Origin of the sequence: Halomonas sp. I5-271120 (assembly GCF_030553075.1) — a bacterium.
In the GTDB taxonomy this organism is placed as follows: Bacteria; Pseudomonadota; Gammaproteobacteria; order Pseudomonadales; family Halomonadaceae; genus Onishia; species Onishia taeanensis_A.
Map to the genome: position 1 here is coordinate 687,791 of NZ_CP130701.1, position 55,529 is coordinate 743,319.

Genomic DNA, 55,529 nt, shown 5'->3' on the forward strand with positions numbered 1-55,529 from the left:
TCCTGCTCGGTGTCTCGGCGGCGGGGCTGCTCATTTGGCTGCGGCCGCGCCGCGGCATGCTGGGCCTGGCTGCCTGGCTGGCGGTGTTCTGGGCGCTGTGGTCCACCTTTGGCTACCAACAGCTCGACCAGACCCGTTCGCCCAGGGACATGATGCAGCGGGTGGTCCAGATTACCGGCCCTTCGGCCTGGCTGGCCCAACCCGACTTCGATGAAGAATTCCTGCTCCAGGCGCAACAGCCCAGCGTGCATTTTGGTTTTCACACCGATCAGGATGCCCAGTTCCTGAAGGCCTTTGACTGGCTCGCCCAGGCTCCTGACGAGCGCTGGATGCTAGTGCCTCAGCGCAAGGAAGATCAGATCGCCTGTGCCGACCTGAACCAGGCCAGGGACCTTGGCCTGCAGAACAATGAACACTGGTGGCTGATCCCGGGGCCGGCCTTCGCGTCCTGCGAGGGAGATACCGCCGCAGCGCCGCTGTTCGTGGCTCCGACCACGGTTGAGGGCCCCGTATCAGCCGGGCCCCAGCCAGGTACTCGCCCCGGTCAGGATGGCGTGTCAGAAGCGCCAGAGGAGGAAGGCAAATGAAGGTGCTGGTCACGGGTAACGCAGGCTTTATCGGCTTCCATGTGGCGCGAGCCCTGCTGCAGCGCGGCGACAGCGTCGTGGGCTTCGACAGCGTGAACGACTACTACGATCCGGCGCTCAAGGAGGCCCGACTCGCGACCCTCGATGCCGTGGCCGCACAAAGCGCCGGCAGCTATCACTTCGTGCGCGACAACCTGGCGAATGTCGAAGCGGTTGATGCCTGCTTCGCTGAGCACGCCTTCGACCGGGTCATCCACCTAGCCGCGCAGGCCGGGGTGCGCTACTCCATGGAAGCGCCGCTGGCCTACGTCGAGAGCAACGTGACCGCCTTCTGCGTGCTGCTCGAAGCCTGTCGTCGCCAGCAGGTCGCCCATCTTACCTACGCCAGCACCAGCAGCGTCTATGGGGCCAACACCCAGATGCCCTACCGCGAGGATCAGGGCGTTAATCATCCGCTGCAGCTCTACGCCGCCACCAAGCGTGCCAACGAGCTGATGGCCCACAGCTACAGCCACCTCTACCGAATTCCGACCACGGGGCTGCGCTTCTTCACCGTCTACGGGCCCTGGGGCCGGCCGGACATGGCGCTGTTCAAGTTCACCCGCAGCATCCAGGCCGAGCAGCCGATCCAGGTCTACAACCACGGCCACCACAGCCGCGACTTCACCTATATCGATGACATCGTCGAAGGGGTAATTCGAGCCAGCGACCAGGTCGCCAGCGCCGACCCTGACTGGAACAGCGATGCCCCGGCACCGGCCAGCAGCGATGCGCCCTACAGGATCTTCAATATCGGCAACCAGGCGCCGACCAGCCTTGGCGACTACATCACCGCCATCGAGGAAGCGTTGGGCAAAGCGGCGATCCGCGAGTTGCTGCCGCTTCAACCCGGCGATGCCGCGGATACCTTCGCCGACAGCTCGGCGCTGGCACAAGCGGTGGGCTATACGCCCTCAACCCCGGTCAAGGAAGGCGTCCAGTCCTTTGTCGACTGGTACCTGGACTTCTACGCCGAGTCACCGACAGAGCGCTCTTCAAGCCCGTCCGATAGCCAGGCCCACAGCGCCTCGGCCGCCTCCCGCGGCTGACGGTTGGCCGGGCGAACCAGCCAGAAGCGCTCAGCGCTGGGGACCGACAGCACAAACGGCTGAACCAGGTCTTCGCGGCTCTCGACCAGCCGACGATGGGTAAGGGCGATCCCTCCCCCGGCGGCAGCCAGTGTCAGCGTCATGACCTGGGTATCGCAGATCAGCGTCGGGCAATCGCTCTCGATCCCGGCGATGCCCGCCCGCTCCAGCCAGGCCGGCCAGCCCACCGCAAACCCCGCCGCGTGCAGCAGCGTTTCACCGGCGATATCCCCGGGTGCCTCAAGCCGTGCGGCCACTTCTGGCGCACAGGCCGGCACCATCGCCTCATCGCCAAGCGACAGAGCCTCCATTCCCGTCCAGTCCCCCGAGCCGTAGCGAATCTCGAGATCGGCGCCTTCCGGCCCGAAATCCTCCGGCCAGATCGCGCTGACCAGGCGCACCGCCACCGCCGAATGTGCACGATGAAAAGCCAGCAGCCGGGGCGCTACCCAGTTCTGCTGCATCACCGGCGTGGTACGCAGGGTCACTGGCGCATGGGGGCTTGGCCCGAACACCTCGGCGGTGCCCTCGGCCAACCGCGAGAAGGCCTCAAGCACGCTTGGCAGCCAAGCCTGGCCCGCCGGGGTCAGGCTCAGGCTGCGCGGGTGGCGCACGAACAGCTTCTGACCCAGGCGATCCTCGAGCAGTCGGATGCGTTGGCTGATCGCCGCCTGGGTCACGCCCAACTCCTGGCCGGCGGCGGTGAAGCTCATGGTGCGGGCGGCAGCCTCGAATGCCTGCAGCCAGATCAGCGGGGGCAGCCCCTTCATGTCAAAACCTGCATGTCAGAACCTTCCTACCAAGCGCCTGATGACAACGCCTTAATGAAAAACCCTGTGATAAGTACAGCTAGGGCAATGGGGCCAGATTAATCGTTTGTCGCGGGGCGGCGCAATCGCCAGCATAGGCGGCATATTCTCGTCACAGGCCACTGGCCAGCAGGAGTGCCCCATGACCGACACCACGCTTTCCGCCCCCGCAACGCAACGCACCGTCATCGCGATGGGCGAGCTGTCGGCGTATGCCAATGCGCCGGCACTCACCGATGCCCTGGCCAGCGGCGCCCGTGTCACCCTCAGCTGGGGCGATGGCGCCCAGGCTCACTTCCCGCTCACCTGGCTGCGCGACAACTGCCCCTGCGAGGCCTGTCGCCACACGGTCACCCGCGAGCGCCTCTACGTCCCCCTGACGCCGGTCACCGCCGCCCCCGAGGCCACACTTCACGACGGCAACCTGACCCTGACCTGGCAGGATGGCCATGTGAGCGACTTCGATGCCGGTTGGCTGCATCAGCGCCGCCCCGGCCAGGAGCCGGCGTCAGTCATCCCGGCGCGTCGCCCCTGGGCAGCCGATTATGCCCCCGAGTGCGTCGCCCATGCCGACTTCGTGGGCAACGCCGCCGGCGAGCGTGCCTGGCTCGAGGCCCTGCTGCGCGACGGCCTGGTGCTGCTCGACGCAGGCCCGCTGGCCGATGAGGAAGTCAGCCGCCTGGCCGAACGCATCGGCCCGATGCGTCCGACCAACTTCGGGGCCCGCTTCGACGTACGCTCCAAGCCCAACCCCAACAATGCCGCCTACACCGCCATCGGCCTGGCGCTGCACACCGACTTGCCCAACTGGCGACAGCCGCCGGACATTCAACTGCTCTACTGCCTGGAGAATGAAGCCGAGGGTGGCGAATCGATCTTTGCCGACGGCTTCGCGGCGGCCGAAACGCTGCGCCAGCAGAATCCCGAGGCCTTCCGCATCCTCAGCGAAACGCCGATCGACTTCCGCTTCCAGGACGAGGAGCAGGACATCAGCACCCGCGCGCCGGTGCTGTCGCTTGATCACGACGGCCAGCTGATCGAGGTGCGCTTCAACAACTGGATTCGCGACAGCCTGCGCCTGCCGACCCACGTCATCGATGCCTGGTACGACGCCTATCGCCAGTTCTGGCAGTTGCTGCATTCCTCGGAGCACCAGCTCGACTTCGCCCTGGCCCCTGGGCAGATGGTCGCCTTCGACAACCGCCGGGTGCTGCATGGCCGCCGCGCCTTCGACCCGAGCACCGGTCGGCGCCACCTGCAGGGCACCTACTTGGATCTGGACATGCTGGAATCGCGTCTGCGGGTGCTGTCTCGCCCCGACTGACCTCCTTTTCCCCTGACGCCGTGGCGACGCCACAGCCCGACTGCACAAGCAGCGCCACGGCTCACCCAATAGGCGGAGCGACGGCCGCCCAAACAATAGACCACGCAAGGAGATGCTCATGAACACCGTACTGCGCACCACGCTTACCGCACTGTCGGTTCCTGCCGCACTGACGCTTTCCCTGCCGACCCAGGCCGACGATGCGACCCTGGACTTCGGCGTTCCCGCCTGGCCGGGTATCACCGTCAAGACAGAAATCGCCAGCCAGTTGCTCGGCCCGCTGGGCTATGACACCAGAGTGCAATCACTTGGCATGCAGGTCATCTACCAGGGCATGCAGAGCGGCGACGTTGATCTCTTCCTCGGCGCCTGGCTGCCAGCCCAGGAGGATCTCTACACACCGCGCGTGGAAGATGGCAGCCTCAAGCGAGTGGCCAACAACGTCGATGGCGCTCAGATGACGCTGGCGGTCCCGGAGTATCTGTACGAGCAGGGCATCACCAGCTTCGCTGACCTGGACGCGCAGCGCGAGGCCTTCAATGGCGAGATTTATGGCTTCGGCGCCGGCTCCGCCGCCAGCGAGATTCTTCATCAGGCCATCGACGAGGACGCCTGGGGGCTCGGCGACTGGGAACTGGTGGATACCAGCGTCGTCGGCATGCTCAGTGCGGCACGCAGCGCCATCAGCCGCGAGGAGCCCATCGTTTGGGTCGGCTGGACGCCCCATTGGATGAACCTCGAACTGCCGATGCGCTACCTCGAGGACCCCAAAGACCTGTTCGGCAAGAACAATGGTGAGAGCGAGGTGCTAACCCTGATGCGGACGGGCTACGCCGAGTCCCACCCCAACCTTGAGCACTTCTTCACTCAGTTCACCTTCAGCGCTGACCAGCAGAGCTGGATGATCAACGAGTACGGCCAGGAGGAACGAGACGTAGAAGACGTTGCCCAACAGTGGATAGCGGATCATCCCGAGCGTATCCAGGCCATGCTTGAGGGCGTGACCGACCGTGACGGCAAGCCAGCCTGGCCCCAAGTGCAGGATGCTCTGGCGCTGTAACGGCCCTCGGCCTGGCCCGCGCTCAACTCCTTAAGCGCGGCGCAGGATAGACCGTCGCGCCCGGCGTGCCGCTTTGGCCGCCGGGCGCGTTGTCGTATGCTGTGTCGTCATTTGGACCACCACCTGCAAGGATCTTGTGCGCATGCCCCGCCCTCTACTGATGATTCTGCTCCTGCTCGTCACCCTGCTGGCGATGGGAGGCCTGTGGCAGTGGCTGGCCATGCACGATGTATTGACGGTGGCACGTCTACAGGCTATCGCGGCGGGTTCGGTGGCCTGGACACAGGCCCCCTGGGCGATTCTGGTGGTGGTTGCAGTCTATGCAGCGGCGTCACTGGTGATGTTCCCGCTGAGCCTGCTGGTAGCGGTGACAGGTCTGCTATTCGGGCCATGGTGGGGCTTCGGCTACGCCCTGGCGGGCACGCTGGCGGCGTCGATCCTGACGTACGGAGTAGGAAGGCGGCTTGGCCGCGAGGCGCTGATGCGCTATGGCGGCCGGCATCTCAAGGGGCTGTCGCGCTATCTGGCAGGTCGCGGCATTCGCACCATGACGGTGGTCAACCTGCTGCCGCTGGCGCCCTTTACGCTGACCAATATGCTGGCCGGCGCCTTTCACCTGCGTTTCCGCGATTACCTGATCGGCTCGGTCATCGGTATCGTGCCGGGGCTTGTCGGGGTCACGCTGCTGGGTAGCCAGCTGGGGCAACTGGTCACCGCCAACAACAAAGGCGAAATCGCCATCTCGCTGGGCGGCATTGCCCTCGGGGTGCTGGTGCTGGTCGGTCTCAAGCGCTATGCCACGCGCCGCCAGCAACGAGAACCGGCCCGCCCTGCTCACGCACAGCGCCCCCCAGAAGAAGCAGACATCCCGGACGCGCCAACCAGGCCACAAGAACAGGGCGACTCGGCTAACTCATAAAGCGCCTTCTCATGCCTTAGCGCCAACGGGCACCGGCCTCTGCTGAGGTCGGTGCCCGCTTATGTGTTCCGCTCTACTGGCCGGTGATTCCGGCTACCGGCTTTTGACCTTCAAGCGTCAGGACTGCTACTTGGGAGTGACTTCCTTCGACTCCGCCTCGTCGTCCTCGTGGCCGCGCCCGATCAGCGGCTGCCAGTCAGCATGCTCCCACTCATCCTGCAAGATAGAGCGCAGTATCCGGCCACGGTGACGCAGCATGTGCCACTCCGCGCCCAGGCGGCTGCGCACTCGATCCCAGGTGCCGTCATCGGCGTGGCTGAAGGGGCCACCCACGGCGATGGCTTGACGATAAACGTCCAGACAGCGCTGAGCGCAAGCGGTTTCATCGAAGGCCTGGGCGGTGGCCAGAGCCCCCTCGGCCATCGCCGACCGGCACTCAGTATCGGCAAGCGCCACCATGGCGTCGGCCACTGCCTCGCGGTCATCGTTGGGCAGCAGCCTGCCATTGCGACCATCCTTGAGCACCTCGCGCACGCCGGGGGCAGCCACGGCCACTACCGGCAAACCGGTGGCCATGGCCTCGACGACCACCATGCCCTGAGTCTCGCTATGCGAGGCGAAGCCGAAGACATCCATGGCATGGTAGGCATCGATCAGCGCCTGACCCTGCAGGCGTCCGGTGAAGTGCAGACGTGAGGCCACACCAAAGCGCTCGGCGACCTGCTTCATTGCTTCCCGGGCATCGCCATCACCGACCACCAGGCAATGTGCCTCGGGCAGTTGCTCTAGCATCCGTGCCAGCGCCTCGGTGAGGAAGGGCAGGTTCTTCTCCTTGGCGAGCCGCCCCACATGCCCCACCACATAGGCGTCCAAAGGAATGCCGTGCTCACGGCGAAGCGCGGCACCGTCACCCTGTGCGAAACGCCGGGTATCGACGCCGCTGGGTACCACCCAGACATGCGGATTGGCATCCCGTTCGAAGAGCAGCTCGCGGATGCTTTCACTGGGCGCGATCACCGCTTCGCAAAGCCGCGTGTACTGGGTGGAAAGGGCCACGGCGAAGCGCTGCATGCGCGGCGAATCGCCGGGCACGTAGTGGGTGTAGTGCTCGTACAGGGTGTGGTGGGTAAACACCAGCGGCAGCCCGTAGGTCTCGGCGGCCCGCGCGGCGGTATCGCCGAGCAGAAAGGGGTGATGCGAATGCACGATATCCGGGTCGAAGGCCTCGATGGCCTCATAGAGCTGACCGGGAATCGGTACCGGCAGCGAGAAGTCGCTGCCATTGAAATGCTGGACGGCGGCGACGCGTACCACGTCGTCCTCGTCCTCTGGCTGCCCGGTCAATTTGGGGGCCACTACCAGTACCCGGTGCCCCTCGGCCTGCAGCCGTGTTTTCAGACGCTGAACGGACTCACTGACCCCGCCCACGATTGGACAGTAAGTGTTGGTGAACATCAGCACATTCACGCCATAGACTCCCTCGTCAGCGTTTCCTGGATGCGCCGGCCGCCTATCCTTGCATGGCCTCGCCTTCCTCAAGATAGGCGATGCTGTAAGAAAACCCAGACGGCACACGACGGCGCAGATCATACACCCCATACGAACCTGATCGCACTCGCCATTGCCTAAGCAAGCGTCAGGAACAGGCGGGAATCATGACATCGATCATGGCAACGCCGCGCCCTCAAGGGCAAGGGAACCTATCGGTGGCATCTGAGGGTGCTCGGGCAGTGGCGGCACCCGCCCGGCCATCGCTTGCTCGAGATAGTCGATGAAGGTGCGAATCCGCTGGGGCACATGGCGGCGCTGGTCGAAGACGGCATAAAAATCGGCGCTGACGCCCTGCCAGCCGGGCATCAACTCAACCAGCCGCCCCGCCGCAAGGTGTTCATGCACGTTCCACCAGGAACGCAGCATCACGCCATGACCATCGATCGCCAGCTGCGTGATCACTTCACCGTCGTTACTTGCCATCTCGCCGCTGACCTTCACGCTGCGCGCCTGCCCCGCCTCGCCGCGGGGCTCGAAGCGCCACAGGGCGAAGTCGCTGTCATTCTCGCGGATCACCAGACAGCGGTGGTGCCCCAGATCCGCCGGCGTCTCGAGCCGCGGCATGGCCTCGCAATAGGAAGGTGCCGCGCACAGCAGTCGACGATTAGCGAGAATTCGCCGCGCCACCAGTCGCGAATCCGGCGGCTCTCCCACCCGGATGCCGATGTCGAAGCCCTGGTCGCTGAGGTTCATGGGAAAGTTGGTCAGCTCCAGCCAACCGGAAAGTGCCGGGTGACGCTGGCAGAACGACGAGAGCAGGGGGGCGACATGACAGCGACCGAAGCCGAAAGTGGCGTTGATACGCAGGCGACCCGAGAGATCGGCACGCCGGTCGCCGATGGTCTCTTCCAGCTCACCGAGCTCGTCGAGAATCAGGGCACCGCGCCGGCAATAGAGCTCGCCCTCGGCGGTCAGCGTCAGGCGACGCGTGGTGCGGGTGGCAAGCTCCACCCCCAGGCGCGATTCGATCTGCTTGAGGCGCTTGCTTACCGCCGACAGCGACAGGCCCAGCTCGCGTGCGGTGGCGGTCAAGCTGCCGCACTGCGCCAACCGCAGGAAGAACGCCAGGTCATCGAGCTGGGCCACAATGAGATTCTCTACTTAAACGCAACAATAACTTGCATTATAGCCTGATTATGCAACGAACTGGAGCGGGTAGACTGAAGGCATCGCCACTCAACCCATTCAAGGAAGGCACCCATGAGCCATCGCATCGCCATACTCGCCGGTGACGGCATCGGCACCGAAGTCATGCCCGAGGGCGTGCGCGCTCTCGAAGCTGCCGCCAAGCGCTTCGGCATCGAGCTTCAGCTCGAGCAGTTCGACTTCGCCAGCTGCGACTACTATCTCGAACACGGCCAGATGCTGCCGGACGACTGGCACGCGACCCTCGCCCAGTTCGACGCCATCTTCTATGGCGCCATCGGCTGGCCGGACAAGGTGCCCGACCACATTTCCCTGTGGGGCTCACTGCTCAAGTTTCGCCGCGAGTTCGATCAGTACGTCAACCTGCGCCCCTGCCGCCTGCTGCCCGGCATCAAGAGCCCGCTGGCAGGCCGTGAACCGGGTGACATCGACTTCTACGTAGTGCGCGAGAACACCGAAGGCGAGTACTCAAGCGTCGGCGGCACCATGTTCGAGGGCACCGACCGCGAGGTGGTGATCCAGGAAACGGTGATGACCCGCCACGGCGTCGACCGGGTACTCAAGTACGCCTTCGACCTGGCCGCCACCCGCCCCAGAAAAAAGCTGACCTCCGCCACTAAGTCCAACGGCATCGCCATCACCATGCCCTGGTGGGACAAGCGCGTGGCAGCCATGGGCCAGCACTACCCCGACGTCAACGTCGATCAGTTCCACATCGACATCCTGACCGCCAATTTCGTGCTGCACCCGGACTGGTTCGACGTGGTGGTGGCCAGCAACCTGTTCGGCGACATCCTCTCCGATCTGGGCCCGGCCTGCACCGGCACCATCGGCGTGGCCCCCTCGGCCAACATCAACCCGGAAGGCACCTTCCCGAGCCTCTTCGAGCCGGTTCACGGCAGCGCCCCGGATATCGCCGGCAAGCATATCGCCAACCCCATCGGCCAGATCTGGTCCGGCGCCATGATGCTCGAACACCTGGGCCACAAGGAGGCCGCCGATGCCATCGTTGCCGCCTTCGAGGCCGTCCTCGCCGAGGGAGATACCACAGTACTGACACCTGACCTTAACGGCTCAGGTTCAACCCAGGCGCTGGGCCAGGCGATTGCCGCGAGGATCGCCGCCGGTTGATACGAGCAAGGCATCCGGCGGCCCTGGCGCCATACCATGAATCGCTTATGATGAAGATTCATTACCTACCGTCCAGGAGCCGCCATGCCGCCTCGTGATCTGACTCATCGCCCGGCGCACCGTCCCTCGCGTCACCCGTTCACCATTGCCCTGCCCCTCGTTGCCTCGGGGCTGCTCGCCGGATGCACCGGCATCCCCGAGGGCACCCAGGCAGTCGAAGACTTCAACCTGGATCGCTATCTCGGTCAGTGGTACGAGATCGCGCGCCTCGATCACAGCTTCGAAGAAGGGCTCGACTGCGTTACCGCCGACTACTCCATGCGCGATGACGGCGGGGTGAAGGTGATCAACGCAGGGGTGAACCTCGAGACCGGCGAGCCCAGCGTGGCCGAAGGCAAGGCCTACTTCATCGATGAACCGAGCGTTGCCCGTCTGAAAGTCAGCTTCTTCGGCCCCTTCTATGGGGGGTACAACGTGCTGGAACTCGACCCCGACTACCAGCACGCCCTGGTGGTCGGCCCTAATCGCGACTACCTGTGGATCCTGGCCCGCACCCCAACGATGGCCCCCGACACCTACCAGGCGCTGGTGGACCGCGTAGCCGAGCTCGACTTTGCCGTCGACGACCTGATCGAGGTCGAGCAGGACCGGGCCTGTGCTCCCTATCGCCAAGGTACCTGACGCGTCTCGGCTTCCTGAGGCCTTGGGCCTGGGAGCCCACTCGGGAAAGGCCTGAAGGTCGACGCCGCGACCGCCGAGCAGACCACCGCAAGAGGGCGGAAAAGAGGACAACGGCGGCTTATCTCCTCCTCGGCGACTACCGACTAGGCAAAATGTATAACATACGAAGACCTGTATCCAACATAAGCTAGTGATGGCGCCGGCATGCTCGGCCCATTCATAGCAAAGGATTCGCTTATGACACTTGGACGACGTCAGTTTCTCGCCACCTCGGCCGCCCTCGGCGCGGCCATGACCGCCCCGACCCTATTGGCAGGAGGCCTTACCGGTGCCCCGCCATCACGCTATCCGGTCGAAGCCTGGCAATCTCTCGACGACCGCTTCGACCGCTACATGCTGTTCAATTCGCCACTCGAACGCCACTGGAGCGGTGGGCTGTGGCTGGAGGGGCCGGCCTGGAACGCCGTGGGGCGCTATGCGGTGTTCAGCGATATCCCCAGGGCTCGCCAAATGCGCTGGGACGAGGCCACCGGCCAGGTCAGCGTATTGCGCCACGAGGTCGGTCATTCCAACGGCAATGCCTTCGATGCCCAGGGGCGGCTGGTGGCCTGCGAGCATTCACCCGCGCGGGTGGTTCGCTACGAATGGGACGGCAGCGTCAGCGTGCTGGCCGACCAGTTTAACGGCAAGCGTCTCAACGCTCCGAATGATCTCGTGGCACTGAAAAGTGGCGGTATCATCTTCACAGATCCGGGATATGGTGCTCACGTCGACTACGAGGGACATCGCCGCGAACTGGAGCTCGATACCGCCGTCTACTACTGGGAAGACGGCATGGACCAGCCTCAGGTGCTGACCACGGAGCTTTACAAGCCCAATGGCATTGCATTGGGGCCGGATGGTAAAACGCTATATGTGACCGATACGGCGCCTTCTCACTATCCCGACCAGCCCGCCACCATCAACCGCTTCACCCTCGCCGACGACGGCAAGCGTCTCGAAAACGCACATCGCCTGGTGGCCAGTAAAAGCGAAGGCTATGACGGCATGACGGTCGACATGGATGGCAACCTGTGGGTCGGCACATCTGGCGGGGAAGGAGTCGATGGCGTCAGCATCTTCGCTCCGGATGGGGCGCTGATCGGTCGCATTCTGCTTCCGGAAGTCTGCGCCAACGTCTGCTTTGTTGGCGATGACCGCAACCGGCTGCTGATGACCGCCAGTCAATCGATCTATACGATCTATACCGGCACCCGCGGCATCTGAACGTGACGCCGGTCATGCCACCGAAAGCGCCATGACCCCAAAGCCGGGCACTCCGCATCGGATGCCCGGCTTTTTTGCCTGCCCATCTCGCCCCACCACCACCTGCCCTGGCTTTCACGATCGCACCGATCATTTTCATCAGCTCGACGTCTGGCCTTGTCGCCACCGCAATGGATTCGGAAGGTAGTCATCAACTGTCGTCCGGCGACCCTCTTATGACGGCCATCATGACAACAATCCGACAAGCAGGCGTCTTCATGACTTTCCACTCGCACGCTCCCGCTTCTTATTGTCAGCCGCTGCTGACCGCGATCACCGTCCTTACCGACAGCCATGCTGACCATGCTGGATCCCCACATGCTGGATAACTGGCTCGACCAACTGCTTGATGACGTCACGCCATCAAGCGACCACGGCCGCCTGCCCTTCGGCCATTATCGGCTGCACGGGCCCGGCATCCTCGAGCTTATTCCCAATCAGACGCAGCCCGGCGCCCGGGCCTGCGTGCTGTCGGCAGCGGTGCATGGCAACGAGACGGCGCCGGTGGAGCTCGTCGGCGAGCTGCTCTCTCGGCTCGAGGCCGGCCTGGTTCGCCTCGGCGCACCGGTGCTGGTGCTGATCGGCAACCCGCCGGCACTGCGGGCTGGCGAGCGTTTCATCACCACCAACCTCAACCGGCTGTTCCAGCGCGACCTGACCGCGAGCGGCGAGGAGCCGGATCGGGCCCGCACATTGATGAGCGCTGTGGATGATTTTTTCACCCGCCATGCGACGCTGCCACCGCTGCACTTTGATCTGCATACGGCGATCCGCGACAGCCGCTATCCGCGCTTTGCGGTCGAGCCCTACACCGAACAGGTGACAACGGAGCCCGCGCAGTGGCAGTGGCTGTCCCGGGCCGGCATCCAGGCGGTGCTCCATCAGCACTGTCATAGCTGGACCTTCTCTCATTACTCGCGCCACTATCATGGCGCTCAGGCGTTTACTCTGGAGCTTGGTCGCGTCGCCCCGTTCGGCGAGAATGACCTGAGCGCCCTGCGCCCCATGCGCGCCCTGCTGGAGGCCCTGTCCGAAGGTCATGAGCCGCCGGGGGCGCCGGCCAAGGCCATGAGCTTCTTTCGCGTCGAGCATGAACTCATGCGTGAGTCCGAGGACTTCGCCCTGTGTTTCGATGAGGCCACGCCGAACTTCAACGAATTCTCCCCCGGCGAATGCCTCGCCCGTGACGCCAAGGCCGGTGACTACGTGGTCGGACAGCACCCGCAGCGGGTGGTCTTCCCCAATGCCAAGGTAGAGATCGGCGCGCGGGCCGCCTTGCTGGTCGTCGAGGTGGTGCCGCCGACATGAGCCCGGCGGAAGGATCAACACCACCAGGAATCCGACGCCTGTCGACGACGACCGATAGACTACAAAATAAACATCTGATTCAGAATCATTAGAATTACATTCATTAAAACAACAAGTTAAAGGAATCTTCCATGTCTCCCCACCTTTCCCATCTAGACAAAAGTCGTAGCGCACCACCTAAGATCGATTCTGAAACGCCGTTCTTGGGCTGATAGAATCGCCCCTTTTTCGCGCCAGCCACGCTGACTCCCCGCCCTGCCGTCATCCCCGGCACGAGGCCCCCTGCACTGGAGCTCGAATCCATGGCCGCTACGCCTATTCCCCTGGAAGTACGTAACATCAAGAAACGCTTCGGTGACACCGAAGTGCTGAAAGGCCTGTCGCTCAAGGCCAAGAAGGGCGATGTCATCACCCTGATAGGTGCCTCCGGTTCCGGCAAGAGCACCTTCCTGCGCTGCATGAACCTGCTCGAACAGCCCGACGAAGGCGACCTGGTCGTCCACGGTGAGGACATCCGCTTCAAGATGACCAAGCACGGGCGAGAGCCGGCTGACTGGAAACAGGTGGTGGGCATGCGCGCCAAGCTGTCGATGGTCTTCCAGAGCTTCAACCTGTGGGCCCATATGACGCTGCTCGAAAACATCATCGAGGCACCGGTGCATGTGCTCGGCAAGTCCCGTCAGGACGCCATCGCCCACGCCCAGCAGCTGCTCGAGCGCGTAGGGCTCGCCGAGCGCGCCGACTACTACCCGGCGCAGATGTCCGGCGGCCAGCAGCAGCGCGGCGCCATCGCCCGGGCGCTGGCCATGGACCCGGAAGTGATGCTGTTCGACGAGCCGACCTCGGCGCTGGACCCGGAGCTGGTCGGCGACGTGCTCAAGGTCATGCGCGATCTCGCCAAGGAAGGCCGCACCATGATCGTGGTCACCCACGAGATGGCCTTCGCCCGCGATGTCTCCACCGAAGTGATCTACCTGCACCAGGGTCAGGTCGAAGAAGCCGGGCCGCCCGATGAGGTACTCGGCAATCCCAAGTCCGAGCGCCTCAAGCAGTTCCTGGCGCCCAAGCACTGATGCGCCGCCTCGGGACAAGGAGAGACACATGATCGACCTGCATGGCTACGGCCCGCGCCTGTTCGAAGGCGCCATGATCACCATTCAGCTGGGGGTGCTGTCGCTGATCCTCTCGGTGATACTCGGCCTGCTCACCGCCAGCGCGAAGATGTCGCGCAGCTGGCTTTTGCACCGCATCGGCACCCTTTACACCACCATCATCCGTGGCGTGCCGGACCTGGTGCTGATGATGCTGCTGTTCTTCGGCGGCCAGATCGGCATCAACCAGGTCACCGACTGGCTCTACTACCAGTTCAATATTGACATCTTCATCAACGTCAACGAGTTCGTGGCGGGCGTACTGACCATCGGCCTGATCTTCGGCGCCTATATGGGAGAGACCTTCCGCGGTGCTTTCATGGCGGTAGATAACGGCCAGATCGAGGCCGGTCGCGCCTATGGCATGACCAACTGGCTGATGTTCCGGCGCATCCGCTTCCCGCTGATGATGCGCCACGCTCTGCCGGGCCTGTCGAACAACTGGATGGTGCTGCTCAAGACCACCGCTCTGGTATCGGTAATCGGCCTGTCGGATATGGTGCGCGTGGCCGCCGAGGCCTCCAAGGCGACCCGCGAGCCCTTTACCTTCATGCTGATCGTCGCCGGCATCTATCTGCTGATCGCCAGTGTCTCCGAATGGGGTTTCGCACGGCTGCAGAAACGCTATGACGTCGGCTTCGGGGAGACCAACTAATGGAATCGCTCACGACCTGGATCGAGGGGCTGCTGGCCGACAATACCATCTTCACCCTGCAGACCCTCTCCTACTACGGCGAAGGCCTGACGACCACCGTCCAGTTGGTGTTTCTCTCGCTGATCATCGGTCTGGTGCTGGCGGTACCGCTGGCGATCGGTCGCGGCTCCAAGCATCAGTGGATCAAGATGCCGATCTTCTTCTACTGCTATGTGTTCCGCGGCACGCCGCTGCTGGTGCAGCTGTATCTGATCTATTACGGCGTGGTGTTCATCGATGGCATTCAGGACACCTGGCTGTGGGTGCTGCTCGAGAAACCCTTCGTGCCGGCGCTGATTGCCTTCACGCTGAACACTGCCGCCTATACCACCGAGATCTTCCGGGGCGCCATCAAGTCCACCGCCCGCGGCGAGATAGAAGCGGCCCGCGCCTATGGCATGTCCTGGTGGCTGATGATGCGACGCATCGTGCTGCCCAGCGCCTTCCGTCGTGCCCTGCCGGCCTACGGCAACGAGGTGATCTTCATGCTGCATGCCAGCGCCATCGCCAGCGTGGTCACGATCATGGACCTGACCGGGGCGGCGCGCTTCGTCTATGCGCGCTTCTACGCGCCCTTCGATGCCTTCCTGTTCGTGGCAGCGATCTATCTGTGCCTGACGTTCACCATCCTGTTCCTGTTCCGCTATCTCGAGAAGCGCCTGCTGGCACACCTCAAACCGTCGAGTCAATAACGGCTTAGCGTCAAACAAGCGTTGGAAAGCAGGGCAGCATAAGGCCTGCTTTCCCCTTCCGGCCGCTCCCGGGGTGCGCTATCTTGGGTGGCGGACCATCACCCACAAGGTGATTCAATACAATAACGGAGACATCCTCCATGAAGATCCAGACAGTCCTCGGCATCAGCCTGATCGGCGCCACCCTCTTCGCCGGCAGCGCCAACGCCGACGTCCGCGACATCCGCATCGGCGTTGACGTCCCCTACGAGCCGATGGAATTCCGCACGCCCGATGGCGAGCTAACCGGCTTCGACATCGAGCTTGGCAATGCGCTTTGCGCCGAAGTCGGCATTCAGTGCGAGTGGGTCGTGCAGGGTTGGGATGGCATCATCCCCGGTCTGATGGCCCGCAAGTACGACGCCATCATGTCGTCCATGACCATCAATGACGATCGCCGCAAGCAAGTGCTGTTCTCCGATCCGTACTTCACACCGCCGTCCGCCTGGTTCGCCCCGGTCGCAAGCGACATCGAAGTGCCCTACCCGCAGACCCTGGAAGGCAAGACCATCGGCGTCCAGCGCGGCACCCTGCAAGACAACTACGTCACCGACAACTTCGGCGACGTGGCCGACGTGAACCGCTATGCCACCGCCGACGACATGGTGCTGGACATGGATGCCGGCCGCCTGGACATCGTCTTCCTCGACTTCCCGGTCGGCAAGGCCACGCTGATCGACAGCAATGCCGGCAACTACAAGGTGATCGGCGAGATGATCACCGAGCCCAAGGAATACTTCGGTGACGGCTTCGGCATGGCCTTCCGCCAGCGCGACGAAGACCTGGCCAACGCCTTCAACGAGGCCCTGTCCACCTTGAAGGACAACGGCACTTACGAAGACATCTACAACGACTACTTCGGCGGGAAGTAAGCCTCGACGCGAGAGCCTCACCTATTGCCTGGCATGACAACGGCCCCGATACGCTCGGGGCCGTTTGCCTTTGTATCGACATCTGCCAGCGGCCGGTCTCTCGGCTGGCCATTCAGACCCGCGGGTGCACCCCGGGCGGATGCACCCCCGGCACATGACCGCCCTCCTCCCTCGAAACCAGACCGGCCTCGTCCCCCGCGGGCCGAGCCAACTCCTTGAGAATCCCGCATTCACTGGCAGGGCGCTGCCCCTGACAGCGTGCCCGCAGTGCCACGAGCGATTGTTCGAGGGCCTGCAGCTTGGCAATGCGGTCCGCCACATGGGTCAGGTGGGCATCGATCAGGGCATCGGCCTCGTGGCAAGGCTGGTCCGGGTGGTCATGGCACTCCAACAGGGCACGAATCTCGTCCAGGGTCATGTCCAGCACCCGGCAATGACGGATGAAGGCCAGCCGCTCGGCATGGGCTTCGCCGTAGAGCCGGTAGTTGCCCACCGTGCGTGCGGGTTCGGGCAACAGTCCTTCGCGTTCGTAATAGCGGATGGTGACGACGCGACAGCCGCTGCGCTTCGCCAGTTCACCGATCTTCATGGTCGCGTTCTCCTGGGGCTGGAATGAAGGGTTTGAATGAAGGGCCGGGATGAGGGACTTTCCTACACGGCTTGACCCTATACTGCCTATAGGGTCTGTCATGGGGCAAGATACGACCCAAGGAGTTCACGATGTCCGGTGATCACGTACATGAGCACGCCCACCAACACGCTCACGATCGTTCTCAAAACAGTTCTCACCACCCTGCTCATGATCACAAGCACGACCATAGCCATGCCCCCAGCCATGACGATAGACACGACCATGCCGCTGGCGGCTGCTGCGGGGCGTCGTCAGTGGATCAAGGCAGCAAACAGCCCAAGGGTGCGCCGCCAGGCAGCAAGACCCTGCGCCTGCGCATCGAAGAAATGGACTGCCCCACCGAGGAGGCCCTGCTGCGCAAGGGACTGGCCGAAGCCCCCGGAGTAGCCGCTCTGGACTTCGACCTGATGGGGCGGGTACTGAGCATCCACCATGTCGATGGCGACCCTGATGCCCTGGCAGCGCGGGTTCGTGAGTTAGGAATGACACCCCAGCCCCTGGATGCCGACGGTGCCACAGAGGGCTCGGAAAGCGCCCCAGAATCTTTCGCCGCCCGCTGGGGCAAGCTGCTAATCGCCGCGGCTCTGGCGCTGGGGGCTGAGCTTACGGGCTGGATCAGTCCAACCGCCGCGACCTGGTTCTCGCCGCTGTTGGCGCTTGCTGCCATTGGCCTGGTCGGCCTACCCACCTGGCGCAAGGGCTGGGTTGCGCTTCGCCATCGTAGTCTCAACATCAACGCCCTGATGAGCGTGGCGGTGACCGGTGCGATACTGATCGGCCACTGGTCCGAAGCGGCCATGGTGATGGTGCTGTTTACCCTGGCCGAACGCATCGAGGCCCGCTCCCTGGACCGCGCTCGCCGAGCCATCCGCGACCTGCTGGATACCGCCCCCGACAAGGCACGGCGTCAGGCACCAAACGGCGAATGGGAGACGGTGGCCGCCGAGGCCGTCGCCGTGGGTCAAGTGATTCGCGTCCTGCCCGGCGAGCGCCTGCCCCTGGACGGCGAGATCGTCCGCGGCCAGCCGACGCTGGATGAGTCACCGATCACCGGCGAAAGCCTGCCCCGGGACAAGGGGCCCGGCGAGACGGTCTTCGCCGGTGCCATCAACCGCCATGGTGACTTTGACTATCGCACCACTCGGCCGTCCAATGACACCACCCTGGCCCGCATCATCCATGCAGTGGAAGAAGCGCAGGCCAGCCGTGCGCCCACCCAGCGCTTCATTGACCGTTTCGCCGCCTACTACACCCCGGCCGTACTGGCCATCGCCGTGCTCACCGCACTGGCCTGGCCACTGCTGGGGCTCTTCACCTCAATGCAGGTCGCCTGGCTCGACGGCGTCTACCGGGCACTGGTGCTGCTGGTGATTGCCTGCCCCTGTGCGCTGGTGATTTCCACACCGGTGACCATCGTCAGCGGGCTTTCTGCCGCGGCCCGATCGGGCATCCTGATCAAAGGCGGCCGCTTTCTCGAGCAGGGCCGAAAACTTAGCTGGCTGGCGCTGGACAAGACCGGCACCTTGACCCAAGGACAGCCTCGCCTGACGCATTGGGCCGCTCTGGATGACGGCTTGGGTGAAGAGTCGAATGACGAACAGGACGGCGCCAACCGGTCACGGCTGGCCCGCCAGGCAGCCAGCCTCGCCGCACGCTCGACGCACCCCGTATCCCGGGCCATTCATGGCGAGCTTGCAGCAGGCGTCGGAGAACAGGATATCGATGCCTTTCGCGAACGCCCGGGAATGGGAGTGGAAGGTGAGCTAGAAGGCACCTCGCTATGGCTTGGCAACCGCCGGCTGCTGACCGAACACGGCCTGGCAAGCGACGCCCTCGAAGTGCGCCTCGAGACTCTGGAGCGTCAGGGTGCCAGCGTGGTGATGCTCGGCGACACGACTCGCGTGCTGGCGCTGTTCGCCGTTCAGGACCCTCTGAAACCCACCAGCCTCGCAGCCATCAGCAGGCTGCATGAGCTCGGGGTGCGCACCCTGATGCTGTCCGGTGACAATCGCCATACCGTTGCCGCCATCGCCGCCGAAGCCGGTATCGACGAAGCCCGAGGCGAACTGCTCCCCGAAGACAAGCTGGCCGCCATCGAGGCCCACTCGAAAAATGGCGTGACTGGCATGGTAGGTGACGGCATCAACGATGCACCGGCGCTCGCCCGAGCGGACATCGGTTTCGCCATGGGCGCCGCCGGCAGCGACGTGGCGATCGAGACCGCCGATGTGGCGCTGATGGACGATGACCTGGGCAAGCTGCCCACCTTCCTGAAGCTGTCACGGGCCACCCGAAGCGTACTGATCCAGAACATCGCCATCGCCCTCGGTCTCAAGGGCATCTTCATGGCGCTGGCCTTCACCGGTCAGGCGACCCTGTGGATGGCAGTGTTCGCCGACATGGGGGCCAGCCTGCTGGTGGTAGCCAACGGGCTGCGCCTGCTGCGCGCCGGCAAACCCTGAAGAACCGACGATTTGCAGGCAGCAAGAAGGTGACGGTGCCCGGCCATCAGCAGAAGCAACGCGATGGCCGGGCACTTTGATATTAAGAACTGTCGTATCAAGGACGGTCATATCAAGGACGATCCTTTCGAGTAGCCCTGGCGACTGATCTGAGTGGCGGGCGCTGTGTGGTGGTGTGATATCGTGATGGAAAGAAAGCTGCTGGTGCAGCACCGCCACGCACAAGGAAGAGCTACCATGCCTCATCTGATGTTCGTCTACGGCACCCTGAAGCGAGGGTTCGCGAATCATGCCGACCATCTCGCCGACGCCGAGTTCGTCGATATTGGCACGACCTGCGATGCCTATCCGCTGGTGCTGCATGGTGAGGACTTTCGGCCGGTGCTGGTCGAAGCCAGGGGCCAGGGCTACCTCGTGGCGGGGGAGCTCTACCGGGTCGACAGCCATACCCTCGATGCTCTCGATCGACTCGAACGCATCAATGACCACGACGGCTATCGACGTCGCCGCCTGGCCATCACCGACGATCAGGGCCAGCGGCACAGCGCCTGGGTCTACATGAAACCCGGTGCCTGGGTCGACGATGTTCGCAGCGAGTTGATGGAGGTCTTCGACGATGAGCGGCACCGTGCCTGAGCGGTTCGGTCGGGAAGCGGCCGGCCAGCGCAGCACCAGGCGACCACCTTCCAAGCGGGCGACGATGTCTCACTGGACCGGCTGGGGCCAGTGGCTGGCGCTGATCACCATGACAGTGGATCACATCACCCGTTACCTGCTGCCCGACAGCTGGGATGCCGGTTGGGCCAGCTCGTCAATCGGCCGCATTGCCTTCCCGCTGTTCTCTGCCATGGTCGCCTGGCACGGCCTCTTCAATACCAGAAGCCCGCTGCGCTACGCGAAGCGCATCCTGATCATCGGCCTGATCGCTCAGCTGCCCTACATGACCATGCCGCGTGACGGCTTTCAGCTTAACATCTGCTTCACGCTGGCGGCGGGGCTTGCTGCCGGCATCTTGCTACGTGATCTGGTGTTTCGGGACCGGTCTTTTTACCGCGGGGCGTTTCAGCACCATCCCCACCACGACAGGCCACTCGATCAGCCCCGGAAAGCCTTGGCGCCCCCTGGTCTTGCGATCGCCAGCCTGATAATGCTCGGCCTGGCCTGGTGGGTGCTGGGGAACTGGGTAGAATATGGCCACCTTGGCCTGGCGATGATTCCGCTTTACATGCTGGCCTTCGCGGGGCTAGGCGATCCCGGCACAGGCCGTTTGACAGGCCTGGCAGCGGCGGCATCCGCACTGCCGGTGTTGCTCAACGCCGGCCTGATGAACAGCTCCGAGATGGCCAAGGGGTTCACCGTGGCGACCAGTCTAACCCTGGTGATGCTGGCCGCCGGTGCCTGGCGCTGGGTGCCACGAGTTATCTACGCGATGCCACGGCGGCTATGGCTTGCCTGGTATCCGGGGCACTTCGCGGTGATCGCGCTGCTGCTGCACTGGCCCAGCTAGAGAGCAAGGCGCATCCAGGCGAGCGGGAAGAGGGGCTCGCTAGAAAAGCGCCGGGGCGAAAATCGGGTCAGGCCGACTGCAAGGTCGGCCATGGATTCAGGCGGGGTACTTCATCAGGCGCTGTCTGTATCAGGCCATGTCTAGAATCAGGCGCTACCAAAGTAACGTTCACGATCCTCGGGCGTGATATCGCTGATATGCAGCGGGTAGTGCGCACCGACCCGATCGTTGAAGAAGTGGTGAAGGGTGCGCTCGATCGTCGGGAAGGCCAGTTCCTCCCAGGGCACCTCGTGCTCTTCGAACAGCGCCACTTCCAGGCTCTCGGGGCCGGCACCGAAGCCGCCGGTGAGATCGGCGCGGAAGATCATGAATACCTGGTCGATGTGCGGGAGGTTGATCATGGTATAGAGATCGTGAATTTCGACCTCGGCGCAGGCCTCCTCGCGGGTCTCACGGGCCGCGGCCTCGACGGTAGTCTCGGCGTTTTCCATGAACCCAGCCGGCAGTGTCCAGTAGCCCTTGCGCGGTGCAATGGCACGCCGACACAGCAGCACCTTGCTGCCGCTCACCGGCAGGGTGCCGGCGACGATGCGCGGGTTCTGGTAGTGGATGGTACCGCAGGCATCGCACAGGAAGCGTGGGCGGTCATCGCCTTCGGGGATGGCAAAACGGACATTTTGCCCGCACTGGCTGCAGAAATTCATGACGGTCCTCACGCGGCCTGTGGGATGCCCACTTGACGCTCTTACGGGGGCTGGTTACAAGGATATAAACCCTGTGGAAGACCCATGTTAGAGAATCTTCGCGATCGCCTGCAAGCACATGTCCCGCAACGGCTTACCCTCAAGATGCCCCGCGCCGCGGTGCTGCTGCCGATCGTGGATCGTCCCGAACCTACGCTGCTGTTCACCCGCCGCGCCGATCATCTCAAGCAGCACGGCGGCCAGGTCGCCTTCCCCGGCGGCAAGTGGGAACACGGCGACGACGACCTGCTGGATACCGCCCTGCGCGAGGCCGAAGAAGAAATCGCCCTGCCCCCTGATCGGGTACAGCTGCTGGGACGGCTCAGCGATGTCATCTCGCTGCACGGCATTCGCGTCACCCCCTATGTGGGGCTGATTCCCGCCGACCTGCCGCTAGTCCCGGAGCTTGGCGAGCTGAATGCCATCTTCGAGGTGCCGCTGACGCACTTTCTCGATGACAAGCGCACCCATACCGACGTGATCCGGGTCGACGGCCGCGATTACTATGTTCCTAGCTACCGGGTTCCTAACAGCGGGCCTAGCGACAGGGTGCCCCACCACGGGATGCCCAACACCCAGGGCACTCAGGGTCAGGAGGGCAATCCGCAAGACGATGATCACGTGATCTGGGGGCTCTCGGCGATGATGCTGGTGGAGCTGCTGGCGGAAGGCTTCGCGATGCCGATCAGCCTGTTCGAGCGCCCGGCGGGAGAGCTATGCTACCGGCCCGAACGTCGTATGAGGGCGCCATGATTTCCGACACTCCCTTGCTCGACCCGGCCGGTCTGACACATCTGGTCGATGGCCTGGTCGAGCACGGCTGGTGCGTGGCCGAGGGCTTCATCGATCCTGCCCTGTGCCTTGCCCTACAACGCGAGCTCACTGACCTGGCGGCACGCGACGCGCTGCGCGCCGCCGGCATCGGCCGCGGCGAGGCTCACGAATTGCGCCGCGACATCCGCGGTGATGCCATCCACTGGCTCAACCGGGAAAGTCTGCCGCAACGCCAGTACCTGTCCGCCATGGACACCCTGCAACGCGCCCTGAATATCGAGCTCTACCTGGGGCTATTCGAGTTTGAGGCGCATTTCGCCCACTATCCGCCGGGCAGTTTCTACCAGAAACACGTCGACAGCTTCCGCGGCCGCGCCAACCGAGTGGTCTCGACGGTGCTCTACCTGAACAGCGACTGGCCCGACGACGGCGGTGGCGAAATGGCGGTATTTGATCCTGCCAAGCCGGAGCGCGAGCTTACGCGCATCCGCCCCGAGGCCGGCACCTTCGTCTGCTTTCTCTCGGAAACGGTCCCACACGAAGTACTGCCGACCCGACGGCCGCGGGCCAGCATCGCCGGCTGGTTCCGACGCAACGCCTCTCTCAACGGCCTGGTCGACCCGGCCCGATGACCACGTTCTGAGCAACCGGGAGCGGCCTCACAAGGCGTAGTCGATGACGCGCCGGTCGTAGCGGATCGCGGCCATGAACGGCATCAGCGCCTTGTGTTCGGGATGCCGCTGATAGGCTTCCAGGGCTTCGAGGGAGGCGAACGTCGCCAGAAGCGACAGATCTGCCGAGCTGTCCGTGTGCAGCAGGTCGATGCCAACCTCCAGGCTCAGCAGGCCCTCGATACGTCCGTTCAGCGCCTCCAGCTGACGCTTCGCCTGCGCGGCATTCTCGGCCTTGGTGCGGCCCTCGGCCTGCTCATGCAGGGTCCAGAGCACGATGTGCTTGATCATGGGGTGTCCTTGTCGGTCGAGTGTGTCTGAATCGAGTGAGTCGGAAAATCGGCACGCGCCTGTCACGCTGCCAGGCGCTCGCTGAGCATTCGGTGCCGCGCCGTCAGGCCATGAAACAGCCGCTCGCGCAGCCAGGCATGCCCTGCATCGGCGTGATGGCGCTCATGCCAGACCAGCCAATAGGAGAACGCCGGTACCGCGACCGGCAGAGCGCGCACTGCAAGGGGCCAGTGATCGATCACGCTAGCCGCCAGGCAGCCCGGCACACATAGCAGCAGGTCGCTGTGCTGGGTGGTGGAGAAACTCGCCAGGAAGTGCGGCTGACGCAGGCTTACCCGGCGGGCTAGCCCCTCGCGCTCCAGCGCCAGGTCCACCGCGCCTCGGTCATCGCCGCCCATGCTGACCAGTTGATGATCGGCGGCCAGAAAATCGTCCAGGCCTAGCGCTTCCTTGGCGGCCAGAGGATGATCCTCGCGCATCACGCAGACGAAGCGATCAGCGCCGATCTCGCGGCCATGCACGCTCGCCGGCACCCGCTCGCCGGGCACGCTGATTGCAAGCTCGGGGCCACCCTCGTCCAACTGGTGCTCGATGCTGCCACGATAACTCTCGATCTCGAGGCGCAGATGCGGCGCCTCCTCCTTCAGTGCCCGCCATTGGGGTGCCAGAAAGGCATGCATACCATAGTCGGTGCTGGCCAGGCTGAAACGCCGGGTGGTGCTGGCCGGATCGAAGGTCGGCGGCGCCAGCAGCGCACCCAGCTCCTGCAGCAGCCTTGCCAGCGGCGGGCCAAGCTCCTCAGCACGGGCCGTGGGGCGCAGGCCGCGGTGGGTGCGAACGAACAAAGGGTCATCAAAGGCCTGGCGCAGCTTGGCCAGGGTCCGCGATACTGCCGGCTGGCTCAGGTTGAGCCGCTCGGCGGCCCGCGACACACTTCGCGAATCCAGAAGCGCATGCAGGGTGACCAGGGCATTGAGGTCATGACGGGCGAGATCAGCGAGGTGCATGCAAACTCCGAAAAGGGTGTTGGAGACGACGCTCCGGGCTTCAAGGGCAAACACTATCACTTAAACGCATAGCACGATTAAGCAACATGCATTGGATTGATATGACGATAGTGCACTAGTCTGTACCCATTCCTCGGTGCAGCCCGGCAAGGGTTTGCCACTCAACGTTCATTACCCTTTAACGACAAGCTTTCAGGGAGACAGCCGATGCAAAGCCGCTATATCACCATCACTGACCATCCACAGGGCACCCCGGCGCGGGATCTGTTCGAACTTCACGAGACCGAGCTTGCGGCCCCGGCCGATGGTGAGGTTCGGGTACGCAACACCTGGCTGTCAGTCGACCCCTACATGCGCGGTCGCATGAGCGGTGTGAAGACCTACATCGATCCGTTCGAGCTGAATGCGCCACTGGAAGGCGCCGCGGTGGGCGAGGTCATCGAATCTCGCGACCCGAACTTCCCGGTGGGCGCCAAAGTTCGCCACATGGCAGGCTGGCGCGATATTGCCCAACTACCGGGCAATCAGCTCGAGCCGCTGCCCGCCTTCGAGGTGCCGGATCAGGCCTACCTTGGCGTGCTCGGCATGCCGGGCATGACCGCCTGGACCGGCCTCAACCGCATCGCCGAGATGCAGGAAGGTGACAACGTACTGGTCAGCGGTGCCGCCGGCGCAGTGGGCTCGCTCGCCGTGCAGCTGGCCAAGGCCAAGGGTGGCACCGTGGTGGGCATCGCCGGGTCCCAGGAAAAGCTTGACTGGCTTGAGTCCAAGGGCGTGAAGGCGGTCAGCTACAAGGGCAAGAGCGCCGCCCAGTTGACCGAAGCGCTCAGCGAGGCCTGCCCCGAGGGCTTCGATGTCTACTACGAAAACGTCGGGGGCATCTGCCTGGAAGCGGCGCTGAACAACTTGAGGGTGGGTGCGCGGATCGCCGTCTGTGGCATGATCGCCCGCTATAACGAGGACGCGCCGAGCGCCGGTCCGGGCAACCTGGCGATGATCCTGATCCGCCGTGCCCGTATGGAAGGCTTCATCGTCTTCGATCACTGGGCGAACTATCCCGCCTTCCTCGAAGAAGTCGGCCCGCAGGTCGCAAATGGCCAGATCGACTACGAGGAAACCATCGAAGAAGGCCTGGAGCGCACCCCCGATGCCTTCCTCAAGCTCTTCGAAGGTGCCAACCATGGCAAGATGCTGGTCAAGCTCTAAGCCCTCGCGGCTGCCGCTTGGCTAACATGCAACCGGCCGGGGCCATTACGGACCCGGCCGGTTTTTTATGCAGGCTATGTGAGCTGACTAGGTTGGCAGACCATGTTGGCAGACCAAGTTAGCGGGCTATGCTGATGCGAATCACCGCCGGCCGCCAAGCCCAGATACCTCATCCAGCAGACGTTCAAGCCTTCTTGACGAACTCGGACTTGAGCTTCATCGGGCCAATGCCATCGACCTTGCAGTCGATGTCGTGGTCGCCTTCGATCAGGCGGATGTTCTTGACCTTGGTACCGACCTTGACCACTGAAGAAGCGCCCTTGACCTTGAGATCCTTGATCACCGTCACGCTGTCGCCGTCTTCCAGCACGTTGCCGTTGGCATCGCGATAGACCGGCGAGTCATCGCTGGCATCAGCTGCGGCGTCCTGGGCCCACTCGTGGCCGCAGCCCGGGCACACAAACATGGCGCCGTCCTCGTAGGTGTAGTCGGCATCGCATGACGGGCAGTTGGGAAGATCACTCATGATTCAGTCCTGGTCGTGTGGGGCTTCAACAAATAAGGTTTAGAAAAGGCTTATCGCTAGGGCTTGGTTAATAGAGCTTGGTAGATAGAACTTGGCAAATAGAGCTTGGTCATCAGGTGGGGTCGCGCCCCACTGAGATATCCCTTTCGCTATACCGCCGAGAGGCACGAAGGCCGGCAAGCCTACCCGTTTTGGCGCCGCCACTCCACCCAAGGCCCCACTCGCCGCCTGCGGCATGGCGCCGCGCAGGCCAAATCAACGCATGACTCCGTATCCACTCAGCAACAACCGGCAACCAGGAAAACGCCCATGATGACGCTGCTATATAGCCCCACGTCCCCCTACGCACGCACCGTGCGCGTGGTGGTCGCAGAAAGAGGCCTGGAGAATCGTATCACCTTCTCTCGGGTCGACCCGTGGAGCACCGACCCCGCCCTGCTGACGGCCAACCCGCTCAGCCGAGTGCCGGCGCTGGTCACCGACGACGGCCAAACCCTCACCGAATCGCTGCTGATCGCGCGTTACCTGGAGGGAATCGCGGAGGCACCAACGACATCGCGGGTGCCCGAACCACGGCAAGCCGAGGTGCTGGCGCTTGCCGGCCTCGGTCAGGGACTCATGGATGCCGCCTTCCACACGGTGATGCTTCACAAGTTTCACTCCGACAGCACCAACACCGAATCCCTGGTTCAGCGCCGCCACGACGCCGTCTTGCGCACCATCGACAGCCTCGAAAGCCAGGTGACGAGTCTATCCAGCGAACAGCCAACCCTTGGCGACATCGTCATCGCCGTGGCGCTGGACTACCTGGCCTTCCGCCTGCCGGAGATCGCCTGGCACCAGGCCCACCCCCAGTTGGCAAGCTGGCTAGAGCGCATTCTGGCCAGAGAGAGCTTCAGCGCAACCCGCCCCACTAACGCCTGAGTAGCGGCTTTCGTGGGCAAGGGGCAATGATCACACGCGCCCGCCAGACAGGCGGGCGCCAGCGTCTTCCCCAGACCATGCCCTCACGGCTGATCTTGCCCATCCGCCGCGACCTCTCCCAAGACGTCGCCGGGGTTTCGAAGCGGACAGCTGGCAAGAGACAAACAGCCGCAGCCGATACAGCCATCGAGCTGATCACGCAGCCTGGCCAATTGATCGAGCTGATCACTCAGCTTGGTCAATTGAACGAGTCAGTTGAGCAATTCAGTAGAATAAGTCAGTTGAACCAAGCAGCCTCTAAGCCCCGTCCGTCAGGGACTGTGAATGATCATGAAGGTGCTCGAGGAAGGCGCTGACCTTTGAGGAGCGAAGCCGATTCTCGGGGTAGATGGCGTGAATGCCCTGCAGAGTCGGCTCTCCGGCCGCTTCCCAGTCATTAAGCACCGGTACCAGACTGCCGGCCTTCAGATACTGCTGCAGCAGCCAGGTGGGAAACAGCACGATGCCCTGACCCTGCAGCGCCGCCTCGACGAGGCTCTCGGCATTGTTGCTGCGAAGATTCCCCCTAGCCTCGACGACCCGAAACGGCGTGGTACTAGCGGCGCGAAAAAACCAGGGTTGCACGCCGCGGGTTCCCTTGTAGACGAGGCAGTTATGCGCGGGTAAATCATCTGGGCTCTGCGGCTCGCCATGCGCGGCCAGATAGCCGGGGGCGGCGCAGGCCACAAAACGCTGGGTAGCGAGTTCGCGGGCCACCAGGCTCGAATCTTCGAGAGCCCCGATGCGAATGACGATGTCTGCCCCTTCCTGCACCGGATCAACGAAGGCATCAGTGAGGGTCAGTTCGATGTCGATGTCGGGATACAGCGCCTGGAAGCTCGCCAGCAGCGGCGCCACGTGGAGACGCCCAAAGGCCACCGGGGCATTGACGCGCAAGAGGCCTTGCGGGTGGGTCGCGGCACCGCTGACCTGCTCGGACGCCATGTCCAGGCTCTCCAGCGCCTCGCGAACCTGATGGAGGTACCCCTCGCCGACCTCGGTCAGCCGCACCGCTCGCGTGTGCCGATACAACAGGCGATGACCGAGGGCCTTTTCGAGGCCGGCAATCCGCCGTGAGACCGACGACGCCGGCAGGCCGAAGTGGCGCGCCGCTTCGGCGAAGCTTCCCGAAGTGGCCACCCGCACGAAGAGTCGCAGTGCAATCAGGGTGACAGAATTGCTCATATCGCAATAAACCTTTGCCATAAACCGCCATTGTGCCTTTTATAGCACAGCAGTACTGTGGCCGCTTTTCACATCGAAGGAAACACGATGCAGCAAATTGCCACGCTTCTCTTCGTTCTATGCGCGGGTATGGGGCTATCGGTGGAGGCGGGCCTGCTTGGCCCCCTGGGCGAGCAGGTCGGACACTTATCGGCCACCCTTTCGATCTTCCTGGTCGGCGGGCTGCTACTGACTCTCGCCATGGTCTTCATCGGACGGCCGCCGCTGACCACGCTGTTCAAGCAACCGCGCTGGCTACTCACAGGCGGACTCCTGGGCCCCATCTATGTGGTCGTGCTGACCCTGACCACCCCCATTGTCGGTGTCGGCATGACCATGGTCGGCATCCTGTGCGGGCAGATCGGCGCCAGCCTGATCATTGACCATTTTGGCCTGCTCGGCAGTGAACGCCGCGCCATCGATGGCTATCGCCTGCTGGCACTGGCGCTGATTTTTCTCGCACTCTGGTTGATCTACTAAGGAGGTCAGGATGATGCTCACTCTGGTATTCCCGCTGCTCTTGCTCGGCGGCGCCGTGCTCGCCGCACAGTCCTCCGTCAACGGTCGCCTCGGGGCCAAGGTCGGGGTGCTGGCCAGCGCCTGGCTGACCTTCGTCATCGGCGCGGTCGTCACCTTCCTGCTGGTGTTCTTCTTTGAGCCGGCGCATTCAGCCACCCTGTTCAGCGTCCCCAAGTGGCAGCTTACCGGGGCGCTATTCGGCGTGGTGTACATGCTGGCAATCGTCTTCGCCGTGCCGCGCGTGGGCACTGCGGCCGCTACCGTGGCGGTAATCTCCGGGCAGTTGATCATGAGCCTGCTGGTCGATCATTTCGGCTGGCTCGACAATGACCGCCTGCCGCTGGACCCGTCACGTCTGGCTGCCATCGTGCTGCTTGCCGGGGCGCTGTTCCTGATTTACCTGAGCAACGCACGACGCGAGCGCCAGACTGCCAGCGCCTGACACCCAGCCTATGGCGCTCTAATCATTCGCCAGGGCTCCCTTGAACTGGCGGCGAGCTATCCCAAGGTCATGAGTAGGCCAATAGATGGACCGGGATAGCCCATCGGCTCGTCATTCACGGCAACATCACGACCTGGAGGTCACGATGGCTCAGCAACTGAACGGAAAACGCGTCGCCATTCTCGCCACCGACGGTTTCGAAGAATCGGAACTGTCCTCGCCGAGGGCGGCACTGCAAGGCCAAGGCGTGGAGGTGCATGTCATCACCCCTGACGGCAACGGCATCCGTGCCTGGGCCGAAACCGATTGGGGCGATACCTACGCCGCGGATAAACGCCTCGAGGACGTGCATCACGCGGACTATCACGGGCTGGTGCTGCCAGGTGGCTTGTTCAACCCGGACACGCTGCGCCTCAACGAACAGGCACTCAGCTTCGTCAGGGCCTTTTTCGAGGCCGGCAAGCCAGTGGCCGCGATCTGCCACGCCCCCTGGATCCTGATCAACGCAGGCGTCGTCGAAGGCCGCCGTATGACATCCGTACCCTCGGTGGCCCAAGACCTGAAAAACGCAGGCGCTCACTGGTCGGACGAACCGGTCGTCGTCGATAGCGGCCTGGTCACCAGCCGTACGCCGGTAGACCTCGATGCCTTCAACGGCAAGCTGCTGGAGGAAATGGCTGAAGGGCGTCATAGCCACCAGCACGCCTGATTGACCTGACGTGCTACACGCAGGTTCACTTCTCTAGGCCCATCGCCGCCCCGGCGATGGGTTTTTCGCTGTCATACTTTTGCAGGATAGCCCTGCACTTCGCATAATGAGCCCAGCGGCCTGCCCGGGTGGCCGATATCCCGTCAGTTCCCGCCACGATAGCGTGCTTATTCAGACCACTAGTGAGGCGCCTGTTGATCGCCCAATTGCTGCACTTCACGAAAAAACTGGTGCGCCTGTTCACACGGCCGATGAAAAGCGACAAGGGCCGCGGTGGCGTCATCGTCCAGCCCTATCGCGGCTACGGCTCCCGCAAGGAAGCCTTCGTCATGGGGCGGGTCTTTCGTCAGCCAGGCACCGGCAAACGGTGGGAGGAAGGCGGTACCACGCGGGACCTGGTGGATGTCGCTCGACGCATCATTCGTCGCGGTGTGCGCGATGCCCGCATCATCATGCGTCTTGGCGATGCCAAGACCATCGTCACTACCGACCGGGATGGCTACTTTTACGCCCACATCGACATCAATCATTCCTTGCCCACTGACAGGGTCTGGCATACGGCCAGCCTGGAGGTGCTCTCGGAAAAAGACGCCATCAGCACCCAGACTCAGGTCTATATCCCGCCAACCAACGCCGACCTGATCGTGATCAGCGATATCGACGACACGGTGATGCACACCGGCGTCGCCAACAAGCTGAAGATGCTCTACCGGCTGTTCATGGAAAAAGCGCAGCGACGCACGGCCTTTCCCGGGGTCGCCGCCTTCTACCGGGCACTCTATGGGGGCGTCGAAGGCAACCGCAAGCGGCCGATGCTCTACGTGTCGCGAGGCCCCTGGTGCATCTATGAAATGCTCGACCTGTTCTTCAACCTCAACCGGATACCGGTGGGGCCGATCCTTTTCCTGCGCGAATGGGGACTACGCCTTTCGCGCCCGTGGCCCCGCAAGGCCGAGGACCACAAGTCGGACGTCATTCGCAACATGCTCTCGCTCTACGCCGACCTGCCGTTCATTCTCATCGGTGATAGCGGTCAGCGAGACCCCGAGGTCTACACCGAGATCGTCAAAGAGCACCCCGAGCGAGTGTTAGCGATATACATCCGCAAGGTGGATAACGACCCCAAACGCGATGCCGCCATCGAGCGGCTGGCCGCTGAGGTCAGCCATACCGGCTGCACGCTGGTCCTCGCCGACAGCAGCCTCAGCATGGCCGAGCATGCCAAGGCGCACGGCTATATCTCCGCTGAGGGACTGGCGTCCGTTCGCGAAGAGCAATGACGGCGCGAGCGTTACCGTCCTGCCAACGCCGCTGATTGCCATGATGCATGGTGCATGGTGCATGGTGCCCAGCTGCTCAGATACTCAGATACTTAGATACTGAGATGAGCAGCTGATTGCCGGCGCCAGGAGGGTCCGATGCGTGCTTGGGCGTGTGTTGCGATTGTCGTGTAGGTGTCTTGGAAATAGCGGACTGAGGCCCGGACTAGCCAAACGCGGTGCTCAGATCAGGCTTCATCGTCGGGCAGAACCGAGCGAGCCCCCATGCCAGCGCGATGCCCGCGAAGGTAAGGCCGACCGGCGACCAGCTGAACGCCACGCCGGACGAGAAATACAGGATCAGGAAGAACACCGCCATCACGCCGCCGCCCAGCATCCGGCCGGCCTTTACGCCCGTGATGAAGATGCTTGCCAGCACGCCGACGCAGGGAATCAAAACGCTAGACAGGTCGATAACGAAGCCTTTGCCGCTTGCGGCAATATTGGGCAACACCCAGCGTGCCACAGCCTCCCAGACAACCAGATAGATGGCCGCTGGCGCAGCGAAACCGCCGAGCAGGCGCAACATGGTGCGAGCAGTCTCGTCGCTACCGGGCTTGGAAGGTGGAGGAATAGGCATGAGAAGCGTCCTGAAGAGGTTGAAACCAAAGCGCGATCAACATTTCTGTCAGCAACGCGATCAGAAGTGCGATCCAGAGGCGCTATTGAATCATTGACGCCATGTCGTTGCCCAGGCACACGCGCTATTCGGCGCAGTCGATGCACTTCAGGGTGGCGTAATTCAGCCCCAGTCGCTTGGTCGCGATGTACTCACCACATTCGATGCATTCACCAAAGCAGTCGTCGTCGATGCGCTTGAGCGCCAGGTCAATGAAGCGAATCGCCGCCTCACGACGCCGCTGGGCAGCCTGCGCCATGGCCTGTGTCTGCAACGCATCCATACGCGTCAGTCGCCCGGTGCTGGTCTGGTCAAGCGCCACCGTATCGCGGCTATCGGCGCTGGCATCGCCCTCTTCCACCAGTTGCTTACGCTGTTCCAGCAAGCGACGCTGCACGTCGTCCATGTCGAGTTCGGGATGGTTCATCATCGCCTCCTGGCTTAGGGCTTAAGACGTAGAGCTCCACGCTACCCTTGTCGACCGGCGCCTGTCATGGCCGAACGTCAGGTAGGACAATCCGCCGCATAGCGGCCCGCTTGCCCGGTCTGCTGGATTCTCCATAAAATGCTCGTCATGACTATTTCACGCCCGTTTTTACTCATGATCATCGTTCCTGTGATCGGCATTATTGCCCTCGCAGCATTTGTTTTTGGCGGCCAAGCCATCTCCGACGACAGGGTGGACGGCGAAATCCAGCAGGCGCTAGCTACCTCTCTCGATACCTCCAGCGCGATCGAACTGCAAAACCTGCAGGAAGTGCAGTACGGCTATGGCATCTGCGGCGCCTACAAGACGGCAGACGACGACGGCTATGCTTCCTTTTTCTACGACACCAGTCGTAAGCGCCTCACGCTGGACGTGAACTCGCGCGAATACACCTCGAACTGTGGCCTGTCGGCTATCTGCTGATCAAGAAACGAATACCCGGCTTCACGACATACGCGTGTCTTGTCCGGCCTGCCGGTCCAAACCTTCACAGTGGTCGGTCAGGTCTGTACCGGAGAGCCCCTTAAGCGCCGTATCATCATGGCATGGCGTTGACACCACCCGAGCGGAGAACATCCTGATGGCGAACAAGCTGAGAACCCGTGCTCTGACACACGCCCGTGGCAAGTGGGCCTGCGGACTGTTGGCACTACTGCTGACCGGCGGCATGGCGCACGCACAAGAGCTTTCCCTCCAGGATGCTCGGCTCAGCCTTCTGCCGGGCGATATGCCAGGCGCCGGCTACTTCAGCCTGCAAAACGATAGCGCTGAAGACGTGACGCTGGTGGGCGCTCAGACCGACGCCTTCAAGAATACCGAGATTCACATGAGCATGGAAAAGGACGGGATGGCCAGCATGCAGGCCGTGCCGGCAATCGACATTGCCGCCGGTAAAAGCTTTGAGTTTGCGCCGAAAGGCTATCACCTTATGTTCATGAACCGCGTCGCCCCCTTGGAAGTGGGTGATGATGTCGAGGTGGTGCTGCTCTTCGCAGACGGCCAGCAGTTGCCTGCCACCTTTGAGGTCGTTTCTCCCGCGACCATGCACTGACCACCGTCCAGGAGCCCCCTGATGCTCAAGTGGCTTTCTCCGATCCTCTTGTCAGTGTTGCTGGCAGGTTGCGAGGACCCCAACTGGCACACCTCGGACATCTCCGACATCATGCCGGCCCTTGATTTGAGCCTGATGGACGAGAATGGCCAGCAGGTCGAAGAAGACGCCTACACCGGCAAGACCACCCTGCTGTACTTCGGCTATACGCACTGTCCGGATGTCTGTCCCACATCCCTGGCGCGGATGACGGCTGCTATCAAGAAGCTTGATGAACCCGCTCGTGACGATATACAGGTGCTGTTCGTTTCCGTAGACCCGGAGCGCGATACCCCGGCGAGGCTCCGGCAATACACCGACGTATTCGGGCCACAGTTCATCGGCCTTACCGGCAGCACCGCCCAACTCGATGCGCTGACCAACCGCTACCGGGTCAGCTACGGATACGGCGAAAAGGACGAAAACGGCAACTATGACGTCTCGCACTCAAGCGGCATTTTCGTCTTCAACGAACAAGGCGACGCTCGCCTGCTGATGCGCAACAGTGATCCGATTCCTTCGATGGTCAGCGATCTCAAGCGCCTGATGGAGCGGGGATAAGAGGCGTAGACATATATCGCCAGGAGAAAGGGACAGACGTAAGGGGTAACAAGGCGTCAATGCAAAGCCGGGCCACTCGTTGCATTGCGATGGGCTATGGTTAGCGTGGCATTCATGATCATGGCCAGATCATGCATGAATTCAGCAACAAAAAAAGGCAGAGGCGTCGCCGCCTCTGCCGGATAGTCGAATGTTGTCCATCAGCTTATTACGCTAGGTCATCCGGCGTTCCACCGCCAGCATCGCTTTGGTCGAAACAGACTTCCGTTAGCCCCCTATCGGCCGTAACCTGCTGCCTCCCCCTGCCGACACAAGGATGCTGGATGTCACCCGCCGATACGCTTCGCCTGGTCTTTCTCTCTACCCTATGGGGCATGTCGTTCATCTTCATGCGGGTAGCCGTGCCGGAATTCGGTCCGGTGCCATTGATTCTGGTGCGTATGGGTGTGGGCGCTCTGCTGTTGGTGCCGCTGTTGCTTGGGGTGGGCTATCTGAAGCTGGTGTGGGAGAACAAGGGCCGTCTGCTATTGCTTGGGCTTGTGAACCATGTGCTGCCGTTCTGCCTGCTGGCCCTGGCGACTACCCGGCTGGAGGCAGGCTTCACCTCATTGATCAACGCCACCACGCCGATCTTCACCGCGCTGCTGGGCGCGCTGTTCTTCACCACGCCCGTGCAGCGCCAACAATACCTCGGCCTGGCCCTGGCCTTCTTCGGCGTCTATGTGCTCTCGGCAAACCGGTTGGATTTCGCCTTGGGCGGCGATGGCTGGTTCATCCTTTCGGCCCTGGGTGCGACCTTCTGCTATGGCGTCGCCACCAACTATTCGAAGACCTATCTGTCGCACCTCCCGGTGCGCGTGCTGGCGGCGGGCAGTACCGCCATGTCGGCGCTGATACTGCTGGTTCCCGGGCTGCTGCTGTGGCCAGCGGAGCCGATCAGCGCCATGGCCTGGGGCAACGGCCTGGCACTGGCGGCCTTCAGCACCACGCTAGCCTTCCTTTTGTATTTCGGCCTGCTGTCGAGTGCCGGGGCCACCGCGACGTCGACCGTCACCTTTCTGGTGCCGGTAAGTGCGCTGCTATGGGGCTATCTGCTGCTGGACGAAGTACTCAGCCTGCAGATACTGGCCGGCATGGCGATCACGCTGATCGGCACCGCCATTGCTACACGAATGATCCGCTGGAAACGGCCCACCGCCTCCCCAAAGCCGTGATGGCCGATGGCATGGCAGAACCTGGAAAAACAAAGCCCAGCACATGAAAAACGGCCGTGGTGTTATCACCACGGCCGTTAACGATGGCCGGGAGCGCTTGCTGCCTAGAAGCTCGGTTTGCGCTTCTCGAGGAAGGCGGTCATGCCTTCCTTCTGCTCGCTGCCGGCAAAGCCCAGCGCAAACAGGCTGGTTTCCAGCGCCAGGGCGCTGTCGAGATCCTGATCCATACCGTCGTGCACCGCCTGTTTGGCGCTGCGCACGGCCTGAGGGCCGTTGCCGCCGAGCTGCTTGGCGAGCGTCTTGGCGTATTGCTCCAGCTCGGCCTGAGGCATCACCTGATTAACCAGGCCGATGCGCAGAGCTTCCTGAGCATCGATCTTGCGCCCGGTGGTGACCAGATCCAGTGCCATGGCGGGACCGACCCGGCGCGGCAGGCGCTGGGTGCCGCCGAAGCCGGGAATCACGCCGAGCAACACTTCGGGTTGACCGAACACGGCGTTGTCGCTGGCCACCGCCCAGTCGCAGGCCAGCGCCAGTTCGCAGCCGCCGCCCAGGCAGAAACCGTTGACCAGCGCCACCACCGGCACCGGCAGACGCTCCAGACGCTTGATGGTGTTCAGCGCCTGGCTGGCGAAGGCGCGGGCTTCATCAGGGGTCTTGTCGCGCATCTCGGCTATGTCAGCACCGGCCACAAAGGCCTTCTCGCCCTCACCGGTGATCAATACCGCTCGCAGGTCATCGCGGGCCTCCAGGTCATCCAGGATGCCAGCAAGCTCGCTGAGCAACGCCGAATTGAGGGCATTGAGGGCCTTGGGACGGTTCATGGTCAGGCGGGCAATACCGGCGTCGATGGCCAGATGGATCGGTGCGTCGTTCATGATGACTCCTGTGTGGTAGGGCTCGCCCCCGGGCACCGAGGGCCGATACTGTCCAACCTAGCAAGCGCTCGGTTGGTAAACGATCCCACCTTTGTCTTGAACAAGGTCTTGAGCAAGCGAAAAACCGGCTACTGAAGCCCCGCAGGTTGCGCCGAGCCGACCTCAGGCGGCCCGGCAAGCGCGCATCACCATCATCCTACTCGTAGACGTGGAAACCGCGACCGCTCTTGCGGCCCAGATAGCCCGCGGCCACCATCCGCTTGAGCAGCGGGCAGGGGCGGTACTTGGGATCACCAAAGCCCTCCTGCAGCACCTCCATGATGGCCAGGCATACATCCAGCCCGATCAGGTCGGCGAGCTTCAGCGGGCCCATGGGGTGAGCGGCACCGAGCTGCATGGCCTCGTCGATGGCCTCTGGGCTGGCGGCGCCCTCCTGCACCAGGAAGGCGGCTTCGTTGATCATCGGCACCAGCAGGCGGTTGACCGCAAACCCCGGTGAGTCGGCGATGGCCACCGGCGTCTTGCCCAGCGCCTCGGTCAGTTGCTCGATCCTGGCGACGGTGGCGTCACTGGTCTGCTCGGCGCGAATCACCTCGACCAGCCCCAATACCGGCACCGGGTTGAAGAAGTGCATGCCCACTACCCGCTCGGGGCGCTCGCATACCGCCGCGAGACGAGTGAGCGACAGCGAAGACGTGTTCGAGGCGAGAATCGCCTCATGGTTCAGATGACTCAGATCAGCAAAGAGCTTCTCCTTGAGCGCCGGGTCTTCCGGGGCAGCCTCGATGATCACTTCGCGATCATGCAGACTGTCAAGGCTGGTGGTCAGGGTAAGGCGATCAAGCGCCGACTGGCGGCCCTCGTCGCTTAGCTTGTCCTTATCGACCAGCCGGGCCAGGCCCTTGCCGATCTTCTCCTTGGCACTTGCCAGGGCATCATCGCTGACATCATAAAGCGCGACCTGATGGTGACTGGTGATCAGCACCTGGGCGATGCCCTGGCCCATGGTGCCGGCGCCGACGACGCCGATGCGGGAAATGCTCATGTTGAGGGTCTCCGTGATGCCGCCCCGCTGGCAGCGACTGCTGCCAGAAGCGCCGACAGGAACAAGAAAACGGGCGACGCGCCTCACATCGCCCAATCCTCTCTAGCCTACCTCTCTGTGGAAAATGCTGCAGTGCCAAATGCTGCAGGTGCTCAGTGATCGAGCCCCACCATCGCCAGGCTCTCGAGCCCCGCCTCGATCACCGCCCGGTTGGCTCGCCCCACTGGCAGCCAGTGGCGCAGGACGAAGTCGGCACTCGCCAACTTGGCGCGATAGAAGGCCTGATCGTCAGACCCCGCGGCAAGCGCGGCCTCAGCGGCCAGCGCTGCGCGTCCCATCTGCCAGGCGCACAGCACATGCCCCGTCAGTTGCAGAAAGGGAGTCGCGTAGGCCTGAACGGCATCCGCGCCCTGAGCCGGATCGCGACCGGCGGCCAGCACTACTGCCGTGGCGGCTCGCAGGTCATCGGCACCGGCTTTCAGCGCGGCGCCCTGGGCGCTGAGCGCCAGCTTATCGGCGAGCTGCCCGGCGGTGGCTTCTACCTCATCGAGCAGAGCCGCAAGGGCGGCCCCCTCATCCCGGGCTAGCTTGCGCCCGGCGAGATCCAGGGCCTGGATACCGTTGGTGCCCTCATAGATCGGTGCAATGCGGGCGTCGCGCCACAGCTGAGCGGCACCGGTCTCTTCCACATAGCCCATGCCACCATGCACCTGTATCCCCTGCGAGGCGATATCGACGGCCTGGTCGGTGGAGAACGCCTTGACCACCGGGATCAGCACGTCGACCCGAGCCTGAGCGGCGTCGCGGGTCGCCTCATCGCCGTGATGGCGGGCAACATCCATCTGCGCTGCACAATAAAGTGCCAGAGCGCGCAGGGCATCGGTGCGCGCACGCATCGACAGCAGCATGCGGCGCACGTCGAAGTGGTCGATGATCGCGGCCGACTCGCCGCCGCGCGAACCAGGCGCACGGCCCTGGCTGCGCTCGGCGGCGTAGGCAAAGGCCTGCTGGGTGGCGCGTTCGGCGACGCCGATGCCCTGGATGCCGACCTTGTGGCGGGCCTCGTTCATCATCGTGAACATATGATTGAGCCCGCGACCGAGCTCACCGACCAGATAGCCGATAGCACCCTCGCCTTCGCCGAAACTCAGGGTGCAGGTGGGCGAGCCGTGGATGCCGAGCTTGTGCTCGATAGACGCACAGGTGACATCGTTGCGGGCCCCCAGCGCACCGTTATCATCGACCAGGAACTTGGGCACCAGGAACAGGGAGATGCCCTTGTTGCCCTCAGGAGCATCCGGGGTGCGCGCCAGCACCAAATGGATGATGTTCTCGGCCGCCTCGTGCTCGCCCCAAGTGATGTAGATCTTCTGGCCGTGCAGGCGATAGTGGTCGCCCTCACCGTCAGCACAGGGAATGGCCTTGGTGCGAACCCGAGACAGGTCCGAGCCCGCTTGAGGCTCGGTGAGATTCATGGTGCCGGTCCAGACGCCCTCGATCAGCTTCGGCAGGTAGCGCGCCTTGAGCGCCTCGCTGCCGTGATGCGACAGTGCCTCGATGGCACCGGCGGTGAGCATCGGACACAGCCCCAGCGCCATGTTGGCACCATGCAGCATTTCCTGCACCGCACTGGCCGCCACCTCGGGGAGCCCTTGCCCCCCCTGGGCCTCGGCGACGCCGATGCCGTTCCAACCGCCCTCGGCATAGGCCTGGTAGGCCTCGATGAAGCCATCGGGTACCGTCACGCTGCCATCCGGCTGGCGGCGGCAGCCCTGGCGATCACCGGGCAGGTTGAGCGGCGCCCAGACCTCACCGGCCAGCCGAGCGGCTTCGTCAAGCACGGCATCGAGCAGCTCGGGGCTGGTGTCCTCGAAGCCGGGCAGGTCGAGAGAGGTGTGCTCTAGGAGTTCCTCGAGCACGAAACGGGTGTCGCGCAGCGGAGCGTGATAGGGCGTCATCGCGGGCATCTCTTGAGAAAAGGTTAACCGCGATAGTAGGTTGGCGACCGGGACCCAAGCCATTAGGCGAAAGCCGCAGCGACTGTCGTTGGCCTCGTGTCGTTGATCTCAATAGTCGACCTCAGTCGTTGATCTCAATGCGAGCTCGACGCGGTCTCACTGCGGATCGGCCCGCCATCACCGGACATCCCATGCGGCTTTTCCTCCGACACATCTTGCGGGTCGGCATCGTCGTAGTAGGCGATATGCGCCTCATCGGCCGGCGGCGGGCCGACGATAGGCTCGGCGACGGCGACATCCGGCACTGCCAAAGAAAGGTCCTCGAGATATTCGTGCTCGACGGCTCCCTGTATCTGCGCGTCGGTGACGCCAAGCTCAGCCCCTGCCAGGGTCTGAGTCTGGGTGGCCACGAAGGGCGCCATGGGCAGCGGCGCCGGGCGGACGCTGCGTCGCCAGACGAAGAAGCCGACCAGGCCAAGCCCCACGGCGCCCATCGACCAGAACAGGCCACCGTCGCCGAACGCTGCCATCACCGGAGTGATCAGCGGCGGGCTGACCGTGGACCCCAACGCATTGATCAGCAGCAAGCCCTGGCTCATGCGCACCAGGGCACCGGCCGGGGCCCGGTCAGCGGCATGGCTGACCGCGACCGGATACAGTGAAAAGACGCCACCACCCAGCAGGAACAGCAGCCCACCCGTCAGCCACGACTCCCCCGGCACCAACAGCAGCGCCATCGACAGCCCCGCCGTGCTGGCGCCGATGATGATCAGCACCAACTGACGGTCGTGCTTGTCCGACCAGCGCCCGATCGGGTATTGCAGCAGCATGGCCCCGAGTACCACCACCGCCATCATCTGTCCGATCTGCGCGACCCCCAGACCGCTGCGCTGTAGGTAGAGCGGAAGCAGGCTATAGACCGCTGCCACGACCAGTCCCGAGCCGAAACAGCCCATCACCCCGGTGGGCGTCAGCGTGATCAGCCGCAGCGGTGACAGCGGCTCGGCGTGCTCGATCAGCGGCGATACCCGCGGGATCATCGCCATGGGCAGCACCGACAGCGAGGCCAGCATGCCCACCACCATGAAGGGCGCAGCATCGCTCATGGCGTTGGTTGCGCCGAGCAGCAGTTGACCAATCACGCCGGCGGCGTAAAGAGAGATCATGTACATGGCTAGCAGGCGACCACGTACCTTGGTATCGGCACTGGCCAGCAGCCAGCTCTCGATGACCAGATAGACCCCCACCGTGGCCCAGCCGCCAATCAGGCGCAGTGCGAACCAGCTGACAGGGTCGAGCCGCAGGCCCTGCAGCAGCACCGTGACCGCGACCAGCGAAGCAAAGCAGCCATAGGCGCGGATGTGCCCGATGCGAAGCAGCAGGCGGTCATTGAACAGCGCCCCCAGCGCCAAGCCGATGAAGTAGGCTGACGACACCCAGCCGATCACCACGGCGGACTCACCCGCCGCGTCCAGGCGCAGGGTGATCAGGGAGGCCAGGAAGCCATTGCCGATGCAGAGAATGAAGAGCCCCAGCAGGGGCGCAAGGGCCAAGGAAAGCAATTGCCGGGACATGACATGCCTCGCATCTACGAGAGGGGAAACACCGCCGCTCCCGGCGGGTGAGTCGCGATAATCATCTTGCCGGCGGGGAAGGTTCCACCACCTCGTCATCAGGCTAGAAGCCGGCCATCACCGGCGCAATGTGGGCAATCGCGCGGCGAATATACGCTTGGCCCGGCTCGTCGCCAAGCGCTATTTGCGTCTTCGTTCATGCACGATCATGGCGCCGAGGCAACACGCTTAATCAGGCCGTTTCATCAGTGCGCCTGATCAATACGTCTTAGAAGAGATTCTTAGAAGAGAGTCTTAGAAGAGAGTCTTAGAAGACCGCCTTAGGAGAACGACGTCATGGTCGGGAAAGGTCACGTCCATGGCGAGTCGCTCGGCGAGCCAGCGAAAGCTCGCTTCGCTGAAGAAGCAGACATGGGTGGGATCGAGAATATAGTGCCAGCCGGCGAAGGCCTCGTGGCTGGTGACCCGCTTGGTCATCAGCCCCAGCCAGCCGCCTGGACGCAGCAGCCCGGCCAGCCGGATGAGCTCGTCACCGGGGGCTGCCATGTGCTCGACCACCTCGGTGGCGGTGATGAAATCGAAGCTTCGTGACAGCGGCGCCGGGTCCGGAGCGTAGTAGGGGTCGAAGATGGCCATCGGATGACCCGCCTCCTCGAACATGACCGAGAGCGTCGGCCCCGGGCCGCTGCCGACATCGAGTCCCTCTGCGCCGGGCGTCAGCCGCGCAAGCAGGGGCGCCTGCAGCCTCGACAGGAAGCGTCGATAGCCGGCATCCTGCGGCGAATTCTGGTGCTGGTCATAGACCGCACGCTCGGCATCGGCATCCAGATGCTGATGAGGCGGCACGAAGACCAGGGTGCAGACCTGACACTGCAGGTAGTCGCGCCGCGCATCCCGATGGTAGGCCACCGCATCAGGCGCGTCGCACAGCGGGCAGGACAGAGGCTGGGTCATCGTCGTATGCTCATGAAAATATTCGCCGCCAAGCCTACTCTGATCGCCCAGGCGACCCAAGGAGGAACCCCATGCTGTCAGCTCTGGATCACCTGGTGATGTACGTCGATGACTTACCGCGAGCCGTGGATTTCTACAGCCGCGTCCTGGACATGGACGCCAAGGAGCAGGACGCCGGCCATGCCGACCTGCACCTCGGCAACCTGACCCTGCGCCTGCAGCTCACCGATAGCGCCGCTGCGCCCAAGGCAGCGACGCCCGCCACCGGCGGCATGGAGCTGTCTTTCGCCAGTCGCCTGCCGCTCGACGAGGTCGAGCGCCACCTGACCGCCCTTTCTATCCCAGTGGAGCTTGGTCCAGTGGCCCGGGCTGGCGGCAAGGGGCCGGTGGACTCGCTCTATCTGCGCGACCCGGAAGGCAACCTGCTGGAGATCACCCGCCCGCGTCGGTGATGGCAACACCTGTCTGGGCAGGTATCATATTGCCCAGGCTCGCTTTTTCGCCTATTTCCACTCAAACCGTTTCATTCAAGGACGATGTCATGCCCCAGACGCCCGCACCCGAGACGCCTCCTTCCGAGATGCCTCCCTCCCCTCAACAGGCAGACACCACCATGGCCATGGTGGTCTACGGTCTTTTACTGGCTGGCATGGTGATTGGCTTCACGCCGCTTATTGGCGTGGTCATCGCCTATGTCTACCGCGGCAAGGGGCCTGACTGGCTCGAGGCACACTATCGCTACCAGATCCGCACCTTCTGGATCGGCCTGCTGTACGGCCTAATCGCCACGCTCCTGACGCTGGTGGTGATCGGCGTCCCGCTGCTGATCGCTCTGGCGGTGTGGATGATCATCCGCTGTGTTAAGGGCTTCAAGGGCCTGCAGGAGCAACGCCCACCCGCCAATATCACCACCTGGCTGGTCTGAATTGTCGATGAGTGAAGACACCTCCCGCCGCAACCGCCTCCAGGCCACCGCCATCACCGCCCTATGGCGCAGCTTGGCCGGACGCCGGTTGAGCACCCTGTGGCGGCTGTCGACGTTCGCAGGCCCATTGGTGCACCGTTTCAGCAAGCGCGAGCGCCAGATCACCGAGACCAACCTGACGGTCGTCTATCCCCAGGCAAGCGACGCCGAGCGCCGCCGGCTGGCAAGCGAGAGCCTTACCCACTCCACCGCCACCATGCTCGAACTGGGCTTTGCCTGGATGGGCGACCCCGAGCGGGTCGAGGCGTCGATCATTGAAGTGCATGGCCGCGAGCTGCTCGATGAGGCCCGGGCCGAGGGGCGAGGAGTCATCGTGCTGGCGCCCCACTTTGGCAATTGGGAGGTGCTGAACTTCTGGCTCTCGGGCCACTTTCCGTTCACCGCCATGTACGAACCGCCCAAGATCGCCCCGCTGGACCCGGTGATTCGCCATGGCCGCGAACGGCGCGGTGCCCAGCTGGTGCCGACCAACCCGCGCGGCGTGGCAGCGCTGCTCAAGGCGCTAAAGCGCTGCGAAGCCGTCGGCATCCTGCCGGACCAGGAGCCTGACTGGGGCAGCGGCGTCTTCGCCCCCTTTTATGGCCGCCCCGCCTACACCGCCACCCTGCTGCCGAAACTGGTGGCCCGCACCCAGGCCCGGGTGGTCACCGGGGTCGCCAGGCGTCTCCCCGGGCGCGGCTTCGCGCTTCATTTCCTGGCCGCCGATGAACGGGTCTTTGATACCGACGAGACCGCCTCGGCCAGTGGCGTGAACGCAAGCGTCGAGGCCGCCATCGCCCTGGACCCAGCCCAGTACCAGTGGGAATACAAGCGTTACCGCAAGACGCCCGAGGAAGCCGCCGGCGACCCGGACTTCCGCCGTGCGCGCATCTACTGACGCCGAGAGAACTCATGACTCAGACCTATCTGCCCGAGCAGGACACCCGTGTCACTCAAATCATCTATGTCCTCTATCTGGCCGGCCTGATCACCGGCAGCGTGACCACGCTGATCGGCGCCATCATGGCCTATGTCTACCGCGGCGATGCCTCACCTTGGCTGCGTGAACACTATCGCTACCTGATCCGCACCTTCTGGATCGGGGCTCTCTACGGCTGCATCGCCTTTTTGCTCGGGGTGATCGGGATTGGCTTTCTGATCATGCCGCTGCTGGCGCTGTGGCTGATCTTGCGCTGCGTGATCGGCCTCAAGGCCGTGCGCGCCGACCAGGCACCGGCCAAGCCCAGCACGTGGTTGTGGTGAAACGGCTTTAGTGAGCGTGCTGAAGAACGGGGTCCACCTGGAACGCCTCCGCATGGGGAACATGCGGCGCCGGATTCCGTCTAATATAGATCGTAAGCTATTTACAAAGACGCGTTTATACCGAGCCTGATCCTGATATAGCGCCGATATACAGAGCCGATGTAACGAGCCCAATATAGAAGGTCCGACATGCATTGAGCGTTGCCATCACCACGCCAGAGCGAACCGGCCACGCCTGACTGGCTTCCCAGGTAAAGGCAGCACCGATAAGCTTTTTGCGTTCGCTCAGCGTCAAATCGCGCTGTTTGTCGCGACCATGGCAAGACCAAGATCCGCATCTGGGCAGTACAAGAACAGCGCACCTAATGCCACAGCTCGCCCCGATGCTTACTTAAATCTCCTCCCCGGATTGCGCAGGGACTGCCGGCGGGGGCTAATGGAGAACCACTGGAAGTGATGATGACTCCACAACACCCGCTGTGCGGCGCAGGTACGCCCCGGACAGCAGGTGCCCCAGCACCCAGACTTTCGACGCGCAGCGCACCTCAGCGCCGCCGTCGGTCATGGGTCGGTCGGCCCAGGCCATCTGCCTACGAACAGTCAAGCCCTGGCCGTCTCCTGCAGCGCAGCGTGGTACGCCGATGAGTTCTCTTGACGAACTTCGCAGCGCCCCGACGACGCCCAGTTCCTCTGCCCACGCCAACCGCCGTCAGTTCAGGCCCCCTTGGCGACGTAGCCGGCGAGCCCTGTTTGCCGGACTGTTCGCCGGCACCGCCGCGCTGGGCATCTGGGCAATGTTTCAGATCCTCTATGTCGGCGGCATCACGCCGCTGGAGCTGGTCATCCTGGGGCTGTTTGCCCTGACGTTCAGTTGGATCATCATTGCCTTCTGGAGTGCCGTGATCGGCTTCGTGCTGAGCCTGTGCCGCCGCGATCCGGTGACTCTGGCCCGCCTCCAGCCAGCGCAACCGCCCAGCGACGCCCAATCGAAAACCGCGCTGGTGATGCCAATTCACAATGAAAACATCAGCGGGGTCATCGCCGGGCTGGAGGCGACCTGCCGCGACCTGCCCGGCGACACGCCTCAGCGCCAGCTTGAAGTCTTTGTCCTGAGCGACAGTACCGACGATGCCATTGTCGATCAGGAGCATCTTGCGATCGGTGCCCTGCAGCGTCGCCTGAACGGCGCCTGTCAGTTGCACTATCGCCACCGGGACAGCAACAGCGGCCGCAAGGCCGGCAACCTCGGGGAGTTCTGCCGTCGCTGGGGAAAACGCTACGACTTCATGCTGGTGCTGGATGCCGACAGCGTGATGAGCGGCAGCACAGTGTCAGCGCTCATCGACGCCATGGAGGCCAACCCGCGGCTGGGCCTGCTGCAGACTGTCCCCATTCCTGTGCACCAGCAAAGCCTGTTCGGTCGAGCCAACCAGTTTGCCGCCTCGCTCTACTCGCCGATGCTCGCCGCCGGCCTGAGCTTCTGGCATGCCGACGCCGCCAACTACTTCGGCCACAACGCCATCATGCGCACCGAAGCGTTCATGGCCCACTGCGGTCTGCCGCAGCTGCCCGGATCGCCGCCGCTGGGAGGCGACATCCTCAGCCATGATTTCGTCGAGGCGGCACTGATGCGGCGTGGCGGCTGGCAGGTGCAGATGCAGACCGACCTGGACGGCAGCTTCGAGGAAATGCCCAGCCATATCCTCGACTACGCCAAACGGGACCGGCGTTGGGTGCAGGGCAATCTGCAGCACCTGCGCCTGCTGGGCGGACATGGCCTGCACCCGCTGAGCCGGCTGCACTTCCTGTTCGGGGCCTTTGCCTACATCTCCTCACTGGTCTGGCTGTCGATCCTGGTGATCAGCACCGCCGACGCCTTGATCCGCGCCATCGCCGAACCCAATTTTTTCACTTCCAACGCCCAGCTGTTTCCCGACTGGCCGATTGCGCCACCGCCCCTGATCATGCCCCTGCTGGGCGGCACCCTGGCCATGCTGCTGATGCCCAAGGTGCTGGGCATGTGTCTGGCGATGGCTCGCCGTCCCCGCGCCTTCGGCGGTCGCACACGGCTGGCCGTCAGCGTGGTGCTCGAAAGCCTGTTCGCGATGCTTATCGCGCCTTTGATGATGGTGTTCCACAGCCTGTTCGTGATCAACGTACTGAGCGGGCGCACCGTGGCCTGGGACCCTCAATCCCGAGAAGGACGCGCCGTGGCGTGGCGAGAGGCGTGGCGGCATACCTGGCAGGCCAGTCTGGTCGGACTTGCCTGGGCCGGCGTCACCTGGTGGTACACCCCAGTGTTCTTCTGGTGGCTGACTCCTGTGTGGCTGGGCCTGATGCTGGCCGCGCCACTGATCCGATTCAGCAGCAGCCTCACGCTTGGCCGCAGCCTGCGCCGCGCCGGCCTGCTGCTGGTGCCCAGCGAGACCTGCCCGCCCGCGGTGCTGCAAGCGCAGTCCTCGTCTGAAGAAGTGCCAGATGGCGAGCAGCCCTGGCCACCTCCGCAGGAGCTATCCGGCGAAATGCCGGAACAGACCTTCGCCGCCCCTCGACGCGACGCCGCCTAGCGAGGCCTCTCGTAGTGCACCGCCGGCAACGGCCAAGCCTCAGCCAACCGCCTACAACGTGTTGCACGACGTGATGCACAACGAACATCGTTGTTACCTATACCCGAACCGCTTGGAGCCATGGAATGCTGATACAACGCGGGATGTCAGGGCGAGCCAGCCATGCTCGCCCGGATCAGGCAGGACGTCTTGCGACGACCCTGTTGACCACCACCCTGCTCTGGACGGGGCTCGCCTCGTTTGGGCTTGGACTCGGCATAGCAACGCCGGCCTGGGCCGAAGCGCCGACAGCCGATGCATCGGCAGATGCCAATCTGGATGCGCAAAGCTCTGATGCGCAAAGCTCCGATGCGCAAAGCTCCGATGTTCAGAGCCCTGATGTTCAGAGCCCTGATGAGCAGAGCCCTGATGAGCAGAGCCCTGGCGCCCAGGGCCTGGAATCCCAGAGCAGTGGCACCGCAGCCACCGACGCCACCACAAGCCAGTCAGCTACCGGCGCCAAGACCAGCATGGCGTCTTTGGACGCGCTGTATGCCGAGGTCACCTCGCGGGCCAAACAGCTCGCTCAGGCCCCGTTCGAGGCTCACGATAACGCCTTGCCGGAAGCCTTGCAGGACATGAATTATGACCGTTACCGACAGATTCGCTTCCGTCCCGAAAAGGCCCTGTGGCGCGATCAGTCTCTCTTCGAGGTGCAGCTCTTCCACACCGGTTTTCTCTACGACCAGCCGGTAGGCCTGAACCTGGTCGAGTCGCGCGACAACAGCGGCCAGGTCGACGTGTCACCGCTGCCCTTCGATCAGGGGTATTTCCGCTATGACGATGCGGCGGCCCCCATCGGCGAGGCACTGGCCAAACAGTCCAGCGACGACCAGGCCCGGAACGATATCGGCTACGCGGGCTTTCGCCTGCATTACCCGCTCAACCGCGGCGACTACCGCGACGAATTCATGGTCTTCCTCGGCGCGTCCTATTTCCGTCTGATCGGCCGCGACCAGAGCTACGGCCTATCGGCGCGCGGGCTGGCCATCGACACCGCCTCGCCACAGGGCGAGGAGTTCCCTGCGTTCACGGACTTCTGGCTGGTCAAGCCGGCGCCAGACGCCACGCATATTCAGGTGCTGGCACTACTCGACAGTCCCTCGGTCAGTGGCGCCTACCGCTTCGATATCACCCCCGGCGAGTCCAGCACCGTCGATGTCGAGGCACGTCTCTTTGCCCGCGAGGACGTGAAGAAGCTCGGCATCGCCCCGCTGACCAGCATGTTCTGGCACGGGAGTCTGGAGCGCGTGCACGACGATGACTATCGGCCCCGCGTCCACGACTCGAACGGCCTGTCGATGCACACCGCCAAGGGGGAGTGGATCTGGCGTCCGCTGAGCAATCCCTCGCAGTTGCATGTCTCCTCGCTGCGCGATGACATGCCCCAAGGCTTCGGCCTGGTGCAACGCCTTCGTGCATTCGACGATTATTTGGACATGGAAGCGCGCTATGACCTGCGCCCCAGCCAGTGGGTAACGCCACAGGGCGGTGACTGGGGGGCCGGCGGTGTGGAACTGGTGGAGATTCCCACCGAGAACGAGACCAACGACAATATCATCGCCTACTGGGTGCCCGATGCGCCCTTCAAGGCCGGTGAGTCACGAACCTACCGCTACCGCACCTCGACCTTCGGCGCCTATCCGCCGACTCTCGAGCGTGCCGGTGTGGTACATACCCGCCAGGGTTGGGGAAGCGTACCCGGCCAGGACGATCCTCCGCCCAGGAGTCGCCGTCATTTCATCGTCGACTTTCGCGGCGGAGAGCTGTCGAGCCTGGATGCCAGCCAACCCGTGGAGATGACGCTGACGACGTCCAGCGGCGAGACCCTCACGCCGCAGGTGCAGCTGCTGCCCGACGGCAAGACATGGCGGGCGAGTTTTCGCCTCCAGCCCGACGGCGATCAGCCAGCCGACATGCGGCTGTCGCTAACCCTGCGTGGCCAACCGCTGACGGAAACCTGGAACTATGTCTGGTACCCCGGCGCTGCCCGCTGATAGCGACAGTAGCGAAAAGCGCTAGCCTTCGCCGAGCGCCTCGGCGAAGGCCTGCGCAGCGTTGTGCCAATCCTGCTGCTGGCGCCTGGCCTCAACAGCTCCCTTACGTAACTGAGCCCGAAGCTCGCCGTCTTCGAACCAGCGGCGCAGTGCCGTCGCCAAGGCCTTGGCATCTCCCGGTTCTACGGCCATACCCGCGCCTTCAGGCAGGGTATGACGCAATGCGCCGCCGGTGGTGGTGATCACCGGCAGGCCACGGGCCAGCGCTTCGGTCACCACCATACCGTAGCCTTCGTAGTAGGACGGCAGCACGAAGAGGTCCGCATCTGCGTAGTAGGATGAAAGCGCCTCAGGCGAGCGGGTCCCCAGCAGGTAGACCAACTCACCCAGCCCTTTTGCCTCGATCATCGCCTCGACCCGACTCGCATGGTCGGGGTCGAGCTCCAACCCGCCGATGCAGTCGCACTGCCAATTGAGGTCTGAAAGCTCGGAGAGCGCCTCGATCAGCACCTCATACCCCTTGCGTGGCGTCAGGCTCGCCACGCAAAGCAAGCGAGCGGGCTCAGTACCATCGACACAGCGGTCGACGCTGTTCGCCAATGGCACTGGCGTGACCCCCGGCTCGACCACATGAAGGCGCGATTTCAGCACACCGAAATCGGCCAGCCGTTCGGCAGTGAAGGTGCTGGTCGCGATCACCCGATGCACCGCCCTTAGCGCCAGCGTCTCGCTGACGCGAAAGCTTTCCCGCTGGATATCGCTCAGGCCGGTCTCGTCGGCCAGCGGATGATGCATCAGGGCGGTGAGCTCGAGCAGGTTGGCATGACGCGCCACTACTTCGGGCAGACCGGCCATCACCATGGCATCGAGCACCACCCGAGCGCCTTCGGGCTGTCGCGTCAGGGCGCGCTCAAGACTCTCGGTCGCCTGCTGATCGGGTGTCGGGAAGCGCCCGGCGAGCCCTTCTACCACAACCTCCCAGCCGCGCTCGCGCAGCGCCTCGGCGATGCGGGCGTCATAGACGTAGCTGCCGGTGAGCTGGTCGGGGTCGCCGGCTACCAGCAGGGTCAAAGCGGGCGTCCGGGAAGCGGCTGACATCATCCGTGACATCCTCATTTCAGTGGAAGAGTCGTTGTGCAGGATACGGCGCAAGCATAGCGCGGACTGGCAAGGACACGACAAGCTGCTAGACTGTCGCCACTCGCTTGACGGGGTGCCGGTGATACCGGCTGAGACCGCCCAACGCGTGCCAGCGCACGCGACAGGGGGGATCCCGTTGAACCTGATCCGGCTCGTACCGGCGTAGGAATCAAGCGGTGGCAGGGCACGGCTGCACCAGTCTCGCCCGGTTACGCCTTGCCCCCGATACGCCTACCCTGCCCGTGCCCCGGATCACGACCGTCACCGGAGGCCAGATGGGCTACTGCTTCAGCGATCTCACCACCACCTGCCAACAGGATTGGCACCGCTATATCGAGCACGACTTCGTGCGCACCCTCGGCGCCGGCACCCTCGATCAAAACGCCTTTCGCTGCTATCTACAACAAGACTACCTGTTCCTGATCCACTTTGCCCGCGCCTACGCGCTGGCCGCCTACAAGAGCCGTACCCTGAGCGACCTGCGCCAGGCCAACCGAACTGGACCTGCATGTCGGTTTCTGCCGCGATTGGGGCATTTCCGAGACCGATCTGGCCGCAGTGCCCGAGGCCCGCGAGACACTGGCTTATACCCGCTATGTGCTCGAGGCCGGCCACCGCGGCGACCTTCTGGACCTCCACGTAGCGTTGGCGCCCTGCCTGATCGGCTACGGCGAAATCGCGACCTGGCTCAATACCCAACCCACCACGGTGCGCGGCGCGGCCAACCCTTTTGACGCCTGGATCACGCTGTACGAAGGCCCCGAGTTTCAGCAGGCCATGGTGGATGAAATGGCCTGGCTCGATGCGCGCCTAGCGGAGGTCGGGCCGCGACGCTTCCAGGAACTGAGCCAGATATTCAGCGAGGCCACACGGCTCGAGATCGATTTCTGGCAGATGGGCCTCGATCAGCGCGACTGAGCCTGTCTCACAGGGCCTGTCGCACAGGGCCTGCCAAAATGGGCTCGCTGGAAAAGACCGCTCGGTTTGGTGGTGCCGAACGGCCATTGCAAGCCACCACCGGGAGCCAAGGCTCCCACCACTCGCTTGACGGGGTGCCGGTGATACCGGCTGAGATCATCCAACAGGCGCTAAAGGCGCCTGACAGGACGGATCCCGTTGAACCTGACCTGGCTAGGACCAGCGTAGGGATCAAGCGACAGGCAGGCCGTTTCCCCGCCGGTGCCGAAAACCGCCTGCCCCTGTCTCTCCTTCGCTTGTCCTCCCTGATGTTACCGGGAGAACACATCGCATGAGCAACACCCAGCACTTTCTCAACGAGCAGGCCCGCGTCGATGCGGCCGCCATCGCGCCCATGACGGGCTCGCGCAAGCTCCATGTCGAGGGCTCGCGCCCGGACATCCGCGTGCCCTTTCGCGAAATCGCCCTGTCACCAACGACCACCACCGACGGCGTCGAGCACAACCCGCCGCTGCTGGTCTATGACACCTCCGGGCCCTACACCGATCCGGGTGCCGAGATCGACCTGCGCCGCGGCTTGCCTGCCCTGCGCCAAACCTGGATCGATGAGCGCGACGACACCGACTGGCTGGATGGCCCCAGTTCGGGGTATGGCCGGCGCCGCGCCAACGACCCCATGCTGGCGCCACTGCGCTTCGAGTTGCAACGCTCTCCAAGGCGCGCACGCCCCGGAAAGGATGGCAAGGCCGGCAACGTCACCCAGCTCTACTATGCCCGCCAGGGCATCGTCACCCCGGAGATGGAGTTCATCGCCATCCGCGAGAATTTGCGCCGCCAGGCGCGCTGTTCAACGTATACGGGTTCGGAAGAGGTAGAGCACATCCTTGACCACCAGCACCCAGGACAGGGCTTCGGTGCCAGGCTCCCCGAGGAGATCACACCCGAGTTCGTGCGCGACGAGGTGGCCGCCGGACGTGCCATCATCCCCTGCAACATCAATCATCCGGAATCCGAGCCGATGATTATCGGCCGCAACTTCCTGGTGAAGATCAACGGCAACCTGGGCAACTCGGCGGTGACCTCTTCGATCGAGGATGAGGTCGACAAGATGACCTGGGGCATCCGTTGGGGCTCGGACACCATCATGGACCTATCCACCGGCCAGAACATCCACGAGACCCGGGAGTGGATCATCCGCAACGCGCCGGTGCCGGTGGGCACCGTGCCCATCTACCAGGCGCTGGAGAAGGTAAATGGCGTGGCTCAGGATCTGACCTGGGAGGTGTTTCGCGACACCTTGATCGAGCAGGCCGAACAGGGTGTCGATTACTTCACCATTCATGCAGGCGTGCTCTTGCGCTACGTGCCGCTGACGGCCAAGCGGGTCACCGGCATCGTCTCCCGGGGCGGGTCGATCATGGCCAAGTGGTGCCTCTATCACCATCAGGAGAGCTTTCTCTATACCCACTTCGAGGAAATCTGCGAGATCTGCAAGCAGTACGATGTCGCCTTCTCGCTGGGAGACGGCTTGCGCCCGGGCTCGGTGGCCGATGCCAACGACGCGGCCCAGTTCGCCGAGCTCGAGACCCTCGGTGAGCTGACGCGCATCGCCTGGAAGCATGACGTCCAGGTGATGGTCGAGGGACCCGGCCACGTGCCCATGCACCTGATCAAGGAAAACATGGACAAGCAACTTACCGAATGCGACGAGGCGCCCTTCTACACCCTAGGGCCGCTGACCACCGATATCGCGCCGGGCTATGATCACATCACCTCCGGCATCGGTGCCGCCATGATCGGCTGGTACGGCTGCGCCATGCTCTGCTATGTGACCCCCAAGGAGCATTTGGGCCTTCCCAACAAGGACGACGTCAAGACCGGCATCATCACCTACAAGATCGCCGCCCATGCCGCGGATCTTGCTAAGGGCCATCCCGCCGCCCAGCGTCGGGACAATGCGCTGTCCAAGGCGCGCTTCGAGTTCCGCTGGGAGGATCAGTTCAATCTGGGGCTGGATCCGGACACGGCCAGGGAATACCACGACGAGACCCTGCCCAAGGACTCGGCCAAGGTGGCCCATTTCTGCTCGATGTGTGGGCCCAAGTTCTGCTCGATGAAGATCAGCCAGGAAGTGCGAGACCATGTTTCCAATAACGCGATCAAAGACGGGACCCAGGGAGAGACCCGAGACGAGGCATCTGACCGTCGCCTCGACGATGACCCGAAAGCGGTAAAAAAGGGCATGGAGGAGCAGGCCCAAGCCTTCCGGGATGCCGGCGCCCGGCTCTATCAGCAGGTCTGAGACACCCGCCCACGCTCACTTCGGCAAAAGGCCCCGCCATGACTGACATGGACGGGGCCTGGTTGTGGCCGCTGGCGTCATGCATGACGCCAGAACACGGCAGCGTCTGCCGGCATCAGAAGCGGTAGGTAGCGCCCAGACTGAAACCGTCGAAGGTGAAATTGTCTTCATCGAGATAGCGGATGTAGTCGGCGCCGAAAGACAGGTTGCGGCTCATATCAAACTCTGCGCCGACACCGCCGGAGAAACCGCTCTCACTGTCATCGCCGTTGAAAGTGACGTCATTGAAGGAAACCTCACTGGCACCCAGCAATGCATAGAGCCGGAATTCCCGGGAGACCGGCAGGAAGCCCTTGGCGAAGATGCCTGCCAGGTAATCCAGATCGATATCCACGCCACCAATCGAATCCGACCCGCCGGTGGCCAGGTGGCCCTCAATGGCAAAGTAGTCGTTGAACTGCATGCCGGCTCTCAGTCGTAACGCTTCGCTCTCGGCGGAGGAGCTTCCCTGCGGATCGAAGTTCCAGAACATGACATCGGCGCCAAGGTAGGCCGCCGGTGTAATACTCATCTGTTCTGCCTGTGCACTGCCCGACACACCCAAGGCCCCCACCACGGCGCAAGCCGCCACCGGCGCTATCAATCGCTTCATGACTCATCTCCTCCGTTAGAAATCCCGATCACGGCACTGTTATCCGACGATGTCGTCCAACGCGCTTAATCGACTGCCGCAGCCAACCGCATTGAACAACCATTCCGACTCACCGAATTGACTAACAACGCTAATCAAGCCGGGTTTTAAAACAGTGTTTTATATCCCTATTCTAACGTGGATCATTTTCCATGATTGCGCCAGTAAATTATGTGATCGACGGCGGTTGGCGATCACCGCGAGAAAGCGACCACTCACTCGCAGATTAGTCGCAATTGACGAAATGCAGGCCACTTAAGGCAATACACTACTAGAGCTACAAGGCGCCAAACCCCAGCGGCATGCGGCTCATATTGTTCTCGACCCGTTTGACGCCTGGCTGGTTCTCGGCGGCCAGCTGTACCGCCTTCATTTCCTCATCACTGGCGACCAGGCCCCACAGCTCGACGACGCCATCCTTGACGATAACGTTGACGCGTACGGTGTTGAGCTTGTCCTCGATCTCCTTGCTGAGCGCTTCACGCAGGCTGCGGTCATCGACCGTTCCCTCGCTGGCCGGCGGAGTGATGGCCAGGCCTTGCAGCAGGTTGGAACGACTGACGATGCCTACCAACTTGCCGTCCCGGGTCACCGGCACCCGCTTGATATGGCGCTTCTCGAGCAGCCGGGCAATATCAGCGACGCAGACATCTTCCTCCACGTCGACCACCGGGTGGGACATGATGTCTCGTGCCGTATGGCCATGTGTCTTGATGTAGCTGGCCGCCGTTTCGGGCCCCGAAGAGACCAGCGCCAGCCACCAAGGCGTGGGCTTCTCGGCCTGATTTTCGGCGCGTCCCATCAGGTCGCCTTCGCTGACCATACCCAGCAGATGCTGGTCATCATCGATCACGGGTACCGCACTGATATGGTGATCCAGCAACAGGCGAGCAATTTCCTGGACACCTGTCTCGGGGGAAACACTGATAACCGTTGGCGTCATGACATCGACAGCGCGCATGGCACATCCTCCTGATGAATGCTGATGGCACAGAATGGTCTGGCAAGCCTCGCGCTCGATGCTTGGCATGGCCTGAATGCGACGCGCGCAAGGGGGATGGTTTCGCCAGGGCCTACTTAAACTCTAGTGCTGCCCCGAGATAGCCACAAGGCGGGATGGCGACATGCCGCACCCCTATCATGGGAGATAAGCCGACAATCGCCAGGTATCGGCTCGGCGTCTTGCCTAAGGTCGGCAGCGCCAGCTCTTTCAGTAAACGACAGCGCAGAGCCCAGGCAGATGACAGAACCCGGCACATGAACAGGGCGGCCAAAGGGCCGCCCTGTTCATGTCTGTCATGCGTATCGGTAATGATGGGTCGCGAACCAGCGCTTCCTGCGCGGACATGCGACCCTTTGGCGCCTCAGTTCCCGAGCAGTGCCAGGATGATGCGCTCCCCGTAGCCCCAGAGCAGGACTGTCAGGCCCAGCAGCACCTCAAGCAGGAGCACCCCGATGCCGAGTGTGGAACTGGAGACGATGAAGCCTTCTTCGCGACTGATGTCGAGAAAAGCCGGAATGCCCAGGTAAAGCAGATAGGCAGTGTAGCAGAGCCCAAGAATACCGGCCAGCAGGCACAGCCAGATAATGGGATAGATAGCCACAAGACCGCTGATGAACATCGGCGTGGCCACATAGCCAGCGAACACGATGCACTCGCTCTGTTTCGGCGGGTTGGGCGTAAAACGCTTGGCCATGGCACGGATCACCTTGCCCACCGCATACACCGCCGCGAGTATCACCAGATAAAAAACGACGCCAGCCCCCAAAGCATCCAGGTAGCCGAGCTGTATCGTGGTCTCGCCCCCCAGCCCCCAGCCCACCTGGGTGGTGCCGATATAGGAGCAGATGACCGGGATGGCTGCCAGCAGCAGCACA

The 55,529-nt window shown here is 63.3% G+C and carries 54 protein-coding genes, 3 pseudogenes and 2 riboswitches (2 of these 59 running past the window's edge); of the genes and pseudogenes, 36 read left to right on the forward strand and 21 right to left on the reverse strand.

The window, feature by feature from the left end; genetic code table 11:
• Window positions 1-587 carry the 3' end of a glycosyltransferase family 39 protein gene (locus tag Q2K57_RS02990; protein WP_112054163.1) on the forward strand. Its footprint begins 1,198 nt before the window's first position, so 587 of the gene's 1,785 nt are visible here — the last part of the coding sequence; its start codon lies off the left edge, out of view; it ends in the stop codon at window positions 585-587.
• A complete protein-coding gene (locus tag Q2K57_RS02995) occupies window positions 584-1,675 on the forward strand; it encodes an NAD-dependent epimerase (RefSeq protein ID WP_112054162.1) in 1,092 nt (363 codons plus the stop codon). The genes Q2K57_RS02990 and Q2K57_RS02995 overlap by 4 nt, the downstream gene beginning before the upstream one ends.
• Here the strand turns inward: Q2K57_RS02995 and Q2K57_RS03000 are convergent.
• Window positions 1,594-2,484 carry a LysR substrate-binding domain-containing protein gene (locus tag Q2K57_RS03000; protein ID WP_112054161.1) on the reverse strand — a complete coding sequence of 297 codons (891 nt, stop codon included), beginning with the start codon at window positions 2,482-2,484 and terminating at the stop codon, window positions 1,594-1,596. The two genes, Q2K57_RS02995 and Q2K57_RS03000, sit on opposite strands and share 82 nt — an antisense overlap.
• Window positions 2,485-2,665: 181 nt before the next feature.
• Between Q2K57_RS03000 and Q2K57_RS03005 the strand changes: the two genes are divergently transcribed.
• The 3 genes from Q2K57_RS03005 (at window position 2,666) to Q2K57_RS03015 (ending at window position 5,826) form a co-directional block, all read left to right on the forward strand.
• Window positions 2,666-3,847, forward strand: coding sequence for a TauD/TfdA family dioxygenase (locus tag Q2K57_RS03005; RefSeq protein ID WP_112054160.1), 1,182 nt, complete (start codon window positions 2,666-2,668; stop codon window positions 3,845-3,847).
• A 118-nt stretch (window positions 3,848-3,965) separates the two neighbouring features.
• Window positions 3,966-4,907 (forward strand): ABC transporter substrate-binding protein, encoded by a 942-nt coding sequence (locus Q2K57_RS03010; protein ID WP_112054159.1) that lies wholly within the window; start codon window positions 3,966-3,968, stop codon window positions 4,905-4,907.
• A 142-nt stretch (window positions 4,908-5,049) separates the two neighbouring features.
• A complete protein-coding gene (locus Q2K57_RS03015) occupies window positions 5,050-5,826 on the forward strand; it encodes a TVP38/TMEM64 family protein (RefSeq protein ID WP_112054158.1) in 777 nt (258 codons plus the stop codon).
• A 126-nt stretch (window positions 5,827-5,952) separates the two neighbouring features.
• Here the strand turns inward: Q2K57_RS03015 and Q2K57_RS03020 are convergent, their stop codons facing one another.
• Together Q2K57_RS03020 and Q2K57_RS03025 are read right to left on the reverse strand one after the other, a co-directional pair.
• Complete coding sequence (locus tag Q2K57_RS03020) at window positions 5,953-7,293, reverse strand: glycosyltransferase (protein ID WP_258396005.1); 1,341 nt, start codon at window positions 7,291-7,293, stop codon at window positions 5,953-5,955.
• Window positions 7,294-7,491: 198 nt separating this feature from the next.
• Window positions 7,492-8,463 carry a LysR family transcriptional regulator gene (locus tag Q2K57_RS03025; RefSeq protein ID WP_112054157.1) on the reverse strand — a complete coding sequence of 324 codons (972 nt, stop codon included), beginning with the start codon at window positions 8,461-8,463 and terminating at the stop codon, window positions 7,492-7,494.
• Window positions 8,464-8,577: 114 nt separating this feature from the next.
• Between Q2K57_RS03025 and Q2K57_RS03030 the strand changes: the two genes are divergently transcribed.
• From Q2K57_RS03030 to Q2K57_RS03065, 8 genes are all read left to right on the forward strand, one after another.
• Entirely contained in the window at window positions 8,578-9,654 is a 1,077-nt protein-coding gene (locus Q2K57_RS03030) for a tartrate dehydrogenase (protein WP_112054156.1), read from the forward strand.
• Window positions 9,655-9,738: 84 nt separating this feature from the next.
• Complete coding sequence (locus Q2K57_RS03035) at window positions 9,739-10,335, forward strand: lipocalin family protein (RefSeq protein ID WP_112054155.1); 597 nt, start codon at window positions 9,739-9,741, stop codon at window positions 10,333-10,335.
• A 237-nt stretch (window positions 10,336-10,572) separates the two neighbouring features.
• A complete protein-coding gene (locus Q2K57_RS03040; RefSeq protein ID WP_112054154.1) occupies window positions 10,573-11,601 on the forward strand; it encodes an SMP-30/gluconolactonase/LRE family protein in 1,029 nt (342 codons plus the stop codon).
• A 357-nt stretch (window positions 11,602-11,958) separates the two neighbouring features.
• A complete protein-coding gene (locus Q2K57_RS03045) occupies window positions 11,959-12,948 on the forward strand; it encodes a succinylglutamate desuccinylase (protein WP_112054371.1) in 990 nt (329 codons plus the stop codon).
• Window positions 12,949-13,250: 302 nt separating this feature from the next.
• On the forward strand, window positions 13,251-14,021 hold the full coding sequence (locus Q2K57_RS03050) for an ABC transporter ATP-binding protein (protein ID WP_112054153.1): 771 nt from the start codon (window positions 13,251-13,253) through the stop codon (window positions 14,019-14,021).
• 28 nt (window positions 14,022-14,049) lie between these two features.
• Window positions 14,050-14,754: an ABC transporter permease gene (locus Q2K57_RS03055; protein WP_112054152.1), complete on the forward strand. Its 705-nt coding sequence runs from the start codon at window positions 14,050-14,052 to the stop codon at window positions 14,752-14,754.
• Window positions 14,754-15,485, forward strand: a complete 732-nt coding sequence (locus Q2K57_RS03060) for an ABC transporter permease (RefSeq protein WP_112054151.1) — start codon at window positions 14,754-14,756, stop codon at window positions 15,483-15,485. The genes Q2K57_RS03055 and Q2K57_RS03060 overlap by 1 nt, the downstream gene beginning before the upstream one ends.
• A 140-nt stretch (window positions 15,486-15,625) precedes the next feature.
• Window positions 15,626-16,396, forward strand: coding sequence for a transporter substrate-binding domain-containing protein (locus Q2K57_RS03065; RefSeq protein WP_369700288.1), 771 nt, complete (start codon window positions 15,626-15,628; stop codon window positions 16,394-16,396).
• A 112-nt stretch (window positions 16,397-16,508) separates the two neighbouring features.
• Here Q2K57_RS03065 and cadR read toward each other — a convergent pair whose 3' ends face one another.
• Window positions 16,509-16,985 carry a Cd(II)/Pb(II)-responsive transcriptional regulator gene (gene cadR, locus Q2K57_RS03070; RefSeq protein WP_112054150.1) on the reverse strand — a complete coding sequence of 159 codons (477 nt, stop codon included), beginning with the start codon at window positions 16,983-16,985 and terminating at the stop codon, window positions 16,509-16,511.
• A 296-nt stretch (window positions 16,986-17,281) separates the two neighbouring features.
• Here cadR and Q2K57_RS03075 point away from each other — a divergent pair, with 296 nt between their 5' ends.
• From Q2K57_RS03075 to Q2K57_RS03085, 3 genes are all read left to right on the forward strand, one after another.
• Window positions 17,282-19,489: a cation-translocating P-type ATPase gene (locus Q2K57_RS03075; RefSeq protein ID WP_304526107.1), complete on the forward strand. Its 2,208-nt coding sequence runs from the start codon at window positions 17,282-17,284 to the stop codon at window positions 19,487-19,489.
• 237 nt (window positions 19,490-19,726) lie between these two features.
• Window positions 19,727-20,125 carry a gamma-glutamylcyclotransferase family protein gene (locus Q2K57_RS03080; RefSeq protein ID WP_181463038.1) on the forward strand — a complete coding sequence of 133 codons (399 nt, stop codon included), beginning with the start codon at window positions 19,727-19,729 and terminating at the stop codon, window positions 20,123-20,125.
• A 64-nt stretch (window positions 20,126-20,189) separates the two neighbouring features.
• Window positions 20,190-20,996 carry a TraX family protein gene (locus Q2K57_RS03085; protein WP_112054366.1) on the forward strand — a complete coding sequence of 269 codons (807 nt, stop codon included), beginning with the start codon at window positions 20,190-20,192 and terminating at the stop codon, window positions 20,994-20,996.
• 146 nt (window positions 20,997-21,142) lie between these two features.
• On the opposite strand, the gene Q2K57_RS03090 is transcribed toward Q2K57_RS03085, so the two are convergent.
• Window positions 21,143-21,700, reverse strand: a complete 558-nt coding sequence (locus Q2K57_RS03090; protein WP_112054147.1) for an NUDIX hydrolase — start codon at window positions 21,698-21,700, stop codon at window positions 21,143-21,145.
• An 84-nt stretch (window positions 21,701-21,784) separates the two neighbouring features.
• Between Q2K57_RS03090 and Q2K57_RS03095 the strand changes: the two genes are divergently transcribed.
• Together Q2K57_RS03095 and Q2K57_RS03100 are read left to right on the forward strand one after the other, a co-directional pair.
• Window positions 21,785-22,492 carry a CoA pyrophosphatase gene (locus tag Q2K57_RS03095; protein WP_112054146.1) on the forward strand — a complete coding sequence of 236 codons (708 nt, stop codon included), beginning with the start codon at window positions 21,785-21,787 and terminating at the stop codon, window positions 22,490-22,492.
• Window positions 22,489-23,145 (forward strand): 2OG-Fe(II) oxygenase, encoded by a 657-nt coding sequence (locus tag Q2K57_RS03100; RefSeq protein WP_112054145.1) that lies wholly within the window; start codon window positions 22,489-22,491, stop codon window positions 23,143-23,145. Before Q2K57_RS03095 ends, Q2K57_RS03100 begins: the two co-directional genes overlap by 4 nt.
• 27 nt (window positions 23,146-23,172) lie before the next feature.
• Here the strand turns inward: Q2K57_RS03100 and Q2K57_RS03105 are convergent, their stop codons facing one another.
• Window positions 23,173-23,475 (reverse strand): Dabb family protein, encoded by a 303-nt coding sequence (locus Q2K57_RS03105; protein ID WP_112054144.1) that lies wholly within the window; start codon window positions 23,473-23,475, stop codon window positions 23,173-23,175.
• A gap of 62 nt (window positions 23,476-23,537) precedes the next feature.
• Complete coding sequence (locus tag Q2K57_RS03110; RefSeq protein WP_112054143.1) at window positions 23,538-24,482, reverse strand: LysR family transcriptional regulator; 945 nt, start codon at window positions 24,480-24,482, stop codon at window positions 23,538-23,540.
• 207 nt (window positions 24,483-24,689) lie between these two features.
• On the opposite strand from Q2K57_RS03110, the gene Q2K57_RS03115 reads away from it, so the two are divergent.
• Complete coding sequence (locus tag Q2K57_RS03115) at window positions 24,690-25,688, forward strand: NADP-dependent oxidoreductase (RefSeq protein ID WP_112054142.1); 999 nt, start codon at window positions 24,690-24,692, stop codon at window positions 25,686-25,688.
• Window positions 25,689-25,872: 184 nt separating this feature from the next.
• Here the strand turns inward: Q2K57_RS03115 and Q2K57_RS03120 are convergent, their stop codons facing one another.
• Entirely contained in the window at window positions 25,873-26,214 is a 342-nt protein-coding gene (locus Q2K57_RS03120) for a zinc ribbon domain-containing protein YjdM (RefSeq protein WP_112054141.1), read from the reverse strand.
• Window positions 26,215-26,523: 309 nt separating this feature from the next.
• On the opposite strand from Q2K57_RS03120, the gene Q2K57_RS03125 reads away from it, so the two are divergent.
• A complete protein-coding gene (locus Q2K57_RS03125) occupies window positions 26,524-27,138 on the forward strand; it encodes a glutathione S-transferase N-terminal domain-containing protein (protein ID WP_258396004.1) in 615 nt (204 codons plus the stop codon).
• Between the two features lie 83 nt (window positions 27,139-27,221).
• Here Q2K57_RS03125 and Q2K57_RS03130 read toward each other — a convergent pair.
• A pseudogene (locus tag Q2K57_RS03130) lies at window positions 27,222-27,350 on the reverse strand (redox-sensitive transcriptional activator SoxR); the annotation flags it as partial.
• Between the two features lie 85 nt (window positions 27,351-27,435).
• Entirely contained in the window at window positions 27,436-28,362 is a 927-nt protein-coding gene (locus Q2K57_RS03135; protein WP_304526108.1) for a LysR family transcriptional regulator, read from the reverse strand.
• An 87-nt stretch (window positions 28,363-28,449) separates the two neighbouring features.
• On the opposite strand from Q2K57_RS03135, the gene Q2K57_RS03140 reads away from it, so the two are divergent.
• From Q2K57_RS03140 to Q2K57_RS03155, 4 genes are all read left to right on the forward strand, one after another.
• Entirely contained in the window at window positions 28,450-28,881 is a 432-nt protein-coding gene (locus Q2K57_RS03140; RefSeq protein ID WP_112054140.1) for a DMT family transporter, read from the forward strand.
• Between the two features lie 10 nt (window positions 28,882-28,891).
• A complete protein-coding gene (locus tag Q2K57_RS03145; protein ID WP_181463037.1) occupies window positions 28,892-29,362 on the forward strand; it encodes a DMT family transporter in 471 nt (156 codons plus the stop codon).
• A 145-nt stretch (window positions 29,363-29,507) separates the two neighbouring features.
• Complete coding sequence (locus Q2K57_RS03150; protein WP_112054139.1) at window positions 29,508-30,071, forward strand: type 1 glutamine amidotransferase domain-containing protein; 564 nt, start codon at window positions 29,508-29,510, stop codon at window positions 30,069-30,071.
• Window positions 30,072-30,265: 194 nt separating this feature from the next.
• Complete coding sequence (locus Q2K57_RS03155; protein ID WP_369700289.1) at window positions 30,266-31,351, forward strand: App1 family protein; 1,086 nt, start codon at window positions 30,266-30,268, stop codon at window positions 31,349-31,351.
• Between the two features lie 205 nt (window positions 31,352-31,556).
• Here Q2K57_RS03155 and Q2K57_RS03160 read toward each other — a convergent pair whose 3' ends face one another.
• The gene (locus Q2K57_RS03160) at window positions 31,557-31,919 is read right to left on the reverse strand and encodes a hypothetical protein (RefSeq protein ID WP_146742465.1); all 363 of its coding nucleotides are present in this window, start codon (window positions 31,917-31,919) and stop codon (window positions 31,557-31,559) included.
• Between the two features lie 175 nt (window positions 31,920-32,094).
• Entirely contained in the window at window positions 32,095-32,436 is a 342-nt protein-coding gene (locus Q2K57_RS03165) for a TraR/DksA family transcriptional regulator (protein WP_304526109.1), read from the reverse strand.
• A gap of 138 nt (window positions 32,437-32,574) precedes the next feature.
• Here Q2K57_RS03165 and Q2K57_RS03170 point away from each other — a divergent pair, with 138 nt between their 5' ends.
• From Q2K57_RS03170 to Q2K57_RS03185, 4 genes are all read left to right on the forward strand, one after another.
• Window positions 32,575-32,919 carry a hypothetical protein gene (locus Q2K57_RS03170; protein WP_304526110.1) on the forward strand — a complete coding sequence of 115 codons (345 nt, stop codon included), beginning with the start codon at window positions 32,575-32,577 and terminating at the stop codon, window positions 32,917-32,919.
• A 157-nt stretch (window positions 32,920-33,076) separates the two neighbouring features.
• Window positions 33,077-33,547, forward strand: a complete 471-nt coding sequence (locus Q2K57_RS03175) for a copper chaperone PCu(A)C (RefSeq protein ID WP_304526111.1) — start codon at window positions 33,077-33,079, stop codon at window positions 33,545-33,547.
• 21 nt (window positions 33,548-33,568) lie between these two features.
• Complete coding sequence (locus Q2K57_RS03180; protein WP_112054135.1) at window positions 33,569-34,147, forward strand: SCO family protein; 579 nt, start codon at window positions 33,569-33,571, stop codon at window positions 34,145-34,147.
• A 323-nt stretch (window positions 34,148-34,470) separates the two neighbouring features.
• Complete coding sequence (locus tag Q2K57_RS03185) at window positions 34,471-35,361, forward strand: DMT family transporter (RefSeq protein ID WP_304526112.1); 891 nt, start codon at window positions 34,471-34,473, stop codon at window positions 35,359-35,361.
• Between the two features lie 104 nt (window positions 35,362-35,465).
• Here Q2K57_RS03185 and Q2K57_RS03190 read toward each other — a convergent pair whose 3' ends face one another.
• The 5 genes from Q2K57_RS03190 to Q2K57_RS03210 all read right to left on the reverse strand — a co-directional run bounded on the left by Q2K57_RS03190 (window position 35,466) and on the right by Q2K57_RS03210 (window position 41,770).
• Entirely contained in the window at window positions 35,466-36,239 is a 774-nt protein-coding gene (locus Q2K57_RS03190; RefSeq protein WP_304526113.1) for an enoyl-CoA hydratase-related protein, read from the reverse strand.
• 196 nt (window positions 36,240-36,435) lie between these two features.
• Window positions 36,436-37,284, reverse strand: a complete 849-nt coding sequence (locus Q2K57_RS03195; protein WP_304526114.1) for a 3-hydroxybutyryl-CoA dehydrogenase — start codon at window positions 37,282-37,284, stop codon at window positions 36,436-36,438.
• Window positions 37,285-37,436: 152 nt separating this feature from the next.
• The gene (locus tag Q2K57_RS03200; protein WP_304526115.1) at window positions 37,437-39,242 is read right to left on the reverse strand and encodes an acyl-CoA dehydrogenase; all 1,806 of its coding nucleotides are present in this window, start codon (window positions 39,240-39,242) and stop codon (window positions 37,437-37,439) included.
• Window positions 39,243-39,376: 134 nt separating this feature from the next.
• The gene (locus tag Q2K57_RS03205; protein WP_304526116.1) at window positions 39,377-40,816 is read right to left on the reverse strand and encodes an MFS transporter; all 1,440 of its coding nucleotides are present in this window, start codon (window positions 40,814-40,816) and stop codon (window positions 39,377-39,379) included.
• 294 nt (window positions 40,817-41,110) lie between these two features.
• Window positions 41,111-41,770, reverse strand: coding sequence for a class I SAM-dependent methyltransferase (locus Q2K57_RS03210; protein ID WP_304526117.1), 660 nt, complete (start codon window positions 41,768-41,770; stop codon window positions 41,111-41,113).
• 71 nt (window positions 41,771-41,841) lie between these two features.
• On the opposite strand from Q2K57_RS03210, the gene Q2K57_RS03215 reads away from it, so the two are divergent.
• The 6 genes from Q2K57_RS03215 to Q2K57_RS03240 all read left to right on the forward strand — a co-directional run bounded on the left by Q2K57_RS03215 (window position 41,842) and on the right by Q2K57_RS03240 (window position 48,600).
• Window positions 41,842-42,222: a VOC family protein gene (locus Q2K57_RS03215; protein WP_112054128.1), complete on the forward strand. Its 381-nt coding sequence runs from the start codon at window positions 41,842-41,844 to the stop codon at window positions 42,220-42,222.
• Between the two features lie 89 nt (window positions 42,223-42,311).
• Window positions 42,312-42,695: a DUF4870 domain-containing protein gene (locus Q2K57_RS03220; RefSeq protein ID WP_258396001.1), complete on the forward strand. Its 384-nt coding sequence runs from the start codon at window positions 42,312-42,314 to the stop codon at window positions 42,693-42,695.
• A 7-nt stretch (window positions 42,696-42,702) separates the two neighbouring features.
• Window positions 42,703-43,632 carry a lysophospholipid acyltransferase family protein gene (locus Q2K57_RS03225; RefSeq protein ID WP_304526118.1) on the forward strand — a complete coding sequence of 310 codons (930 nt, stop codon included), beginning with the start codon at window positions 42,703-42,705 and terminating at the stop codon, window positions 43,630-43,632.
• Window positions 43,633-43,646: 14 nt separating this feature from the next.
• Window positions 43,647-43,997, forward strand: a complete 351-nt coding sequence (locus tag Q2K57_RS03230) for a DUF4870 domain-containing protein (protein WP_112054126.1) — start codon at window positions 43,647-43,649, stop codon at window positions 43,995-43,997.
• A gap of 641 nt (window positions 43,998-44,638) precedes the next feature.
• Window positions 44,639-46,564, forward strand: coding sequence for a glucans biosynthesis glucosyltransferase MdoH (mdoH, locus tag Q2K57_RS03235; protein ID WP_304526119.1), 1,926 nt, complete (start codon window positions 44,639-44,641; stop codon window positions 46,562-46,564).
• Window positions 46,565-46,689: 125 nt separating this feature from the next.
• Window positions 46,690-48,600: a glucan biosynthesis protein gene (locus tag Q2K57_RS03240; RefSeq protein WP_304526120.1), complete on the forward strand. Its 1,911-nt coding sequence runs from the start codon at window positions 46,690-46,692 to the stop codon at window positions 48,598-48,600.
• Between the two features lie 21 nt (window positions 48,601-48,621).
• Here the strand turns inward: Q2K57_RS03240 and Q2K57_RS03245 are convergent, their stop codons facing one another.
• Window positions 48,622-49,701 (reverse strand): glycosyltransferase family 4 protein, encoded by a 1,080-nt coding sequence (locus tag Q2K57_RS03245; protein ID WP_304526121.1) that lies wholly within the window; start codon window positions 49,699-49,701, stop codon window positions 48,622-48,624.
• Between the two features lie 98 nt (window positions 49,702-49,799).
• A riboswitch (TPP riboswitch) is annotated at window positions 49,800-49,926 on the forward strand.
• An 89-nt stretch (window positions 49,927-50,015) separates the two neighbouring features.
• On the opposite strand from Q2K57_RS03245, the pseudogene Q2K57_RS03250 reads away from it, so the two are divergent.
• Window positions 50,016-50,658: pseudogene (locus Q2K57_RS03250) on the forward strand (TenA family protein).
• 120 nt (window positions 50,659-50,778) lie between these two features.
• A riboswitch (TPP riboswitch) is annotated at window positions 50,779-50,906 on the forward strand.
• A gap of 83 nt (window positions 50,907-50,989) precedes the next feature.
• A pseudogene (thiC, locus tag Q2K57_RS03255) lies at window positions 50,990-52,799 on the forward strand (phosphomethylpyrimidine synthase ThiC); the annotation flags it as partial.
• A gap of 276 nt (window positions 52,800-53,075) precedes the next feature.
• Here thiC and Q2K57_RS03260 read toward each other — a convergent pair.
• The 3 genes from Q2K57_RS03260 to Q2K57_RS03270 form a co-directional block, all read right to left on the reverse strand.
• The gene (locus tag Q2K57_RS03260; protein ID WP_112054122.1) at window positions 53,076-53,612 is read right to left on the reverse strand and encodes a porin family protein; all 537 of its coding nucleotides are present in this window, start codon (window positions 53,610-53,612) and stop codon (window positions 53,076-53,078) included.
• A gap of 316 nt (window positions 53,613-53,928) precedes the next feature.
• On the reverse strand, window positions 53,929-54,612 hold the full coding sequence (locus Q2K57_RS03265; protein ID WP_304526123.1) for a CBS domain-containing protein: 684 nt from the start codon (window positions 54,610-54,612) through the stop codon (window positions 53,929-53,931).
• A 403-nt stretch (window positions 54,613-55,015) separates the two neighbouring features.
• Window positions 55,016-55,529 carry the 3' portion of a Yip1 family protein gene (locus tag Q2K57_RS03270; protein ID WP_304526124.1) on the reverse strand. Its footprint extends 98 nt past the window's final position, so 514 of the gene's 612 nt are visible here — the last part of the coding sequence; its start codon lies off the right edge, out of view; its stop codon occupies window positions 55,016-55,018.

Bases quoted from the DNA above. Each gene is read 5' to 3' on its own strand.
- Q2K57_RS02995 (WP_112054162.1), top strand. From the start codon at position 584: ATGAAGGTGCTGGTCACGGGTAACGCAGGCTTTATCGGCTTCCATGTG.
- Q2K57_RS03000 (WP_112054161.1), bottom strand. From the start codon at position 2,484: ATGAAGGGGCTGCCCCCGCTGATCTGGCTGCAGGCATTCGAGGCTGCC.
- Q2K57_RS03005 (WP_112054160.1), top strand. From the start codon at position 2,666: ATGACCGACACCACGCTTTCCGCCCCCGCAACGCAACGCACCGTCATC.
- Q2K57_RS03010 (WP_112054159.1), top strand. From the start codon at position 3,966: ATGAACACCGTACTGCGCACCACGCTTACCGCACTGTCGGTTCCTGCC.
- Q2K57_RS03015 (WP_112054158.1), top strand. From the start codon at position 5,050: ATGCCCCGCCCTCTACTGATGATTCTGCTCCTGCTCGTCACCCTGCTG.
- Q2K57_RS03030 (WP_112054156.1), top strand. From the start codon at position 8,578: ATGAGCCATCGCATCGCCATACTCGCCGGTGACGGCATCGGCACCGAA.
- Q2K57_RS03035 (WP_112054155.1), top strand. From the start codon at position 9,739: ATGCCGCCTCGTGATCTGACTCATCGCCCGGCGCACCGTCCCTCGCGT.
- Q2K57_RS03040 (WP_112054154.1), top strand. From the start codon at position 10,573: ATGACACTTGGACGACGTCAGTTTCTCGCCACCTCGGCCGCCCTCGGC.
- Q2K57_RS03045 (WP_112054371.1), top strand. From the start codon at position 11,959: ATGCTGGATAACTGGCTCGACCAACTGCTTGATGACGTCACGCCATCA.
- Q2K57_RS03050 (WP_112054153.1), top strand. From the start codon at position 13,251: ATGGCCGCTACGCCTATTCCCCTGGAAGTACGTAACATCAAGAAACGC.
- Q2K57_RS03055 (WP_112054152.1), top strand. From the start codon at position 14,050: ATGATCGACCTGCATGGCTACGGCCCGCGCCTGTTCGAAGGCGCCATG.
- Q2K57_RS03060 (WP_112054151.1), top strand. From the start codon at position 14,754: ATGGAATCGCTCACGACCTGGATCGAGGGGCTGCTGGCCGACAATACC.
- Q2K57_RS03065 (WP_369700288.1), top strand. From the start codon at position 15,626: ATGAAGATCCAGACAGTCCTCGGCATCAGCCTGATCGGCGCCACCCTC.
- cadR (WP_112054150.1), bottom strand. From the start codon at position 16,985: ATGAAGATCGGTGAACTGGCGAAGCGCAGCGGCTGTCGCGTCGTCACC.
- Q2K57_RS03080 (WP_181463038.1), top strand. From the start codon at position 19,727: ATGCCTCATCTGATGTTCGTCTACGGCACCCTGAAGCGAGGGTTCGCG.
- Q2K57_RS03085 (WP_112054366.1), top strand. From the start codon at position 20,190: ATGTCTCACTGGACCGGCTGGGGCCAGTGGCTGGCGCTGATCACCATG.
- Q2K57_RS03090 (WP_112054147.1), bottom strand. From the start codon at position 21,700: ATGAATTTCTGCAGCCAGTGCGGGCAAAATGTCCGTTTTGCCATCCCC.
- Q2K57_RS03095 (WP_112054146.1), top strand. From the start codon at position 21,785: ATGTTAGAGAATCTTCGCGATCGCCTGCAAGCACATGTCCCGCAACGG.
- Q2K57_RS03100 (WP_112054145.1), top strand. From the start codon at position 22,489: ATGATTTCCGACACTCCCTTGCTCGACCCGGCCGGTCTGACACATCTG.
- Q2K57_RS03105 (WP_112054144.1), bottom strand. From the start codon at position 23,475: ATGATCAAGCACATCGTGCTCTGGACCCTGCATGAGCAGGCCGAGGGC.
- Q2K57_RS03110 (WP_112054143.1), bottom strand. From the start codon at position 24,482: ATGCACCTCGCTGATCTCGCCCGTCATGACCTCAATGCCCTGGTCACC.
- Q2K57_RS03115 (WP_112054142.1), top strand. From the start codon at position 24,690: ATGCAAAGCCGCTATATCACCATCACTGACCATCCACAGGGCACCCCG.
- Q2K57_RS03120 (WP_112054141.1), bottom strand. From the start codon at position 26,214: ATGAGTGATCTTCCCAACTGCCCGTCATGCGATGCCGACTACACCTAC.
- Q2K57_RS03125 (WP_258396004.1), top strand. From the start codon at position 26,524: ATGATGACGCTGCTATATAGCCCCACGTCCCCCTACGCACGCACCGTG.
- Q2K57_RS03135 (WP_304526108.1), bottom strand. From the start codon at position 28,362: ATGAGCAATTCTGTCACCCTGATTGCACTGCGACTCTTCGTGCGGGTG.
- Q2K57_RS03140 (WP_112054140.1), top strand. From the start codon at position 28,450: ATGCAGCAAATTGCCACGCTTCTCTTCGTTCTATGCGCGGGTATGGGG.
- Q2K57_RS03145 (WP_181463037.1), top strand. From the start codon at position 28,892: ATGATGCTCACTCTGGTATTCCCGCTGCTCTTGCTCGGCGGCGCCGTG.
- Q2K57_RS03150 (WP_112054139.1), top strand. From the start codon at position 29,508: ATGGCTCAGCAACTGAACGGAAAACGCGTCGCCATTCTCGCCACCGAC.
- Q2K57_RS03160 (WP_146742465.1), bottom strand. From the start codon at position 31,919: ATGTTGCGCCTGCTCGGCGGTTTCGCTGCGCCAGCGGCCATCTATCTG.
- Q2K57_RS03165 (WP_304526109.1), bottom strand. From the start codon at position 32,436: ATGAACCATCCCGAACTCGACATGGACGACGTGCAGCGTCGCTTGCTG.
- Q2K57_RS03170 (WP_304526110.1), top strand. From the start codon at position 32,575: ATGCTCGTCATGACTATTTCACGCCCGTTTTTACTCATGATCATCGTT.
- Q2K57_RS03175 (WP_304526111.1), top strand. From the start codon at position 33,077: ATGGCGAACAAGCTGAGAACCCGTGCTCTGACACACGCCCGTGGCAAG.
- Q2K57_RS03180 (WP_112054135.1), top strand. From the start codon at position 33,569: ATGCTCAAGTGGCTTTCTCCGATCCTCTTGTCAGTGTTGCTGGCAGGT.
- Q2K57_RS03185 (WP_304526112.1), top strand. From the start codon at position 34,471: ATGTCACCCGCCGATACGCTTCGCCTGGTCTTTCTCTCTACCCTATGG.
- Q2K57_RS03190 (WP_304526113.1), bottom strand. From the start codon at position 36,239: ATGAACGACGCACCGATCCATCTGGCCATCGACGCCGGTATTGCCCGC.
- Q2K57_RS03195 (WP_304526114.1), bottom strand. From the start codon at position 37,284: ATGAGCATTTCCCGCATCGGCGTCGTCGGCGCCGGCACCATGGGCCAG.
- Q2K57_RS03200 (WP_304526115.1), bottom strand. From the start codon at position 39,242: ATGACGCCCTATCACGCTCCGCTGCGCGACACCCGTTTCGTGCTCGAG.
- Q2K57_RS03205 (WP_304526116.1), bottom strand. From the start codon at position 40,816: ATGTCCCGGCAATTGCTTTCCTTGGCCCTTGCGCCCCTGCTGGGGCTC.
- Q2K57_RS03210 (WP_304526117.1), bottom strand. From the start codon at position 41,770: ATGACCCAGCCTCTGTCCTGCCCGCTGTGCGACGCGCCTGATGCGGTG.
- Q2K57_RS03215 (WP_112054128.1), top strand. From the start codon at position 41,842: ATGCTGTCAGCTCTGGATCACCTGGTGATGTACGTCGATGACTTACCG.
- Q2K57_RS03220 (WP_258396001.1), top strand. From the start codon at position 42,312: ATGCCCCAGACGCCCGCACCCGAGACGCCTCCTTCCGAGATGCCTCCC.
- Q2K57_RS03225 (WP_304526118.1), top strand. From the start codon at position 42,703: ATGAGTGAAGACACCTCCCGCCGCAACCGCCTCCAGGCCACCGCCATC.
- Q2K57_RS03230 (WP_112054126.1), top strand. From the start codon at position 43,647: ATGACTCAGACCTATCTGCCCGAGCAGGACACCCGTGTCACTCAAATC.
- mdoH (WP_304526119.1), top strand. From the start codon at position 44,639: ATGAGTTCTCTTGACGAACTTCGCAGCGCCCCGACGACGCCCAGTTCC.
- Q2K57_RS03240 (WP_304526120.1), top strand. From the start codon at position 46,690: ATGCTGATACAACGCGGGATGTCAGGGCGAGCCAGCCATGCTCGCCCG.
- Q2K57_RS03245 (WP_304526121.1), bottom strand. From the start codon at position 49,701: ATGATGTCAGCCGCTTCCCGGACGCCCGCTTTGACCCTGCTGGTAGCC.
- Q2K57_RS03260 (WP_112054122.1), bottom strand. From the start codon at position 53,612: ATGAAGCGATTGATAGCGCCGGTGGCGGCTTGCGCCGTGGTGGGGGCC.
- Q2K57_RS03265 (WP_304526123.1), bottom strand. From the start codon at position 54,612: ATGCGCGCTGTCGATGTCATGACGCCAACGGTTATCAGTGTTTCCCCC.